General features: G+C 38.2%; 42 protein-coding genes and 2 tRNA genes. 29 read left to right on the top strand and 15 right to left on the bottom strand.

The features are described from left to right. Positions 1–127 precede the first annotated feature (127 nt). The 6 genes from AAEY62_RS17225 to AAEY62_RS17200 all read right to left on the bottom strand — a co-directional run bounded on the left by AAEY62_RS17225 (position 128) and on the right by AAEY62_RS17200 (position 6,118). Positions 128–1,483, bottom strand: coding sequence for a sodium-dependent transporter (locus AAEY62_RS17225; RefSeq protein WP_024590953.1), 1,356 nt, complete (start codon positions 1,481–1,483; stop codon positions 128–130). 204 nt (positions 1,484–1,687) lie between these two features. Then, positions 1,688–2,980, bottom strand: a complete 1,293-nt coding sequence (locus AAEY62_RS17220) for a sensor histidine kinase (protein ID WP_007586613.1) — start codon at positions 2,978–2,980, stop codon at positions 1,688–1,690. Positions 2,981–2,999: 19 nt separating this feature from the next. Continuing rightward, positions 3,000–3,704 carry a response regulator gene (locus AAEY62_RS17215; RefSeq protein ID WP_010553868.1) on the bottom strand — a complete coding sequence of 235 codons (705 nt, stop codon included), beginning with the start codon at positions 3,702–3,704 and terminating at the stop codon, positions 3,000–3,002. 25 nt (positions 3,705–3,729) lie between these two features. Then, positions 3,730–4,113: a DUF3019 domain-containing protein gene (locus AAEY62_RS17210; RefSeq protein ID WP_007586617.1), complete on the bottom strand. Its 384-nt coding sequence runs from the start codon at positions 4,111–4,113 to the stop codon at positions 3,730–3,732. Beyond that, entirely contained in the window at positions 4,103–4,960 is an 858-nt protein-coding gene (locus AAEY62_RS17205; RefSeq protein ID WP_024590955.1) for a MipA/OmpV family protein, read from the bottom strand. Before AAEY62_RS17205 ends, AAEY62_RS17210 begins: the two co-directional genes overlap by 11 nt. A gap of 354 nt (positions 4,961–5,314) precedes the next feature. After that, a complete protein-coding gene (locus AAEY62_RS17200) occupies positions 5,315–6,118 on the bottom strand; it encodes a hypothetical protein (protein ID WP_024590956.1) in 804 nt (267 codons plus the stop codon). 113 nt (positions 6,119–6,231) lie between these two features. On the opposite strand from AAEY62_RS17200, the gene AAEY62_RS17195 reads away from it, so the two are divergent. Together AAEY62_RS17195 and AAEY62_RS17190 are read left to right on the top strand one after the other, a co-directional pair. Beyond that, a complete protein-coding gene (locus AAEY62_RS17195) occupies positions 6,232–7,386 on the top strand; it encodes a serine hydrolase domain-containing protein (RefSeq protein ID WP_350635486.1) in 1,155 nt (384 codons plus the stop codon). After that, entirely contained in the window at positions 7,383–7,886 is a 504-nt protein-coding gene (locus AAEY62_RS17190) for a SixA phosphatase family protein (protein WP_350603566.1), read from the top strand. Before AAEY62_RS17195 ends, AAEY62_RS17190 begins: the two co-directional genes overlap by 4 nt. A 79-nt stretch (positions 7,887–7,965) precedes the next feature. On the opposite strand, the gene yhbY is transcribed toward AAEY62_RS17190, so the two are convergent. After that, a complete protein-coding gene (yhbY, locus tag AAEY62_RS17185; RefSeq protein ID WP_002963153.1) occupies positions 7,966–8,262 on the bottom strand; it encodes a ribosome assembly RNA-binding protein YhbY in 297 nt (98 codons plus the stop codon). Between the two features lie 88 nt (positions 8,263–8,350). On the opposite strand from yhbY, the gene rlmE reads away from it, so the two are divergent. The 8 genes from rlmE to AAEY62_RS17145 all read left to right on the top strand — a co-directional run bounded on the left by rlmE (position 8,351) and on the right by AAEY62_RS17145 (position 16,429). Next, on the top strand, positions 8,351–8,980 hold the full coding sequence (gene rlmE / locus AAEY62_RS17180; RefSeq protein WP_007586629.1) for a 23S rRNA (uridine(2552)-2'-O)-methyltransferase RlmE: 630 nt from the start codon (positions 8,351–8,353) through the stop codon (positions 8,978–8,980). Positions 8,981–9,046: 66 nt separating this feature from the next. Further along, on the top strand, positions 9,047–10,990 hold the full coding sequence (gene ftsH / locus AAEY62_RS17175; protein WP_231609128.1) for an ATP-dependent zinc metalloprotease FtsH: 1,944 nt from the start codon (positions 9,047–9,049) through the stop codon (positions 10,988–10,990). Positions 10,991–11,068: 78 nt separating this feature from the next. Then, entirely contained in the window at positions 11,069–11,917 is an 849-nt protein-coding gene (gene folP / locus AAEY62_RS17170) for a dihydropteroate synthase (RefSeq protein WP_350635484.1), read from the top strand. Further along, a complete protein-coding gene (glmM, locus tag AAEY62_RS17165) occupies positions 11,914–13,263 on the top strand; it encodes a phosphoglucosamine mutase (protein ID WP_007586638.1) in 1,350 nt (449 codons plus the stop codon). Before folP ends, glmM begins: the two co-directional genes overlap by 4 nt. 71 nt (positions 13,264–13,334) lie before the next feature. Further along, positions 13,335–14,084 carry a triose-phosphate isomerase gene (gene tpiA, locus AAEY62_RS17160; RefSeq protein WP_024590961.1) on the top strand — a complete coding sequence of 250 codons (750 nt, stop codon included), beginning with the start codon at positions 13,335–13,337 and terminating at the stop codon, positions 14,082–14,084. 1 nt (position 14,085) lies between these two features. Next, positions 14,086–14,439: a preprotein translocase subunit SecG gene (gene secG, locus AAEY62_RS17155; protein ID WP_002962769.1), complete on the top strand. Its 354-nt coding sequence runs from the start codon at positions 14,086–14,088 to the stop codon at positions 14,437–14,439. A gap of 81 nt (positions 14,440–14,520) precedes the next feature. Continuing rightward, positions 14,521–14,605 (top strand) — tRNA-Leu (locus tag AAEY62_RS17150). Between the two features lie 198 nt (positions 14,606–14,803). Beyond that, positions 14,804–16,429 carry a methyl-accepting chemotaxis protein gene (locus tag AAEY62_RS17145; protein ID WP_024590962.1) on the top strand — a complete coding sequence of 542 codons (1,626 nt, stop codon included), beginning with the start codon at positions 14,804–14,806 and terminating at the stop codon, positions 16,427–16,429. A gap of 442 nt (positions 16,430–16,871) precedes the next feature. Here AAEY62_RS17145 and AAEY62_RS17140 read toward each other — a convergent pair whose 3' ends face one another. Both AAEY62_RS17140 and AAEY62_RS17135 read right to left on the bottom strand, forming a co-directional pair. Continuing rightward, complete coding sequence (locus AAEY62_RS17140) at positions 16,872–17,279, bottom strand: type 2 periplasmic-binding domain-containing protein (RefSeq protein WP_024590963.1); 408 nt, start codon at positions 17,277–17,279, stop codon at positions 16,872–16,874. A gap of 12 nt (positions 17,280–17,291) precedes the next feature. Then, the gene (locus tag AAEY62_RS17135) at positions 17,292–18,446 is read right to left on the bottom strand and encodes a porin (RefSeq protein ID WP_350635482.1); all 1,155 of its coding nucleotides are present in this window, start codon (positions 18,444–18,446) and stop codon (positions 17,292–17,294) included. Between the two features lie 455 nt (positions 18,447–18,901). On the opposite strand from AAEY62_RS17135, the gene AAEY62_RS17130 reads away from it, so the two are divergent. From AAEY62_RS17130 to AAEY62_RS17105, 6 genes are all read left to right on the top strand, one after another. Then, positions 18,902–19,372, top strand: a complete 471-nt coding sequence (locus AAEY62_RS17130; protein ID WP_024590965.1) for a hypothetical protein — start codon at positions 18,902–18,904, stop codon at positions 19,370–19,372. A gap of 52 nt (positions 19,373–19,424) precedes the next feature. Beyond that, the gene (locus AAEY62_RS17125) at positions 19,425–19,901 is read left to right on the top strand and encodes a hypothetical protein (protein ID WP_010553857.1); all 477 of its coding nucleotides are present in this window, start codon (positions 19,425–19,427) and stop codon (positions 19,899–19,901) included. Between the two features lie 56 nt (positions 19,902–19,957). Further along, positions 19,958–20,656: a fimbrial biogenesis chaperone gene (locus AAEY62_RS17120; RefSeq protein WP_024590966.1), complete on the top strand. Its 699-nt coding sequence runs from the start codon at positions 19,958–19,960 to the stop codon at positions 20,654–20,656. A 74-nt stretch (positions 20,657–20,730) separates the two neighbouring features. Further along, positions 20,731–21,372 (top strand): fimbrial biogenesis chaperone, encoded by a 642-nt coding sequence (locus tag AAEY62_RS17115; RefSeq protein WP_148664645.1) that lies wholly within the window; start codon positions 20,731–20,733, stop codon positions 21,370–21,372. 2 nt (positions 21,373–21,374) lie between these two features. Further along, complete coding sequence (locus AAEY62_RS17110; RefSeq protein WP_024590967.1) at positions 21,375–23,783, top strand: fimbria/pilus outer membrane usher protein; 2,409 nt, start codon at positions 21,375–21,377, stop codon at positions 23,781–23,783. Continuing rightward, positions 23,773–24,624 (top strand): hypothetical protein, encoded by an 852-nt coding sequence (locus AAEY62_RS17105; protein ID WP_197237150.1) that lies wholly within the window; start codon positions 23,773–23,775, stop codon positions 24,622–24,624. Before AAEY62_RS17110 ends, AAEY62_RS17105 begins: the two co-directional genes overlap by 11 nt. On the opposite strand, the gene AAEY62_RS17100 is transcribed toward AAEY62_RS17105, so the two are convergent. Continuing rightward, positions 24,614–25,204: a LuxR C-terminal-related transcriptional regulator gene (locus tag AAEY62_RS17100; RefSeq protein WP_024590969.1), complete on the bottom strand. Its 591-nt coding sequence runs from the start codon at positions 25,202–25,204 to the stop codon at positions 24,614–24,616. The two genes, AAEY62_RS17105 and AAEY62_RS17100, sit on opposite strands and share 11 nt — an antisense overlap. A gap of 408 nt (positions 25,205–25,612) precedes the next feature. Between AAEY62_RS17100 and AAEY62_RS17095 the strand changes: the two genes are divergently transcribed. The 10 genes from AAEY62_RS17095 (at position 25,613) to purF (ending at position 40,943) form a co-directional block, all read left to right on the top strand. Beyond that, positions 25,613–27,835 carry a TonB-dependent receptor gene (locus tag AAEY62_RS17095; protein ID WP_101162844.1) on the top strand — a complete coding sequence of 741 codons (2,223 nt, stop codon included), beginning with the start codon at positions 25,613–25,615 and terminating at the stop codon, positions 27,833–27,835. A gap of 265 nt (positions 27,836–28,100) precedes the next feature. Beyond that, positions 28,101–29,222, top strand: a complete 1,122-nt coding sequence (locus AAEY62_RS17090) for a 4-phosphoerythronate dehydrogenase (RefSeq protein WP_350635479.1) — start codon at positions 28,101–28,103, stop codon at positions 29,220–29,222. Positions 29,223–29,270: 48 nt separating this feature from the next. Beyond that, a complete protein-coding gene (locus tag AAEY62_RS17085; RefSeq protein WP_007586655.1) occupies positions 29,271–30,287 on the top strand; it encodes an aspartate-semialdehyde dehydrogenase in 1,017 nt (338 codons plus the stop codon). A gap of 354 nt (positions 30,288–30,641) precedes the next feature. Continuing rightward, a complete protein-coding gene (locus AAEY62_RS17080) occupies positions 30,642–34,802 on the top strand; it encodes a FimV/HubP family polar landmark protein (RefSeq protein WP_350635477.1) in 4,161 nt (1,386 codons plus the stop codon). A gap of 148 nt (positions 34,803–34,950) precedes the next feature. After that, a complete protein-coding gene (gene truA, locus AAEY62_RS17075; protein WP_007584098.1) occupies positions 34,951–35,748 on the top strand; it encodes a tRNA pseudouridine(38-40) synthase TruA in 798 nt (265 codons plus the stop codon). Positions 35,749–35,888: 140 nt separating this feature from the next. Next, complete coding sequence (gene accD / locus AAEY62_RS17070; RefSeq protein WP_007376856.1) at positions 35,889–36,764, top strand: acetyl-CoA carboxylase, carboxyltransferase subunit beta; 876 nt, start codon at positions 35,889–35,891, stop codon at positions 36,762–36,764. Positions 36,765–36,789: 25 nt separating this feature from the next. Further along, complete coding sequence (folC, locus tag AAEY62_RS17065; RefSeq protein ID WP_350635475.1) at positions 36,790–38,055, top strand: bifunctional tetrahydrofolate synthase/dihydrofolate synthase; 1,266 nt, start codon at positions 36,790–36,792, stop codon at positions 38,053–38,055. Positions 38,056–38,066: 11 nt separating this feature from the next. Continuing rightward, positions 38,067–38,708, top strand: a complete 642-nt coding sequence (locus AAEY62_RS17060; RefSeq protein WP_350635473.1) for an SPOR domain-containing protein — start codon at positions 38,067–38,069, stop codon at positions 38,706–38,708. A 195-nt stretch (positions 38,709–38,903) separates the two neighbouring features. Further along, on the top strand, positions 38,904–39,398 hold the full coding sequence (locus AAEY62_RS17055) for a CvpA family protein (protein WP_007376853.1): 495 nt from the start codon (positions 38,904–38,906) through the stop codon (positions 39,396–39,398). An 18-nt stretch (positions 39,399–39,416) separates the two neighbouring features. Next, positions 39,417–40,943: an amidophosphoribosyltransferase gene (gene purF / locus AAEY62_RS17050; RefSeq protein WP_007580920.1), complete on the top strand. Its 1,527-nt coding sequence runs from the start codon at positions 39,417–39,419 to the stop codon at positions 40,941–40,943. A 115-nt stretch (positions 40,944–41,058) separates the two neighbouring features. Here purF and AAEY62_RS17045 read toward each other — a convergent pair whose 3' ends face one another. Further along, a complete protein-coding gene (locus AAEY62_RS17045) occupies positions 41,059–41,658 on the bottom strand; it encodes a Yip1 family protein (RefSeq protein ID WP_007580923.1) in 600 nt (199 codons plus the stop codon). A 206-nt stretch (positions 41,659–41,864) separates the two neighbouring features. On the opposite strand from AAEY62_RS17045, the gene miaE reads away from it, so the two are divergent. Continuing rightward, positions 41,865–42,626, top strand: coding sequence for a tRNA isopentenyl-2-thiomethyl-A-37 hydroxylase MiaE (gene miaE, locus AAEY62_RS17040; protein ID WP_010553847.1), 762 nt, complete (start codon positions 41,865–41,867; stop codon positions 42,624–42,626). Here the strand turns inward: miaE and AAEY62_RS17035 are convergent. The 3 genes from AAEY62_RS17035 to AAEY62_RS17025 form a co-directional block, all read right to left on the bottom strand. Further along, the gene (locus AAEY62_RS17035) at positions 42,623–43,417 is read right to left on the bottom strand and encodes a substrate-binding periplasmic protein (RefSeq protein ID WP_350635470.1); all 795 of its coding nucleotides are present in this window, start codon (positions 43,415–43,417) and stop codon (positions 42,623–42,625) included. The two genes, miaE and AAEY62_RS17035, sit on opposite strands and share 4 nt — an antisense overlap. 54 nt (positions 43,418–43,471) lie before the next feature. Beyond that, positions 43,472–44,209, bottom strand: a complete 738-nt coding sequence (locus AAEY62_RS17030; RefSeq protein WP_024592763.1) for a UDP-2,3-diacylglucosamine diphosphatase — start codon at positions 44,207–44,209, stop codon at positions 43,472–43,474. A gap of 87 nt (positions 44,210–44,296) precedes the next feature. Next, on the bottom strand, positions 44,297–44,788 hold the full coding sequence (locus tag AAEY62_RS17025; protein ID WP_007580931.1) for a peptidylprolyl isomerase: 492 nt from the start codon (positions 44,786–44,788) through the stop codon (positions 44,297–44,299). A gap of 155 nt (positions 44,789–44,943) precedes the next feature. Here AAEY62_RS17025 and cysS point away from each other — a divergent pair, with 155 nt between their 5' ends. Next, positions 44,944–46,323, top strand: a complete 1,380-nt coding sequence (gene cysS, locus AAEY62_RS17020; protein ID WP_007580933.1) for a cysteine--tRNA ligase — start codon at positions 44,944–44,946, stop codon at positions 46,321–46,323. Between the two features lie 72 nt (positions 46,324–46,395). Here cysS and folD read toward each other — a convergent pair whose 3' ends face one another. Then, positions 46,396–47,250, bottom strand: a complete 855-nt coding sequence (gene folD / locus AAEY62_RS17015; RefSeq protein WP_002958348.1) for a bifunctional methylenetetrahydrofolate dehydrogenase/methenyltetrahydrofolate cyclohydrolase FolD — start codon at positions 47,248–47,250, stop codon at positions 46,396–46,398. 352 nt (positions 47,251–47,602) lie between these two features. On the opposite strand from folD, the gene AAEY62_RS17010 reads away from it, so the two are divergent. Further along, a tRNA-Pro gene (locus AAEY62_RS17010) sits at positions 47,603–47,676 on the top strand. The last annotated feature ends 2 nt before the right edge of the window (positions 47,677–47,678 follow it).

Here is a 47,678-nt window from a genome sequence, read left to right as displayed (position 1 = left end):
GGTGCTCGCAAAGACACAAAAATATCCAGTTAGGTATAAACGAAAAAACACCACTCGTTCTTAAACGAGTGGTGTTAACTAATGTGGGCTATTTTAATTTAAGACTATTTTAAGGTTAAGGTATTATTTAGCTCAAGAGTGAGTGTAAAAATACCATACCAATAGCAAGTGGACACACAAACTTGGTATACCAAGGCCATATTTTCCAAAACAATGTGTTATGGACCTCAGGATTACCTTCTTTAATTGCTTTAAGTAATGATCCTCTGTACCAAATCCAGCCTACAAATATACAACACATCAGGCCAAGCAAAGGTTGAGCTACTTTTGTAGTTAAAGTAATCACTAAGCCAAATAAGCTGCTAAGGTTACACACAATTATAATGCTAACGATAGCAATTAAAGCTCCAATCAACCAGGTTGCCTGAACGCGTTTCATCCCAAAGCGCTCTACAGTGTATGATACTGGCGCCTCTAACATTGAAATAGATGACGTTAAAGCGGCAATACTCATTAACGCAAAAAATGAAAAGCCCACAAATAAGCCAACTTCGCCCATTCCATCAAATAAAGCAGGGAGTACCTGAAATACTAACGTATCTTCAGAGAGTAATTTACCTGTTGAGGCCGAGAATATTTCAACGCCTTGAGCTTGCGCTACATACATAGCCGGAATAATCAGTAAACCCGCTACAAAGGCTATAAATACATCAATAAGGGTTACATAGGCACCTAAAGAAACAAGATTTTCTTTTTTGCTAATGTACGAGCCGTAAATAATCATTACGCTAGTACCTAGCGATAAAGAGAAAAAAGCTTGTCCTAGTGCGCTAACTAATAGTTTTGCGTCTAAAATAGACGAAAAATCAGGAACTAAGTAAGCCTTTAAACCTTCCATTGCGCCATCTTGGGTCATTACATAAGCAATAAGTGCAAATAAAATCCCCAAAAGAGCGGGCATTAAACGTTTTGACCATTTTTCAATACCGTTCTCAACGCCTCTACTGATAATAGCGACAGTTAGTACGATAAAGACGAGAGTGAATATAATGTTTCGGGTAAGTGATTGCTCACTTAGCCATGTCGATGCTGTGTCGGCACCGACAAGAGTAGCTATGGGTTCAGCTGTAGCGCTGAGCATCCAACCGGCAACAATCGCGTAAAAACTTAATATAAAGCCAGCACATAAAATACCGCCAAAACCAACGATAAAGGCAAAGTGTTTTTGCCATGGCTTATTAGATATTTTTTGAAGTGATGAAACCGCGTTTGCTTGGCCATGACGACCAATCATAAGTTCAGCCATTAAAGCGGGGTAGGCTAAAAAGAACGCAAGCACTAAGTATGCGACTAAAAATGCAGCACCGCCATTACTTGCTGTTTGTGTAGGGAATCCCCAAATATTGCCCAAACCAACGGCAGAACCCGCGGCGGCCATAATAAAACCAAAGCGAGAGCTGAACTCGCCTCTAACTGCGCTCATATTATTGTACTTCTCTATTGTGTGACGGCGGTGACAATCTACTGGAAATGTTAAAAAATAAAAAGTGCTTATTTGCTGATCTAGCACAATTTAATAAGTAAAGTGTGTGTTATAACCATCGATTTTAATTGTTGTTATCGAGTCGTTTAAAATAACGAGTTGATTTTGTTTAATAATTGTTAATTACAGTCTGTAACTATTGCTTTACGAATTATGATGCTGTGCAATAGTGAGAGTAAAACACGCACCACCTAGCTGGGTACTTTTACTTACTTTAACACTGCCATGATGCCAGTCGGCTACTTTTTCAACAATAGCTAGACCAAGGCCGTAACTTTTATCAGCTCTGTTACGGTGATCTTCTTCCCTAAAAAATGGGCTAAATACATTACTAAAATTTTCTCGAGCGATACCCGGGCCGTCATCTTCTACCGTTATTATAAGCTGTTGCTCGTGTAACTTTGCGCTTAAGTAAATATGTTGGCTTGCAAAATCACATGCGTTAGTTAATAAATTAGTAATTGCGCGAGCAAGCCAGTGAAGATCTGCATTTATTATTTTATCGGTACTATTGAGTTGTACGTTGAGCATTTGCATTTCAAGCTTAGGTGCAAGTTGCACTAAAATATCTTCAAGGTAGGACTTAATGTTTGTTGATGAATAGGTCAGCTTATTAGCATTTTGCTCTAAAGTAGCAAATGCTAAATAGCTACTAAGCATCGATTCCATATGGTCTAAATCATTTTCCATACGGGTTAAATACTGTTTTACTTTTTGCTCATCATGGCTATCTAATGCCGCATCTAAACCAAATCGCAGGCACGCGATAGGGGTGCGTATATCATGAGATAAACTTGAAGCCATTAGCTTGTTTTCGGCGACAAGTTTCTCTATTTGGCTGGCCATGCGGTTAAAGGTAAGCTCTACGTCTTTTATGTAAGTAAAATGCGATACTTTTATTCGGGCTTGAACATTACCAGAGGCAAACTTTTTAGCGGCTTCATTTAACACGGTTAATCGTTTAGCTAAGGGCGCAATAATAAACCCCATAAATACACATAAGCCTGCGTAAAAGAGTAAGGTTAATATAATGTCGTTATGTTGCTCGCTATCAAAAATTTTATCTAAACGCATTGATAAGTGAAAAGGATTTAAAACAGCGCTGCTATAAAGCATATAAAAGCCTTGCTGATCTTCTAAAATCAGCCCACCCGGCGTGTGCATTTGTAATAATAAAGAAGGCGGTAAAGCAAGTGATTCATTAGGTTTGTAATCAATTAAAACATCAAACTCTAGCGCCAGTTGTTTTACATAATCGCTGCGCTCAGATGTGGGTATGTTAGCTAACTGCTTGCTAAAACCCATGATCATTTTACTTTGCTGACTAAATTCATCCTGTGGGGTATGCGCTTGTTGACTAAAAGCATCAATAAGCCAGCCCAATACCACAATAGATAAAAGTGCACTGCCTAAAAGCGATATATAAAACTTTTTCATTTATTTATTCATCACTTTATTACCACGCAGTAGAAACAAGTAAATATCCACGGCCCCAAATAGTTTTAATTTTTTCAGGGTTTTGTGGATCATCATTAAACTTTTTACGAAGTGCAGAAATAAGTACATCAACACTTCTATCAAGCCCATCGTATTCTCTGCCTTTGGTTGCTTTAAATACAGCGTCACGCGAGACCACTTGGCCTGCATTGCTCGCAAGGTAATGAAGCAGTAAATACTCAGCACTTGATATGTTTACGTCTTGCTCGTTGAGTTTTACATTTCTAGATTCGGTATCAATACTAAGCGCACCAACATTAATAACACTCTCGTTAACGTGTGGAGTATTTGGCTCATTATTTTGGCGAAGGGCTGCTTTTATACGCGCTAGCAATGCACGAGGGCGTACAGGTTTCATTATGTAGTCGCTTGCACCTACTTCTAGACCAATGACCTCATCCATTTCTTCATCGCGTGCGGTGAGCATTATAATGGGCGAATTATAAAAACTACGAAGTTCTCTACACACGCTTATACCATCTTGCCCTGGAAGCATAATATCAAGGAGCACGATATTTGGATTTAACGTTTTGACTTGGCTAATTACTTCGTCACCTCTGTGACAAACATGCGTTGTGTAGCCTTGCTCTGTTAAGTATTCAGCAACCCATTGAGCAAGTGATACATCGTCTTCAACGAGTAAAATAGTGCCATAGTTATCCATGAAAATATCCTTAATGCGATTGGTATTAAAATAGTCGCCAGCGGCGCTTTTTTTGCCTGTTTTGATATACCCATTGAAGCTTTACTTCGGCAATACTAATTATTTTAGAGGTATTGCTGTCAAATAGTTCAAATGAAATACTTTGCTGTGAATCAAATGCATAATTAAAGGTACCGCTCTGTTGCTTGAGCCAACATTGCATTATGTACTTTGAGGTGGCGTCACGTAGGCAGTAATTACCAATGATAGGTTGCTCCCACGTTAGCGTTACGTCAGCATAGCAATTTCGCCCTTCGCGCAATGCAACGCAGGTGTCGGGAACTGCTATAAGTGCTTCAGGAGGTTCCTGAGCTTTAACAGTAAAAGTACTGGGGAAGATCAGTAATACACAGATCCATCTAAAATACATAACGTAGGCCTACCTTGGCTTTGTGTTGATATCCTTGGGAAATAATTGGACTGTCGTCAATCTCTTTTGAAAACCATGTGGTAAGCCAGCCGGATAAAAACACCCAATCTTGGCTTATTGGGTACTCAGCATGGAACTCAAAAATAATACTAGTACTGGCATTGCTGCTATAAACCGGGCGAAGGCTGGTGGCTTCATCGCTATCAATACCAAAGTAATAATTGGTAAAGTCAGCAGAGTAGGCGCTTAAACCAACACCAGATCTAAACTCCCAGTTTCGCCATGGTAAAATGTGACTAAAAAAGCTGTTTATAACCCAGCCATTGTGCGCGCCAGATACATCATGAAGGTATTCAAAAGAGAATTGAGAATTTTCAAATCGACGAGAAAGTCGAAGGCCGACGTCAAAGTCGTAATTACGTTTTTTTATACCTTGGAGTTCTTTTATAACACCATGGTTATAGAATCCGAGGCCTTTTTCGTCAAATCCAGCTTGAGTATTTGTGCCTAATATATCTAGGCCCCAATCAAATTTATCTATAAGACTGTAGCCTATTACAAGGCCGCCACTGAGTTGATTGTGATCGAAATCAAGGTAAAATTTATCGTAGGAAACAGCAAGACTTAAGTCGAGCTCAACGCCTTTATCGTAAGACTCAATGCCGACAAGGTAAGAATCTTCAATATAAAAGCCCGCACCAGCACTCCAATCCCACGCAAAGCCTTGGGTTGGCTCTAACGTATTATCTGCATAATAGCGGTTACTTGCCATACTCGACGTGCTAAAAATGCAGCAAAAAAGCAGTGTTATGCTCAGTAAAGTATGGTTAAGCAAAGCGTTTCTCATCCCTTAGGGCCTAATTATTATTTGTTATTAAGCGTAGTATATTGTTAATTCGTTCCTTTAATCTGTAAAAAAATGTAGTAAGTGTTAGGTCTGTTGATCTTTCAAGGTTAAATTTTAAGCAGTCTGTTTTGTATTTAGGCAAGGCAGAGCCTATGCAGTGTGGCTATTCCCCACAAATGGGCGATAACGTAGCATTAATGCCAAACAGGCGCTGCCCAAAGGGTTCTTCCTAGGGGCTATTTACTCTTTGTTACTCGGTTTTGACTTAGCCCACTAGGTTACAAATCTCGCGCCGCGATTAAATAGCCCCTAGTTTGAACCAATTTTAATCCGTAAAGATCAACAGACCCTAATTTACTGAACTTTAATTTTATCGATTAATATACTACTCAAGTAAAACTGCATCATAGGTGTTAATGCACTTACTTCTGTTCTGTTACATGGACCGCTAAGTTTGGTAAGGCTAGATAGTTTTGACAACGTTTTGTACTGAGGGATTTGAATATCTTTGCCAAGTCTTTCAATACGGGCCACGTCAGTGTTTTGCTGATGAATAAAAGCGACAACCTCAAGCTCATTTGTGATTTTTTGCTCTTCAGTGAAATTGTAAATTAGTGGTTCACGATGAAAACTTGCGCTGTCGATTGAAGATTTAGCAAACCAAACAACATCACCCGATGACTTGTGCGTGAGACGCATACTAACTTGTGCAAATATTGCAGCGCACTGCTGTGTTGGGTATTGCTGGGCAACATTTGAATATAAAGTAAATGGCTTCTCTGGTTGCTTTATTGCGTACTTAGTATCGTCTGTGAAAGTTAAATCGAGTTGCTGAATAGTCAGTGTGTAGTCACTGTTATTTTTAGTTGTTACTTTTAGTTGTTTATCGTTCAGTGCTTGGCTAATTTGCGATAGAAGTTTATCGGTTACGCTTGCCTTATCGGTAATGATTTTTACTGTTTGGTTTCTAACTACTTTATGTGCAGGAAGTTGAACCGATTTAACTTTTGGAGATGAGTGCTCTGTAGTGTACTCAAGTTGATAGGTCTGACTTTTTAATGTTGGCTTTAATGGCATAGCCAGTGGTTCGGCCGGCTGCTTTGTAATAGCACAACCAGTTGATAATAAAATAAAAAGTGACACAACTAAAAAACGCATAAGTACTAAACACTCGCTTAAAACCAAATAATCGTCGTATTGTACGTTAGTACAAACAAAACTTCATGATATTATCTGCGCAGATGTAGTTAAAAAGATAAATTTTATAAAAAATGAAGTATCTCAACTCTTTATCGTATTGCCTATCTGCTTTGTGTTTGCTGTTTAGTTCTTTGGGTTTTGCAGCAAAAGCGGATCCTGATTGGGATGCATTTGTAAAAAAGTACGGCCGTTACGCACAAAAAAAATTAAAAAGTAAAGGTATACCCGGTGCAGCGCTTTCGATTGTAAATATAAACAACTCAGACTACATCCACACCATGGGCGTAACTAAATCACGAAATGGACAAAAAGTTAATAAGCATACTCGGTTTAGACTCGCGTCTGTTTCGAAGACATTTGCAGGCTCGTTATCAGCTAAATTGGCTGCTAACGGCCTACTGGAATTAGATAAGCCTGTTAGCGAATACATAACTGATTTTAAAGGGACTGTTTATCAAGATGATTTAAAGGTGTTTCATCTTTTGAGCCATTCAAGTGGATTAGTTCCTAATGCATACGACAATTTAATTGAATCTCGTATGGATTACCCAGGTATTGTTGAAAAGCTGCTTAGCGTCAAACCAATTTGCAAACCCGGCGAATGTTATGGCTATCAAAACGTTATGTTTAGTCTTATAGGCGATGTGATATTACAAAGCACCGATAAAAGTTACGGACAGTGGTTACGAGAAGCTATTTTTGAGCCATTAAAAATGAGTGATGCGAGCTTAGGTTTTGAACAAATGGTGCATGACAATAATTATGCTCTACCTCATGTGCGGGGTAAAAAGCGCTGGTATAGCGCTAAGCTTAAAAAAAATTATTATAAAGTGGGACCTGCAGCGGGTGTGAACGCTAGCGCAAGTGATATGGCTATTTGGTTAAGAGCGCAGCTGGGCCAATATCCTGATGTTTTGTCATTGGATACTCTAGCAAAACAAACACGCCCTTATACACATACAAAAAAAGAAATGCATCGCAGGGTGTGGAAAAAACACCTTAATGAAGCTTATTACGGATTAGGTTGGCGCGTTTATAACTATGCTGATGAAACACTTTACTATCATAGTGGCTGGGTGCAAGGATATAGAAGTGATGTGGTTGTATTTCCTCACTTAAATATTGGTTTTAGCTTAATAGTTAATGCTGAAACCGGCGTAATCAATGAGCTAACGACTGAATTTATCGACAGGCTATTAGAATACAAACGAGGTAAAAAAATATGAATATTAAAATAATATTAGCAATCACTTTTTTAGTCATGTTATTTAATTGTAGTTTAGTGTTTGCAGCACCTGATGAGATATATTTGTTTCGTCATAGCGAAAAGTTAACGGGTAAAAATCCAGCGCTCTCAGAGGTGGGAAAGGCACGTGCAAATAATTTAGTTACTTTTTTCAAAGAGTATCAAAATATACATATTTTCAGCAGCAACTATAAACGCACGTTACAAACAGCGGCCCCTTTGCAGGCATATTTGAATACCGACGTAAATGTGTATAACGCAGGTGAGCTAAGTGATTTGAAAAATGAGTTACTAAAACTAAAAGGTGTAGTTGTTGTTATTGGGCACAGTAATACAACACCGCAACTAGCCGAGCTACTTTCGAATGAAAAAGTGCCAGCAATGAGTGAAACACAATTTACTCAGTACTTTATATTGAATAAGAAGCCCAGTAGTAATGGTAGTGAATATGATGTAACCCATCATAAAATGAGTTTTTGATTTAAAACGTTAAATAATAAAAAACCAGCATTAAGCTGGTTTTTCAATTTAAACGCACTAAATCCTTTAACAGGAATAATTAGTTACGAGGTAAATGTATTTTTTTCTCAACGCTTTGACGATAAAGCACAATAGTGTGACCTATCGTTTGTAGCTTAGTCGCACCAGTTTCACGTACGATTGCTTCAAAAATTAATGCTTTTGTTTCACGATCGTCAGTTGGAACTTTAACTTTGATTAATTCGTGAATTTCTAATGCACTTTGAATTTCTACTACTACGCCCTCGGTTAAACCGTTAGAACCTAGTAAAACTACAGGCTTAAGGCTATGTGCCTGACCTTTTAAAAACTGCTTTTGTTTGTTTGATAATGTCATGTTTATACAAATTTTGCTGAATATGGCTTGAATTAAGGGTATTCTAACGCCATCTAGAGAATATTACTAATTAGTTGCGTGTTAATTTATGACAAATAAAAAACAGTCAGCCAGTTCACAGCGATGGCTGAAAGAACATTTTGATGATAAATATGTTCAAGAAGCGCAAAAAAAAGGCTGGCGTTCCCGAGCGGTTTTTAAATTAGATGAAGTACAAAATAGAGATAAAATACTTCGTCCAGGTATGACAGTTGTTGATTTAGGGGCGGCTCCAGGAAGTTGGTCTCAATATTTGGCTGAAAAAGTAGGTGACAAAGGCCAAGTGATCGCGTGTGATATATTGCCGATGGATTCACTTGCGGGTGTTGACTTCTTACAAGGTGACTTTCGTGAGGAGGCTGTATTAAATGCGTTGTTAAAACGTATTGATGGTAAAAATGTTGATGTGGTACTCTCTGACATGGCACCAAATATGAGTGGCAATAACTCAGTAGATCAAGCGGGTAGTATGTATTTGGTAGAACTTGCGCTGGATATGTGTAGTCAAGTACTAAAGAAAAATGGCGCATTTATTGTTAAAGTTTTCCAAGGAGAAGGCTTTGATCAATACTTGCAAGATGTACGTAATAGTTTTAAAGCAGTGAAAATACGCAAACCTGATGCCTCACGTGCCCGTTCTCGGGAAGTATATATAGTAGCGACTGGATACAAACTGTAGTACAGTTGCTTGGCGTTTAGTTGAATTTAAATTAATTGGATACAAGAGGTTAACCCCTTGAGCGATATGGCGAAAAATTTAATACTATGGCTGGTGATTGCAGTTGTGCTGATGTCAGTCTTTCAGAGCTTTAATGGCGGCGAGCAAGTTGATCGTCAAACAAGTTACACTCAATTTGTAAAAGATGTCCGCAGTGGCTCTTTACAAGAAGTTATTATCGACCGCGGTACAGGAAATATTACTGGTACTAAGAGCAGTGGTGAGCGTTTTCAAACAACGATGCCAATGTACGATGAAGACTTAATAAATGATTTACTTAAAAATGATGTAAATGTGAAGGGTGTACAACCTGAAGAACAATCATTCTTAGCAAGTATATTTATCTCTTGGTTCCCGATGATACTGCTTATAGGTGTATGGATATTCTTCATGCGTCAAATGCAAGGCGGCGGCGGTAAAGGCGCTATGTCATTTGGTAAGAGTAAAGCTCGCTTAATGAGTGAAGATCAAATTAAAACAACGTTTGCTGATGTTGCAGGTTGTGATGAAGCGAAAGAAGATGTTACTGAGCTGGTAGACTTTTTACGAGATCCTTCTAAGTTTCAAAAACTTGGCGGTAGTATTCCTAAAGGTGTACTAATGGTTGGTCCTCCAGGTACCGGTAAAACGTTACTTGCGAAGGCTGTTGCTGGTGAAGCTAAAGTGCCATTTTTTACAATTTCTGGTTCAGATTTTGTTGAAATGTTTGTGGGTGTTGGTGCGTCACGTGTACGTGACATGTTTGAGCAAGCTAAAAAAGCGGCGCCTTGTATTATCTTTATAGATGAGATTGACGCTGTTGGTCGTAAACGTGGTGCTGGTATGGGCGGCGGTAACGATGAACGTGAGCAAACACTTAACCAAATGCTAGTAGAAATGGATGGTTTTGGTGGTAACGAAGGTATTATCGTTATCGCAGCAACTAACCGACCAGATGTATTAGACCCTGCATTACTTCGTCCAGGTCGTTTTGACCGTCAAGTTGAAGTAGGTTTACCTGATATTCGTGGTCGTGAGCAAATACTTAAAGTACACATGCGTAAAGTGCCATTAGGCGATAACGTAGAAGCTGCTCTTATAGCACGTGGTACTCCAGGTTTCTCTGGCGCGGATTTAGCAAACTTAGTAAACGAAGCTGCACTTTATGCAGCGCGTGGTAATAAACGTGTTGTAAGTATGGCTGAATTTGACGCTGCTAAAGATAAAATCATGATGGGCGCAGAGCGCAAGACCATGGTGATGAGCGAGCAAGAAAAAGCAATGACAGCGTATCATGAAGCTGGCCATGCAATTGTTGGTCGTATGGTGCCAGAACATGATCCAGTTTATAAAGTATCTATTATTCCACGTGGCCGTGCGCTGGGTGTAACAATGTACTTGCCTGAGCAAGATCGTGTTAGCCATTCAAAAGAGCTTTTAGAATCAATGATTTCTAGCCTTTATGGTGGCCGTATTGCTGAAGCGCTTATTTACGGCGCAGATAAAGTAACAACGGGTGCAAGTAATGACATTGAACGAGCTACAGATATAGCGCGTAAAATGGTTACACATTGGGGTTTAAGTGAAAAACTAGGTCCGTTACTTTACGCTGAAGATCAGAACGAAATGTATATGGGTGGTGGCGGTAGTCGTTCATCTAGCATGTCGGACGACACGGCAAAAGTAATTGATGCAGAGGTTCGATTACTTTCAGATCGTAACTATCAAAGAGCAGAAGAAATATTAAAAGAAAACATTGATATTCTTCACTCAATGAAAGATGCGTTAATGAAATACGAAACTATTGATGCTAAACAAATTGATGATTTAATGGCACGCCAACCAGTACGTGAACCGCGTGATGCACATGACCGTCATGAAGCTAAACCGGTAAAAGCGGAAGAACCTCAAGAACCAGTTGCTGATGAAAATCAAAAGACTGATGATTCATCAAAAAAAGATGAAACAAACCTTGATGACAAAGCTGAATAATCGTTAAAATAGTAATGAAAGCCCCGAACTTCGGGGCTTTTTTGTATCAGCTATTTAGAAAAAGAATAAAGGTTGGCAATGACTAACATATTAAAGCTTCCGAGAGGGCGTACGCTTAATCTTGAAAAGCCCGTTATTATGGGAATATTAAATGTAACGCCGGATTCATTTTCTGATGGTGGGCAGTTTTTAGATCCTAAAATAGCGCTAAAACGCGCAATGCAATTATTAGATGACGGTGCGACAATTTTAGATATAGGGGGAGAATCTACTCGCCCAGGGGCGCCAGATGTTAGCTTAGAAGATGAACTTGCTCGAGTAATCCCCGCTATTAAAGCGATACGTCAGCGCAGTGATTGCGTTATTTCAATTGATACTAGTAAAGCGCAAGTAATGGAACAAGCAATACTTGCAGGGGCAGATATAGTCAATGATGTTAGAGCTTTGCAAGAAATAGACGCCTTAGAAACGGTTGCGCAGTATGAAGATGTAGCAATTTGTTTAATGCATATGCAAGGGCAGCCCCGGAGCATGCAATCGTCACCTCATTACGATAATTTGTTTGCAGATATAAGTATGTTTTTTAGTGAACGTATTAAAGCATGTGAAACAGCTGGGATTAAGTTTGAACGACTTATTCTAGACCCAGGTTTTGGATTTGGAAAAACGCTTAGTCATAACTATCAAATATTGGCTAAGTTTGATGATTTTAATAAATTAGGTTTGCCATTATTGGCCGGATTATCTCGTAAATCGATGATAGGTAATTTATTAAACAGAAATACAAATGAACGGTTAGCGGGCAGCTTAGCGGGTGCGTTAATCGCAGCGCAAAATGGCGCAAAAATTATTCGTGTACATGACGTAAAAGAAACCGCAGATGTACTTGGTGTATATCAAGCCTGCGAACAAGGAATTTCACAATGAAAGAAAGAAAATATTTTGGCACCGATGGCGTGCGTGGACTTGTAGGCGCTGCTCCAATAAACCCTGAATTTGCAATGAAGCTAGGCTGGGCTGCTGGGCGTGTATTATCGCAAAGTGGTACTAAAAAAGTAATTATTGGTAAAGATACGCGTATTTCGGGCTATATGCTTGAAACCGCACTTGAGGCTGGTTTAATTGCTGCTGGTATTGATGTTGTATTATTGGGTCCTATGCCGACACCGGCCGTTGCTTATTTAGCGCAAACATTTCGTGCTGAAGCAGGTATTGTAATTAGTGCCTCACATAATCCGTATTACGATAACGGTATTAAGTTTTTCAATGGTCAAGGCTTAAAGCTTGATGATGCAGTAGAACTTGAAATTGAAGCGATGCTTGATGAGCAAATGACATGTGTTGCTTCAGATAAATTAGGCAAAGCATCGCGTTTAGTCAGTGCGGATGGCCGCTATATAGAGTTTTGTAAGAGTCAATTCCCGCAAGGCCTGTCTTTAGAAGGTCTTAAAATTGTTGTCGATTGCGCAAATGGCGCTACTTATCATATTGCACCTTCTGTTATGCGTGAACTTGGTGCAGAAGTAATAACACATGCGTGTGAGCCTAACGGCGTTAATATCAACCATGAATGTGGCGCTACTCACGTAGATACCCTTAAACGTAAAGTGCTTGAACTTAAAGCCGACGTAGGTATTGCATACGATGGTGATGGTGACCGCGTGATGATGGTTGATCATAATGGCCGTGTTTTTGATGGTGATGATCTGGTTTATATTATTGCTTGCCAAGCAGCCCAAGATGATAATTTGGGTGGTGGTGTAGTTGGTACTGTTATGTCTAACATGGGTCTTGAAAATGCTTTAAAAGCAAAAGGTATCGAGTTTGCTCGCAGCAAAGTAGGGGATCGCTATGTTATGGAATTACTACAGCAAAAAGGCTGGAAAATTGGCGGTGAAAGCTCAGGCCATGTACTAAATCTAGACTTAATTAGCACGGGTGATGGTATTATTTCAAGCTTACAAGTACTTGCTGCTATGGTTGCACAAAATCGTACATTGCAAGACTTAGGCGCTGGTTTTACCAAGTATCCAATGAAGATGATTAACGTGCGTTATACAGCTGGAACTGACCCGACAAAAGCACCAGAAGTGCTTTCAGCTGTAGCAGAAGTAGAGCTTGCTTTAGGCGATAAAGGCCGTGTTTTACTGCGTAAGTCAGGCACTGAACCTGTGGTTCGTGTTATGGTTGAAGCCGAGCAAGAAAAGATTGTAATAGACAGCGCTCAAAAAATTGCAGCTGTTGTAGAATCTATGAGCAAACAAACTGATTAATAACAATAATCTCTTGTAACTTTGGGCGAGAAAAGTTAATATCTCGCCCGCTTTCTAATGTGGAGTGGATAATGGCAATACGCAAGGCGATGGTCGCAGGCAACTGGAAAATGAATGGCTCTTTAGAGTTAGTTAAACAAATGTCTGACGCTATTAACGATGTAAAATCACAAGAGATGGACATTGTTTTATTTCCTCCATTCCCACTTGTACCAGCAATGGTAGCTAGCGGTGTTTCTACAGGAGCTCAAACTGTTTCTGAAAATACACCTGGCGCATATACTGGTGAAGTTGATGCGCAGCTTATAAAAGATTTAGGTGCAACTTACGTACTCGTTGGTCATTCTGAACGCCGCAGTATTTATAACGAAAGTAATGCAACAGTCGCTGAAAAGTTTGCTAGAGCACAGCAAGTTGGGTTAACACCAATATTATGTGTAGGCGAGAGCGAAAGTGAGCAAGAAAACGGTCAAACCGAACAAGTAGTTGCTGCACAAATTGATGCAGTAATAGAGAAATTAGGTGTAGCAGCACTGAAAGATTCTGTGATAGCATACGAGCCCGTTTGGGCCATAGGCACAGGTAAGACTGCATCGCCAGAGCAGGCACAAACTGTTCATAAATTTATCCGTGACAAAATTGCATCACTTGATAGCAATTTAGCACAAGGGCTTACCATCTTATATGGTGGTAGCGTTAATGAAAAAAATAGCGAATTATTATTTGCACAAACAGATATAGATGGCGGCTTAATTGGCGGCGCAAGTCTAAAAGCAGAATCTTTTACTGCAATCTGTAACAGTGCAAAAGGGACTGTATAAGATGTACGAAATTTTATTAGTAGTTTATTTAGTTGTGGCTTTGGCTCTAGTTGGAATGGTTTTAATTCAACAAGGTAAAGGCGCAGATATGGGTTCTTCATTTGGCGCTGGTGCATCAGGCACAGTTTTTGGTTCGTCAGGTGCAGGTAACTTTATGACAAAAACAACCACAAGCTTAGCAACGGTATTTTTTGTATTAAGCATTGTGTTAGGAAACCTAACTGCTGGTCAAATTAAAAAGACTGACGAATGGGAAAACCTAGAAGCAGCTCCAGCAGTAGAAACAGTAGTTCCTGTTGAAGAAGATGTTCCAGTAACATCTACTAAAGAGCAAAGCTCTGACGTACCAAACTAATTTAGCGTAAAGCTATCGTTAAACGATTTATAGTCCTCAAATAAATCACATGTTTAACAATTAAGCGAAAGCTTAAAAAATGCGGATGTGGTGGAATTGGTAGACACGCCACCTTGAGGGGGTGGTGCTTTAGGGCATGGGGGTTCAAGTCCCCCCATCCGCACCAAATTTAGAAACCAGTAGCAGTGATGTTACTGGTTTTTTTGTATCTGTAATTTATTGTGATTGTTTTTTGGACAGTGTGTGGTTGTTGTTAAATAATCCTTCTATTTGTTAGAAAAAACTAGAAATATTACAAATTTAGCTCACACTTATAGATATCAAGCCGATAATAAATATAGACAATAAAATAAGGTAGCACAGTATGGCTTCAGGCTTCTCTTTTCAAAACCTAAGCATAACAAAAAAAATACATGCAATAACATGCATTGCGGTAGTGGCTTTTATAGTGATCGTATTGATAAACTATTTAGCTATGAATGATAATAAGGTTTCTCTCGATGAAATGAGTAACTCATCGTATAAAGTTGTAAAAATAACGTCGCAAAACGTAGGGCTTTTAGAAAAACTTGATGAACTTTATACCCAAGCGGTTACGTTTGGTGAGCAAGACCTTATCGTTAAAGCAGACGAGGTATATCAAACTTTAGAGTCTAATATTACCTTAATAACGCAGCTTAATAACTCCTACATTAATAACGATATTATTAATGAGTTGTCAGATTATGAAAAAATATCCTCAAGTATTGCTACAGGTATGGTTAACGGTACTGCTGATTTTAGTAAGATTCAGCAACAAGCGCAGCTTAAAACAAGTTTATATGGATCTGTTTTAGAAAGTTTTAAAGGCGCTCAACAAAAAGCGGATAATCGTTTTTTTGAACTGGTTGCCAACACTAAAGCGCGCTCTGATGAAGCATTAACTCTAATGTTAGCTGTATCCATTATTTCATTAATTTTATTATTGTTTATGGCTATTTGGATTGCTAAGAATATAGGTTCATCTGCGAGTGATGCAGCTAACAACCTTAGTTTATTAGCAAGCGGCAATGGTTCTTTAAGCACACAGCTATCTGTTAACTCAGAAGACGAAATTGGCCAAGTCTCTATTAATTTTAACGCATTTATTTCCTTACTAAGAGAAACAGTTCTTGAAGTTATTGCTGTATGTGAGCCTTTAATGGAAAACTCAACACGACTAGTTCAAGGTATGGAACAAGCTGAGCGTGCTACAACAAAGCAAACCACTGATGCTGAAATTGTTAAGCAATCTATGGAAGAAATGAAGCAGAGTGTTGGTGATATATCAGAATCTGCTGCTAACGCTTCTCACGCTGCTGAAACGGCCGAGAAAGAAGTTGAACAAAGTCGTACACAAGTACAGATGTCAGTTACCGCTTCTCGTACGCTCAGTGATGAAATTAATCGAGCTGCAGGGACTATTAATAAGCTTGCGGACGATACAAAAAATGTATCGCAGATTTTGAATGTAATTACGTCTATTGCAGATCAGACAAACTTACTTGCTCTTAATGCTGCTATTGAAGCTGCACGAGCAGGTGAACATGGAAGAGGCTTTGCTGTAGTGGCAGATGAGGTTCGTGAACTGGCTTCTCGCACTGCACATTCTACTAATGAAATACGTGAACTATTGGGATCATTAACGACTGCCGCAAATGAATCTGTAGCTGCTATGACTTCAGCACGTGATATGGCAACAGATAATGCTACAGCCGCAGAAAAAACAGGTATTTCAATAGAGAAAATCGCAGAGCAAATGTTAGAAATTAATGGTATGAATTCGCAAATAGCAGCAGCAACTGAAGAACAAACATCCGTTGCAGCTATGGTAGTAGATAATGTGTCAAATATGCATGTATCGTTCGAAGATACTATGGACTCACTACTTGCTGTACGCGACGTAGCCAAAAACCTACATTACCTATCTGATAACCTATTAGATGCAACCGCTAAGTTTAGAATCGAGTAAAGCTTAGTACTGAGCCAGTATAAAAATCTACCCTAGGGTTGATGCCAGTTAGTTAACCGCTGACTGGCTTTTTTGTTTGGATATCTGGTTTGACATACCTAGTATATGTCCACTCCCGCTTTATTAGTAATATGTGATGCTCTACTTTAGCTTACTATTGCTCTATTTATTTAGGGATACTCCCTGAGTTCTCAATAAACATAGTCTGAATTAAGTTAATAATATTAATTGCACACGTCGTAACACTCAGTTGACAGAAGTCTTCTGAATTGGGTGCGTAGCTATTGGCTAGAGAAAGTGTTGTAGTGGGTTGCAAAAAAAGGCCTCTGAATAAATTCAGAAGCCTTCATAAAGGAACCCGAAGGCCGGTTTATCGATTAGTTAAATATTTCTCAACCTATCTGTATTAACCTCTGGGTGGTTTTTTATATCAATTTCACTGCTAAAAGGTCGCAATAACTTTTACTTTATCGGTCACTTTAGCGCTATCAACATAGCCAATTGCATTTCCATTAGCTGCAACAAAATCAATAACAGCTTGGTCAGATGTTAGTTTTTCAGGCGGGGTACCTTTACCTGTAAATACAAGCTTTGACCAATATGCATTTAACTGACTGCTAGACTTACCCACTACTTTGTCGTTAAATTCATCAGCTACAGATGTACCGTCTTGATTTATAGGATTAACTTTATCGCCATTACTAAATGACTTACTTTTTCCCAGATAAATCTTTTTTATTGTGTCAGCATCTACAGAGCTAGCATTGCTTGGATTAATAATCACAGCAACTTCTGCAAATACATTAATTGAGCACAATGAAAGTGCACTTACTAAAATTAATTTTTTCATCATAAGCTCCAATTAAAAGACAAGATCTACACCAACAGCTACAACATCCGTCTCTGTATCAGTTATGTCATCTTCAAAACGACTAAAGTCGATCTTGAAAGCAGCGGAAGGATGAAAATCATAACGCGTACCAATTGTATACACATTACTTTGTGATTTAACTCCATCTAATGCGCTGTTTAGAGCACTATTTAGTGAAGGGATAGCTTGGATTTGATTGTAACGAGAGGAGTCATGCTCATCGTCATTATCTTCATAAGTGAAGTGTACAATTACGTCATCCATTCTGTAACCAACAGAAGCATAATACTGAGTCTGTTTAGCTAAAAGGCTATTGTCAACTTCAAATTGAGTATACTCGGCATCAAATAACACATTGTTATAATCAATTGAAAAACCAATGCCAATAAACGTACCGTCGTCTTCATTAATATCAAGATCATCTGCTTGTGCTGTTAACCCGCTTTGACGCAATACGTTTTCAAGTTCATTTATTTGAGCACCAACTATATCGTCAGTATCATTCTGACCAAGTGCTATTGATGTGTCTGCGATTAAATAAGCAGCACGTGCACTAAACCAGTCATAAGATAGCGTCCAATTGATACCGGCGATATCAGTTAATTCAGCTTTATCATGGTAAGTGACGGCTTCAATTTCACCATCGAAGCTACCATAAATGACTTGTACTGTAGAATCCCAGTCACCAAGTTGCGAATTATAAAGTAAGCTTAACCCTTCGTAAGTAGAAAAAGGGATGCTGTATACTGACTCTGGTGGACGCACCCAACGGTATGCATAACCTACATCAATAAAGTCAGAATAACGGTAAAAAGGCACTCGCATTTTACCAGCGCTTAATTGAAACTCATCATTAAATTCATAAGTTAAGTAAGCCCACTCAAATTCTGCATCAAAATCATTATTACCACGAGCTACAATTTGTGCTGTCGCACTTAATTTTTCTTGTAAGTCAGTAGATAACTGCAGTGCAAACACACTTTCATTTTTAAACGAAATGTCATCATCATAGCCATAGCGGCCGCGATCATCTTCCAGACTTTTACCACCGACAATTGATGCAAAACCATTAATTCTTACCTCAGCACTAGCATAGCTAGATGCTAAAACTGCACATACAGCCACTGCTACAGATAGCTTTTTCATATGTTGTTCCTATTTGTTATTTACATGTTGATTTCTTTATTAGTATAAGTGCATAACGAGTATTTATCTAATAAACAGAATGGTTTAAAGTTTTTATTTAATTTTTAGTCAATATTATTTTGTTTTTTAAATTAATCAGGTGCGAATGTTTGTGTTTAAAAATGTTTAGTACTGGGGTTGGATATAAAGCATACGATTGGTGATTCTTGTTTATAACGTCTTAATGTAACTTACAAGCCGTAAGTATTGCATTTACTACCATATAGATTTGTTAACATTTAATTATAAGTGTTTTACATAAGTTATTTAGTTTAAATGTTTATATTTTATAGTGTTGCATAGTCGAAATTATTAATAAGTAAAGCTAGATATAAGCAAATAGAAACTTTCTAAACGGTGTTTTTATCATAAGATTACTCCTGTCTTAGCTAGGTTGTTCAAAGGAAATGGCGCTGATGAAGAAGCTAACTTGGTTTTTATTATGTTGCTTTGCAATGAATGCATTCAGTAATGATGAAGTAAGTTTAACTCTGGTAGGTCATATTTCACCAGTGTGCGGCTTTACTACTCAAAATAACAACCTTCAGTTTTCTTCAGATGGCCTTGCGAGTACAAAGCTAGTGATTAATTGTAATTCACCTATGCGAGTATCAATGCAATCTGAAAATGGTGGCCTGCGCCACCAGCAAAGTACTCAAATAAATGCTTATAATATTAATTGGTCAATAGAGGGCGTTTCAAGCGACGTTTCCGCAACAGCACTTGAGCTCAAATCTATGTACAATTTTGATGTTGATAAGATTTTATTTAACAGTGTAGCTAAATTACAGTTAAAACTAGATGAGCCTTTAATTTATGCCGGAAGCTACCAGGATGTGCTTCGCATAGAAATGACACCATCGGTTGTATCTGGTGGAGTTTGGTAAACACTAACTATAAAATATAAACAAATATGTCACATGGATAAGGAATATTAAAATGAAAAAGTTAATCGTGTTATCAGCAATTGCAACTCTAACATCTGGCGCAGCATTTGCTGAAAACCTTAATGTTGGTGGTGCAGTGTCATCGGTTTGTGCAGTGAGTAATATTAACACAACACAATTCTTCCAAACATTAACAAATGGTGCGACTAAAAACGTAGGCTTTGATTTGCAATGTAACGATGCCGATGGTGCTACTATGTCATTAACGACATCTGAAGGGCATTTACAGAATGCTGATCAAGAAAATCAAGGTGTTGGCTACACAGCAATGTTAACTGCAGACGCATTTAATTTTACACTTTCAGCTGAAAATGGTCAAAATGATCAGACAGAATCGCAAAGTCAGCCTGGTTCGTCAACGCTTGCTGCAGGAGGAGTCACAGGTAATATTTTATTAACTGTGACTCAAGAGCCTGTTTATGCCGGTACTTATGCAGATACGCTGATGTTGGCAATAACAGCTAACTAATTAGCATAATAAAAGGCAGTAATTACTGCCTTTTAATTTAGCAGGAGGGACTCTATATGCGTTATATCTTTTTAATGATACTTTTACTCAGCTCTTATTCTACACTGGCTTTTCAAGTTAAACCAATGGTCGCAGAGCTTGAATCATCAGGTAGCCAATCACAACAAACAATTCGTATATCTAACCCTTCAGATAGTTCTTTAACTATTGAGATATCAGCTTTTGATTTACTAATAGCTTCCAACGGTGATGAAACATTAAAAGCGAATGAAGAAGACTTTTTAATTATTCCCATGACTACAATTATTCCGTCCGGGAAAAGTCAGTCGGTAATTGTTCGATATATTGGCGAACCAATGTTAGAAAACTCAAAAGCATACCGAATAGCTATTGATCAGGTATCTGTTGATTTAGAGAAAGCGGGGCAATCAGGCGTTGGTATGTCAGTTAGCTTTAGAACTTTGTTTAATGTGGTGCCTAAAGGTGCTGAGGCAAAATTATTAATTAAAAATAAACGCCAAGTAGATACAGAAACATGGAATGTGCTTCTGGAAAATACAGGCAATAAATATATTCGCTTATCGCAGGCACAGTGGCTTATTAAAGGCGATGATCAAGAGCTATTATTAGAAGGGACCGAATTGAGTAAAGCATTGACTGGAAAAATTTTATTACCAAAATCTAGCCGTGAGGTCTCAATAAAAATTCCAACAAAGTTTAATGCAGCTAGTAGTGATCTAGAGGTCAATTTTTAATGCTGCGGATATGCAGTTACTTTCTTATATATGTAATTGTAATTGCACCGACCTTTGCTGTAGAAGTAACGCCTATGGTGGTTACTTTCTCCCCTGATAGTCGTTCAAGTAACGCTTCTAGCTTGGTTCACAATCAGTTACCAAGAGACATTGCTTTTGATATACAAATTTACGAAATTGACTTTTCTCAAGGCACGCCTAAATTAATTTCTTTAGATGACTCTCCATTGTGGGTTTTTCCTCCATCGCTATTTTTGCAACCAGGGCAAAGCCAGCAGTTGCAATTTAGATGGTTAGATAAAAAACTTCCTAGTACAGATAAAAGCTATCAAGTTAGTTTGATTGAGCAGCCCATTGCAAAGCAGTCTATAAATAAACAGTCACAACTTACGATGCTGTTAAATGTAAATTTAATTGTTCATTTGGATCAACCTCGATTAGTTCCTAAACTGACTATAAAAGAACCTCATGTTGAGGATGGCTTTATCGTCACTGAAGTATTAAATGAAGGAAAAGGGGCAGGACGATTAAGTGATTATGAAATAAAAATCACTAAAAATAAAACCCTGAGCGATCGAATTTTAAAAGATCAATTAAAAGCAAACGGATACGATGTTTTTTTTGCTCCTCATAGCACCAGTGTCATAAAAGTCCCTATGCCACAATCTTTACAGGAAGGAAGTTTAAATCATCTACGTTTAGTGCTGGCTCGCTAGTTATGCGAGTTTTATTATGCATATTTTTATTGAGCTTTACTCAATTATGTTATTCAAAAATTAACCCGTCTAAAAGAACCATCGAACTCAGCGTTGAAGCAGAACTGAATAAAAATGCTATTGGTAAATTAACTCTTGCAGTTGACCCAAATGATAATTTATCACTTAAATGGAGTGAAATTAAAGTTTCATTCGAACGACTTTTATTTTCAGAAGATTTTGATTCTTTAGAGTTTAAAGTTAATAATAATGTTATTGATACAAAAGCATTAGAGTCATTTGGATATAATATTTCATTCGATATGAGTGATTTTAGCTTAGAAATATCAGTACCTCTTAGACTGACTCGCCCTCAACAGCTAAGTTTAAAATCTGATTCAAGGAATTTAACAGCATCGGAACCCGCTAAACTAAGTGGATTTGTTAATGCTTATTCAAGTTATTTTTATCAGCAAGATAAAGGCGAGGACACAACAGATGAGCTCTTAGCTATTCGCTCTGAAATGGTAGTGAGCTGGGAAGGGTGGGTTTTAGAAAACGAAGTGGAGTATTTATCTGAAGTGACTCCTACTTCATCAAATATTAGGCGCTTAGGTACTCGTATAATACATGACCTACCGCTTAGTGGGTTACGTATATCAGTCGGTGATAATTATAGTTCAGGTAGTTATTTTCAATCAACAGCACGGGTACTCGGTTTGTCGCTTTCACATGATTTTTCGCTAGTTTCTGACAGACCTATCAGACCCAGTGCTTCTCGTAGCTTTACCTTAGAGAGTCCATCCTCTGTAGAGGTGTTAGTTGGCGAACGTATAGTACAAAAACTTAATTTAGCCGCAGGTATATATTCTCTTGATGATATTCCCCTTAATGAAGGAAGCAATAATATTACTCTGAGGATCACTGATATAGCAGGAGTTGTGCGTTTTGTTGATTTTGACGTAACGACAGGTTTAGATCTTTTTGCTCAAGGGCAACTTGAATATGAGTTTCATTTAGGCGTTCCTTCACGCTTAGGTAGTGAGCTAGATTATGATTACGACGAGCCACTAGCCAGCTTTTATCTTGATTATGGCATTACACCTAGCTGGACAGCGGGTGCGGCAGTACAGGGTGATGAGTATTCTCAGCAGGTTGGTTTTAAAAATATTTATGCAGCTAAAATTGGACAGATTGCGTTTGAAAATGCGATAAGTTTCAATGAAAAAACAGGCCATGCTTATCGCATTGTTTATAGTAACTATAGAAATCATAGTGATAATAACACTGACATAACGGTGGGTTATGAATACTCATCAAGATATTTTACAGGACTTGGTTATCGGCCTGATTCTCAATCTAGTTCTCGTTTAAGAGAGCATTATATTCAGGCTAATTATAGTTTTTTTTGGGGCGATAATACGCAAACATCTTTTTTTACAAGCTTATCAAGGTCATATGATGAAGCTCAATTTGATAAATCAATTGGGGTTAGTCTTTCTGGTGAGATCGATAATAGCCAATGGAGATATAGTTTAGGTGGGCAGTGGGAGGGTCTCGCTGAAGAAAGTCAATGGGATGTAAGGTTGTCTGTCACTTATAAGTTTTCTAATACTCGACGGGCTAAATTATCTCATCAATCTAGGCGTGACAAAACACGTTTAGAATTCTCTCAAGATAGTAATCAGCGCTATGTTGGAGCTTTGAACATAAGAGCTGGGCTTGAAAAAAATGATCAAAATGAAGCTATTTTTGATTTAAATACTCAATATAACGCGAATCGTTTTGTTATGAACTTTGATCATGGGAGTTTTTACGAGCAATTTAATGAGGACTCAGCTTACCATCAGAGCCGATTAAGCTTGGCGTCAAGTATAGCATTTGCAGATAAGAGTTGGGCTGTTGGGAAACCCATATACGATAGCTTCGCTTTAGTAAAACCTCACTCTAGCCTTAAAGGAAAAAAAGTTATATTGGGGCAATATGAAGATGAATATAGGGCCGATAATGAAGACTTCGAGACTATTTTATTGAACGATATAAGTTCATACGCCTCAACCAACGTTGCAGTCGATATTGATAACTTAGCGCCAGGGTATGATATAGGTTCTGGTATTATTACTCTTTATTCACCTTATCGAACGGGTCATGCAATTACAATAGGGACTGCCGCTAACATATCAGTCATTGCAACGCTGTACGACCAACAAAAAAAGCCACTATCGTTACAGGTTGGAACGGCTATTTGTTTAGATAATAGTAGTAAGAAAGAGCATACATTTTTTACGAATAAAAAAGGACGATTTGCATTAACAGGTTTAACCGCCTGTAATTATGAAATTACACTTAAGAATGCAGAAAAGTCACATTTTACGATTGAAGTATCTGAAGGTGAACAATTACAGCGCAAAGGAGCTATTTATGTACAATAAAAAAGTAAGTTTATTATTGGGTGGTTTAGCACTATTTATTTTTACGCCTTTAATTCATGCGCAATGTGCTGCTAGGTTCGATAAGGTTGAACATATTTATGATGATTTTGAAAGCTACCATGCCTTACAGCAAGTAGACTCTAAGAAAGAGCTACGTATAAGCGTTATTAATGATAAGAGTTGTCAATTACAGCTCCTGATTACAAGTGAGAACCAAGCTCAGTTAAAAGGGCAATTTCAAAGTGTTCCGTACCAAATGCAAAGTATACAGAGTCAGTTAGTTAGCACATCAACTTTAAAGTTGAGCTTTACTAATTCTTCGACGATATTGTCATTACTAATACCATCAGGAACGCCGATTAAAGCTGGTGTCTATACAGATAGACTCCAAATGAAATTATACGATCAGGGGAGCAAGTTGTTAGATGAACGAGAATATAGCATTCAAGAAAATATTGTGCCTAGAACAAGTCTTTCTGTACTTGGGTATAATACATTTTCAAATACTATTAATTTGGGAGAGCTAATACCGGGTAAGGAATACACTATGTTACCTAGTTTACAAGTTGTTACTAATTCAGATATTCAATTATCTGTAAGTTCAGATAATAATGGTAAATTAATACACAGTCTCTATAGAGATAAATATGCAATTAATTACAGTCTAGATCTGGCTGGAAGATGGCTTGAACTAAATAACGTATCACAACATAAATTCTCATATTCAGGACAAACCGTTTATTTGTTACCTTTGAAAATTCAACTAAATGATTTTGAAAGGCAAGCTGCCGGTGAATATTCTGACATAATAAGGTTTCAAATAAGTCCGCTTAATTATTAACCTTATTTAAGTTTTTTTGGCACCAAAGTAATGCTTGTTGTTTATTTTTCACAGCAATCTTTTGATACACTTTATGTAAATGGACGCGAACAGTAGCCTCACTGATAAATAGGGTGTCTGCAATTGCACTTGAATGTAAGCCAGAAAATAATAAGTTTAATACTTTCATTTCCTTGCAGGTTAAGTTGTTTGATTGCAGAGTAGTTTGTTGTTCACTCGCTAGCATTTGCCTCATCCAATCATCGGTTACTGCACGAGGGAACCATAACTTTCCTTGTTCAATGGCTTCTAATCCTTGTTGAAGTAGTACTTCGTCAGTGCCTTCGTAAAACAATCCTTTTAAATTTGGCCACTCTTTTAATGCTAGTACATCGCAGTCTTTTGGGACATCAAAAATTACCAGTCCTTGGTGACCATTTTTTAGCATGAATTGATTAATAAGTTCATAATTGGTAATGACGTTTAAAGCTTGATAATTAACAAGTAAAACGTTGAAGTCAGCTGCAACACAAAAAAGTGAAGTGTAATTTGGATTTGTGAAGCATTTGAGGCTTTTATCAGCTGTGTTTTCAATATTCATAATATTCTATCCATAGACTACATTTTAGTACTATATTCTTATTTTTAGTTAATTTCAATGATAGGAGAATGTGTTGTAGCTCTTTTTTTATACACTAAAGTACATGTGTAAAGTACGTTTTATGTGCTTTTTAAAATTGTATTTATGCGGTTTTTTGTTTTAAAACAGCTTTTTAGTGAGGTTGATATTAATGTTCTTTATTTATGATAATCCATCTAAAGCTAACAATGCTTAAGTCGCCTTTATTCTTTATACATTTATTCAAATAATTTATACATTTCTTCACAATTCTGTCATATAATACCCATCCAGAGGAAAGATGCATTACGCATCTTTTTTTATGCCTGAAATTTATACTCTTAAGTATAAATGCATAACTAAATCACACGGTATCCTTTGGAGAATATTTTGAAATTACGTAACCTCTCACAGTTAAGTCTAGCAATTTTTGCTGCACTCACTACCTCTGTAAACGCCGAAGAAACTAAAAAAACAGCTAAACAAGACGCATTTGAAAAGATAGAAGTCACAGCTCGTAAACGTACAGAGAGCCTGTTTGAATCTCCAACCGCTATCACTTCAATTGGCGCTAACCTAATTGATAAAGCCAATATGAGTAACCTAGAAGATATTGGTAAATATGTTCCAAATTTAAATATTACCCGCTATGGCGTGGGCAATTCTGCGCATGCGTCTGTATTTATCCGCGGTATAGGTTTGCAAGATCACATAATAACTACCGATCCGGGTGTGGGTGTGTATCTTGATGGTGTGTACTTAGGTCGTCAAATGGGTTCTAACTTATCATTACCTAATGTTGAGCGTGTTGAAGTGCTTCGTGGCCCACAAGGTACTTTATATGGCCGTAATACATTAGGTGGCGCTGTAAATGTAATTACAAAGCAACCTGGTGATGAAGGTATTGTTACTACTGCAGCTAAGCTGGGAAGTCGTGGACGTATTGCCGGTGATGTTTATTTTAATAACTCACTAACAGATGATGTAAGTATGTCTGCAAGTGCATCGTACAAAACACGTGATGGTGTGGGCGAAGCTGTTAATTTAGCAAACCCAGAAAAAGAAATTGGTGAGGAAGAAGAATTTAGTGGTCGTGTTGCACTTAAATGGCAAGCAAATACCGACTTAGCATTCACTTTTTCTTTAGATGGTGTTGATAACGAATCTGGCCAATCGCCTTATACAATTGAATTGACAGACCCACTAGACTCAAATGATGTTTTTAATGGCGACTTCCCATTATTGACTCAAGATTTAATTCCATCAGACCCTGATGATTTAGGCACAACTGTTGCGGGTATTGAATCTACCTCTTACTCAGGTTGGGGCACATCGTTTTCAGCCGATTGGGCAATTAACGATACTTATACCACTAAGTTTATCTCAAGCTACCGTACATCTGAGTATGAAGGTGGCCTAGATGATGATGCATCACCTTTAAACTTGTCTGAGTTTCCAGAGGAGGGCGGTGCTGATCAGTACTCATTTGAAGTTCAGCTAAATGCAACATTCGATAATATGGACTTTGTATCTGGTCTTTACTTTTTTAATGAAGATGGCTTTACACGTTCAGGCCCATTTGTATTCAGCCCATTTAATACACCTAATGGCTTGTTGAATGATGGTGTAACAGAATCATTTGGCGGTTACGGCGAATTTGAAATTAACCAAGAAACTAATTCGTATGCAGCATATATAAATGCCAGCTACGATTTAACTGACGATTTAACGGTTGGTGGTGGCCTTCGTTATTCAAAAGATAAGAAAGATGCAAATGCTATATTCCCATCATTTCCAACTCGTAAATATGTAAGTGCAGATTTTGATGCAGTTACGTGGGATGTAAATGCATCTTATCAGCTTAGCAATAATATGAATGTTTATGGCCAGATTCAAAAAGGCTATCAAACAGGTGGTTTTCCACCGCGTCCATTTGGTGGACCAGATCAATTTGTATCGTTTGACGAAACAAAAGCGATTAACTACGAAATGGGCTTAAAAGGCCAAGTACACGAAAATGTATCTATGATGCTTGCGGTATTTGTGACTGATTACACCGATTTAGCATTGCCGTTTTCAGATCCAACAGCGGGTGGTGGCTTTGTAACAATTGTAGAAAATGCAGGTCAATCTAAAGCGCAAGGTATTGAGCTTGAAACAACCGTTGCTATTACCGATGACTTTACTATTCGTAGTGCAGTTGGTTATTTAGATTCTGAAATAACAGAAGTGGCTGAGGGTGTACAAGGCATAGGTAAAGGCGATTCACCAGCACTGACGCCACGCTGGACTGTCATGGTTGCACCTTCTTACTTTATGGATTTAGAGAGTGGCGCAACACTTGCGTTTAATGCTAATTATTCGTATCGCAGTGAAATGCAAGGTCAATCAGTTTACAACCAAAGTGAGACCATTGATTCTCGTGAACTAGTTGGTTTTAATATTTCGTACACTAATCCATATGGCGATATGGAAGTTACACTGTATGGTGAAAACGTTCTAAACGAAGTTTACGATGTTGGTCGCCTACAACAATCAGGTTTTGTTGGTGTAATGCGTAGTAATGACCGCAGTGAATTTGGTTTGAAATTCAAAAAAGATTTTGAGCTATAAACTAAAATCAAGTAAATAAAATTCAATGTAATTGAAGTTTATTTTTCATAACAAAGGCCGAATCATGCTGTGATTCGGCCTTTATATATTCAATAGTAAAATTATTATCCACATAATTTAAGTCCCTAATTTAAATTGCTGATTTAAAACAATCAACATAACCGCTTTTAAGTATTTGTATCAGCTAAAATGCGCCTTTTTAGTTTGTGTAAAGGCTTGGTTGTTCGTTACAATGGCGCCACTTAATTGCCAAACGGACTCAGTGATGAAAATTCTTGCCGATCAAAATATGCCTTTAGTTGAGCAGTACTTTGCAGACTTTGGTGAGGTTGAGCGTTTTGATGGTCGTAAATTAACGCCTGAACAATTAATAAATGTAGATGTACTCCTTACTCGTTCAGTGACTAATGTTAATCATGAACTATTGGCACAAGCTAACAAGCTGAGCTTTGTGGGCACTGCCACAATTGGCATTGACCATATTGATACGCAATTACTGCATGACAGAAATATTGCTTTTACCAGTGCACCTGGTTGTAATGCCGTTGCTGTAGCTGAATATGTAATTAGTAGTTTATTTGCATTAAGCCAAGAAAATGCGCGCCTATTGTGTGGTCAAACAATTGGTATTGTAGGAATGGGTAACATTGGCACGTGTTTGTCGCAAAAATTAAAAGCATTAAATGTCGACGTACTGTTATGCGATCCGATTAAGCACGAACAGGGCTTATTACAAGAGCATGTAGCGCTTGATGAGTTATTAGCACAATCAGATGTTGTTACTTTTCATGTTCCACTTATTAAAAGTGGCGAGCACAAAACGCTGCACATGATGAATAAAGAGCGATTACAAGCACTTAAACCAGGAACCACGCTAATTAATGCAAGCCGAGGCGACGTAATTGATAACCAAGCATTGCTTGAGGTAATGGAAGCTGGGGCTGATTTAGATATAGTACTTGATGTATGGGAAAAAGAGCCCAATATTCTAACTGAATTACTAGAGCATGTGCGTTATGCCAGTGTGCATATCGCAGGGCATACACTTGAGGGGAAAGCACGAGGTACACAAATGTTGTATCAAAAATTGTGTGACCTAAAAGGTGTAGAGGTGAGTAAATCGTTGGATGATTTTTTACCAATACCTGCTATTACAAATGCAACTGTTACGCAAAGCCTAAGCGAGCAAGATATTGCCCGTTTGGTGCATTTAATTTATGACGTACGCCGCGATGACGGAATTTTACTTCGTCATTTAGAAGGTGAGGGCTTTGATAGTTTACGTAAAAACTATCCGTTAAGGCGAGAATTTAGCACCTTATTCCTACAAGGTGATAGCCCACAACTAGCAGCACTTAGTCAACTTGGCTTTAGCATAGCTAAATAATTATTTAACTAACGATGTTGTTTTAATGTCGTTTATAGAGGAAGAAATATGTCGCAAAAATATAACGTTGCCGTACTTGGCGCTACTGGTTTAGTAGGCCGTCAAATCATTGAAACGCTAGCAGATCGTAAGTTTCCTGTAGATCAGCTTTTTTTACTTGCGAGCAGCCGCAGCGCAGGTGAAGACATAAAGTTTCGTGGTGAGACCATTGAAGTACTTGACGTTGAAGGCTTTGATTTTAGCCAAGCGCATATAGGTTTGTTTTCTGCTGGTGGTAGTGTATCTGAAAAATATGCTCCTATTGCTGCTGATGCCGGCTGTATTGTAATCGATAATACATCGCACTTTAGAAATGATTTTGAAATCCCACTAGTGGTGCCAGAAGTTAATGCTTCAAGCCTAGCTGATTTTAGGAATCGTAATATTATTGCTAACCCTAACTGTTCAACTATTCAGATGATGTTAGCACTTAAACCAATTTATGATGCTTACGGAATAGACCGTATTAACGTATCTACTTACCAAGCTGTATCGGGCGCAGGTAAAGAAGCGGTTGATGAACTTGCAAAGCAAACAGCTAACTTGATGAATGCACGCCCTATGGATAATAAAGTATTTCCAAAGCAAATTGCATTTAACGTTATTCCTCAAATTGATAGCTTTGAGGATAATGGCTATACACGCGAAGAAATGAAAATGGTAAATGAAACTCATAAAATTTTGGGTGATACCACTATTGCAGTAAATCCTACATGTGTACGTGTTCCCGTGTTTTTTGGTCACTCAGAATCAATTAATATTGAAACGCGCATGCCTTATGACTTTGAACACGTTAAGCAACTTTTAAAAGACGCGCCTGGTGTTGAGCTAATTGATGATGAAGGTGATTACCCTACAGCAGTGTCTGACGCTAGTGGTAACGATACTGTTTATATAGGCCGATTACGTGCTGATATTTCTCATCCTCATGGATTAAACATGTGGGTTGTAAGTGATAACACTCGCAAAGGTGCTGCAACTAACAGTATTCAAATTGCAGAAGAGCTTATTGCTAATTACATGTAATAGTTAATAGCGCTGAACACACTTTCGAAGCGGTAAACATTATTTGTTTGCCGCTTTTTGTTTATAGAGCTTGTCAATTTTTTGCCGTTTATTTTTAAAAGTATAAAAACTGATTGATAACACTCAATAAATTAATATTTATAAAGATGTTTTAAGGCATTTATTTTCAAGGTGTTGCGATGGATATTAAGCCTTAACTGGTTTATAGTTTGTAATTGGAATAGAGCTTGCAATAAAAATAGATTGTAATAATAAATGCGAGTCAGTCATTTGGCTGATAACAGCAATAATCAACAATATTTATGCACTTAAGCTTTAAGTGTTTTGTTAATATTTAAATATTAAAGGATCAGCATGCGCGGTTTAGTTACACTTATTATATTAGCGTCTGCATTGATAGTAACGCCAGTTTACTCTCAAGACAGTACCCAATTAAAGGGGCCTAAAGGCGTTGACTATGGTGCGCAAGGGCGATCTATTGGGCCAATTAAACCAACTGATACACTTTGGCGTATAGCGGCTAAAGTGCGCCCAGATAACTCCGTCAGCATTTATCAAGTTATGCAGGCCTTGTATAACAAAAACCCCAACTCATTTTTAGAACAAAATCTTAACCATATTCAAAATGGTGCCTATTTAAAAATCCCAACTTTAGCCGAAATAAAAGGTGTAAATACACAGCTTGCAAAGCAACGTTCTGAGCAAGATGATGCATTATGGGAAAAGAAAAAAAATGGCACACTTACGCAAAGCGAAATTGCCTCAGCACAAACAAAAGTAACTCAAGCTCGTAAAGTCGACGTAGACGATGCCAAAAAAGAGATACAGAAAGAATTAAATGAAATAAAAACAGAGCAAAGTACTAAGCTTGTTGAGTTACAACAACAGTTTAAAAATTCCGTAAGCAATGTAGAAGAAATTTTAGTTGAGAATAATAATCTTAAAAAACAATTATCAGGTATTTCAAACGAACTCGAAAACTTACGCTTACAGTTAGGACAAGACAGTGAAATTCAAAATCAGTTAAAAGAACTAATTGTTAAGCAAAACGAGATTATTGCACAACAAAAAAAACAAGAGATAGTACCAAAAGAATCATTTGATTTAAGCTCATTATTTTCAAATCCGATAGTGCTGGGTTTATTAATGTTTATTCCTGGGCTACTGATTATTTTTGCAATTATTATGTTTTTACGCAAACGAGCAAGTAATCAAGAAGAGCCACAAAACGATGATGACTTTTTACCACAAACCCCAATTTACACTGGCGATGATGACTTGGGTCCAAGTTTAAATGACGATCCAATTGTACCCGACCCTTTAGATGACTTGAGTGTTCAATTAGATGATAGTCTCGAAAATGATATGTTGCCTGATGATGATTTAGATGACGGCCTAGATGATTTTTCAGGTGGTGAGAATTTACTCGATCAGGATGAGCTTGAAAGCCTGCTAAGTGATGACATTGTTTTTGATGATGAAAATACCGATGACGATGATGAACTCGATATTTTTATGCAGCAAGGTTTTGATCAACCTTCAGATGAAAACGCTGAAGATATAGATTTAGATTTATCTGATGACTCAATAAACAATGATGAAATTCTAACTAATGACGATTTAGATAGCTTGTTTGATGAAGACGATAGTCTACCTGAGTTTGATGCACCGCAAACAAGCGAAGCTTTAGAGGATGATAGCTTAGAGTCTCATGATGAAATGGCGGCTTTAAGTGAGGAGCTTGCAGATGATGATAATTTTGATATAGATGAATTATTAGATCAAACATCAACAGAATTAGATACTTCAAATAACACTTCAGCTGAACTTGGTACAAGCGACGACTTTGATTTAGACGATATAGATAGCTTAATTGATGAAGCGAATGACCCAAAAAGTGATGTGGTAGATGACTCAATTGATGCAGAGTTACCCGACGAAGATGAACTTCTAGAAGAAAGCGACGACTTTGATTTAGACGACATAGATAGCTTAATTGATGAGGCTGCGGTTGATACTGCAGATGATTCATTAGTTGAGGAAAGCGACGACTTTGATTTAGACGGCATAGATAGCTTAATTGATGAGGCTGCGGTTGAGACTGCAGATGATTCATTAGTTGAGGAAAGTGACGACTTTGATTTAGACGACATAGATAGCTTAATTGATGAGGCTGCGGTTGATACTGCAAATGATTCATTAGTTGAGGAAAGTGACGACTTTGATTTAGACGACATAGACAGCTTAATTGATGAGGCCGTGGTTGATACTACAGATGATTCATTAGTTGAGGAAAGTGACGATTTTGATTTAGGCGACATAGATAGCTTAATTGATGAGGCAGCGGTTGATACTGCAAATGATTCATTAGTTGAGGAAAGTGACGACTTTGATTTAGACGACATAGATAGCTTAATTGATGAGGCAGCGGTTGATACTGCAGATGACTCATTAGTTGAGGAAAGTGACGACTTTGATTTAGACGACATAGATAACCTAATTGATGATGAACTAAAAAATTCAGATGTAAGAGATTCAGAAATTGATAATGCATTAGCAGACTCAGTTGAGGATTTAGCAGATGCTCAAGAAGAATTAAATGTTGATGATATTGAGTCGCTTGCTTCATCATTAAATGAAGAGCCTGAACTTACAGAAGAGCCAGAGCTTGAAGAAGAGCCAGAGCTTGAAGAAGAGCCTGAACTTACAGAAGAGCCTGAGCTTGAAGAAGAGCCAGAGCTTGAAGAAGAGCCAGAGCTTGAAGAAGAACCTGAGCTTGAAGAAGAGCCTGAGCTTGAAGAAGAGCCTAAGTTTGAAGAAGAACCTGAGCTTTACGATGAGCCAGAGCTTGAAGAAGAGCCAGAGCTTGAAGAAGAGCCTGAGCTTGAAGAAGAACCAGAGCTTGAAGAAGAACCAGAACTTGAAGAAGAGCCAGAGCTTGCAGAAGAGCCTAAGCTTGAAGAAGAGCCAGAACTTATAGATGTAACGGTTGATGATTTTTCAGACACATCAGAGTCGCTTCTTGATCCTGAAGATGCACTTGAAGAATATACAGATGATACTTTAAAGAGCGTTGATGAGCTTTTAAGTGAGCTACAACAGGCCACTGATGACGACTATATAGAAACACCTGATTGGTCTTTAGATGAGCTTGATGATGATCTTGAAGAAATAGAAGTTGATCTTGGTGACGATCCGCTAGCGGGCGACGATGACTCAGATCTTACTGAAATTGAAGAGCAGCTTGATAGCGAGCTTGTAACGCCAAGTGAAGAGTTGGATGAATATCCTGAACTTGAATTAGACGATGATCAATCATTATTAGAGAATGAGCCTTCGTTTGAGCCGCAAGAGCTTAAAGGAGATGCATCGGGTGATGAAAATGCAGTAGCACTTAGTCAAACAGAGAAAGATCTCGCAAATGCGCTTATGGCAGATGGTGATTTAGATAGTTTAGAAGATGATTTAGATAGTTTAGAAGATGATTTTGATGATGAACTATTAATTGATAATAACTTCTCTGAATTAGAAACTGAAACGGAGATTGAAGATGAGTCGCTTGATGATGATTTACTTCAAGAAATTAATAATGAGGTTGATTCTGTTGAACCACCAAGTATTGAAGATGACATCAAACCTCTTAACCTTGATGAAGTTCAAGAAACATTAGAAAGTGAGTTACCATTTACCCCTGAAGAATTACAAGGGGATGATTTAGATGGTGAGGCACCGGGAGTCGCTTCCAGCCAAGCTGAGCAAGATTTAGCAAACGCACTTATGGCAGATGCTGATTTAGATAGTTTAGAAAATGATTTTGATGATGAGATTTTAATTGAAAATGATTTTTCTGAATTAGATGCTGAATTTGACGAAGATAGTTTAGAGCAAGCACTAACTGATGAGTTATCAGAAGAATCGCAAGAGCAAACAAATGCAGAGCGCGAAGCACAGTTAACAAGCTTAGATGAAGTGGGTAGCACTGATATTAGCTCTGACGACGAACTTGATGAAGAGTTTATGTCGAATTTGACGCAAACTGATTTTGATTCATTACTTAGTGAGTTAGCAGAGCCTGAAGACTTAAGTGTTGATGACCGCAGTGAATTTGATGTTGACTTTGACAGCTTGCTAAAAGAAGACTTAGAGACAGATGATTCATTAACTACAAAAGAGTCACTTGTTGAAAGTAGTGATGTTGAGCAACTTGATAATGATGAATTTGTAGATATTGATTCATTATTAGAAGAAAGTGACGACGCTGAACTTGAACACGAACCTTACACCGACGTTAATATGGATGTCGGTTTGAGTGAGTTTGATGCATTACTTGCAGGTGATAACCCAACGGATGTTGATGCTGAAAGTGGTGGCTACTCAGCTAAACTTGATTTAGCGCGTGCTTATATTGAAATTGATGATTTTGATTCTGCGCTTAAAGTTATTGAGGATGTCATTAACAAAGGTCCTGAAGAAGTTCAAGAGGAAGCACTTAGCTTAAAAGCTAAACTAAAATAATTAAAATGTTTATAAGAACCCGTATCTAGCTTAGCTAAATACGGGTTTTTTTATGTGTATTGGTTTGATTACGACAGGTCTCCTTTTATTGCATCGTTAGATAGCATAAAATGCCTCGTTCATTAGCACAGTAGGTAAAACGGTAATTATGCGAGTAGCACTTGGAGTTGAATACAACGGCGCACGTTATAGTGGTTGGCAGCGTCAATCACATGTAAATAGCGTACAGCAAGAAGTAGAAAAAGCGTTGTCGCGTATTTGTAATCATCCTGTTGAAGTTATATGTGCAGGGCGTACAGATGCTGGTGTGCACGGTACAGGCCAAGTAATACACTTTGAAACGCAAGCCGATCGCGATATGGTCGCATTTACACTAGGTATGAATACTTTAATGCCTAAAGATATTGCTATTCGCTTTGCCCAACCGGTTGCTGATGACTTTCATGCCCGTTTTAGTGCTACAGCTCGTCGTTATCGCTATGTTATTTATAACTCCCCCCTACGAGGTGCGGTATTAAACGAGGGGGTTACGCATTTTCATCATCATCTTGATGAAACAAAGATGCAAGAGGCGTGTCAGTACTTAATAGGTAAACACGATTTCACCTCTTTTAGAGCGATACATTGCCAAGCGAATACACCGACAAGAACAATTCATCATCTGTCGGTACAGCGCCAAGGTACTTACGTTATTATTGATATTAAAGCGAATGCATTTTTACATCACATGGTACGTAATATCACAGGCAGCTTAATGGATGTTGGTTTACATAAACAACAACCTATATGGATAAAAGAGCTACTTGATTGTAAAGAACGCGCAAAGGCCAGTGCTACCGCTAAGGCTGCTGGTTTGTATTTAGTGGATGTTGACTACCCTGAGCAATTTAATATTCCTCAAACACCTTTAGGCCCTTTATTTTTGCCTGATATAGATGTGGTATAAGTACTTTTTATGAGCACTTTTAACTACTAAGACCAGTTTTTTATACCGCGTTAGTGTAATTCATGTTTTAATTGAAAAAATTTGTCTGCTAATTGCTATTAGCAGGCTCGCGACACAGAACAGTATTAAGAGAGTTGCAAATGAGTTGGCTAGAAAAAATCTTACCTAAAACGACAAAATCATCAGGTCGTAAAGAAATCCCAGAAGGTGTTTGGGCTAAGTGTACATCGTGTGATTCAATTTTATATAAAGCTGAATTAGAAAAGTCATTAAACGTATGTCCTAAGTGTGACCACCACATGCGTGTTAGTGGCCGTAAGCGCCTAGAGCACTTTTTAGATGAAGGTGATCGTCAAGAGCTTGGTACACAACATGAGCCTAAAGACATTCTTAAGTTTAAAGATTCTAAAAAGTACTCTGACCGTATCAGTGCAGCGCAAAAAGCAAGTGGTGAAAAAGATGCACTTGTAGCTATGAAAGGCCGATTAAAAGGTATTCCAGTGGCAGCGGTAGCATTTGAGTTCTCATTTATGGGTGGTTCAATGGCTTCTGTTGTTGGCGCTCGCTTTGTTGATGCTGTTGATCAATGTTTAGAGCATAACATGCCGCTTATTTGTTTTTCAGCATCAGGCGGAGCACGTATGCAAGAAGCGCTTATGTCGCTTATGCAAATGGCTAAAACAAGTGCTGCACTTGCAAAAATGACGGAAAAAGGTCTTCCATTTATTTCAGTAATGACCGACCCGACAATGGGTGGTGTATCTGCATCACTTGCTATGCTGGGTGATATTAACGTTGCTGAACCTAAAGCGTTAATTGGTTTTGCAGGTCCTCGTGTTATTGAGCAGACTGTTCGCGAAACATTACCTGAAGGTTTTCAGCGTAGTGAATTTTTGCTAGAACATGGTGCAATTGACATGATTATTGACCGCCGTGAAATGCGCGATACCCTTGCACGCATTTTAGCTAAATTTATGAACTTGCCTTCTACGGAACAAGAGCATAGAGTAGCGTAAATTTCAGCTTTACTGATTACACGCTATGACAAAAACAATTCCTAGCCAATCATCAAGCCTTGATGATTGGCTTTTTTATTTAGAAAGTGTTCACCCAGCTAACATTGCAATGGGCCTAGAACGAGTTGCTAATGTTGCCAACAATATTGGCCTTTTAAACACTCCAAGTAAAATTATTCTTATTGCCGGTACAAACGGTAAGGGCACCACTGCACGTTGCTTAGAGTCGCTATTGCTAGCGCAAGGTTTTAGCGTGGGTACTTACGCATCTCCTCATTTAATTCGTTATAACGAGCGTGTACGAGTTAATGGCGAAGAACTGGCAGACCAATTTCATATAGATGTTTTTCACCAGCTTGAGCAAGGCCGTAAAGACACTCCTCTGACTTATTTTGAATATGGTACTTTGGGTGCGTTGGCAATTTTTAAACGCTGTAGGGTCGATTATGTATTACTAGAGGTTGGTCTAGGCGGGCGCTTTGATGCTACAAATATAGTAACTCCCTTTGCAAGCGTGATCACCACTATCGATTTAGATCATAAAGAGTACTTAGGTGATACACGAGAGTTAGTGGCTTATGATAAAGCCGGTATTTTTCGTGAAAATACGCCTGCTATTATAGGGGATTTAAATATTCCTCACACAATGACTGATTACGGCAAAGAAATTAATGCCAATATGACGTTGTCGGGCAGTGACTTTATTTTCAAAGAGAATGCTGAGAGCTTTAATTGGCAATATAAAGAACATAATCTTGTAATAGATAAGCCAGCAATACCGTGTCAAAATGCAGCAACTGCGTTAACTGCGCTAAGTGTTTTAAGCTTATTACCTAGTGAGCAAGTCATACGAAGTTGCCTCGCTAATTTAGTTGTAGAAGGGCGGTTTCAGCAGTTAAGTGCTGAGCCTTTAGTCTTTACCGATGTAGCACATAACCCTGAGTCGGCGCGTTATTTAGCCAATAAGTTATCAAGCTATAAAGATAAAGGCTTTAAAATTCATGCATTAGCCGCTATGCTTGCTGATAAAGATAAAGTGGGTGTACTTAAAGAAGTAAGTCACTTGGTCGATGAGTGGTCATTAGCGAGCTTAAGTGGTCCGCGAGGCGACACTGCAAGTAATTTACAAAATGCGCTGCAGGGTATATCTCATCATAATACTATCAATAGCTATGATAGTGTGGCACAGGCACTGAGTGTAATTTTACCAAAACAACAAAGTGATACTATGTTGATTGTATTTGGTTCATTTTTTACAGTGGCCGGCGCTATTAATTACTTTAAAAAATAGAGAGGATGTCGGTGAACTCAAGTTTTATTAATCGCTTAGTCGGAACAAGTATAGTAGTGATCGCAGCAATTGTGTTTATCCCTAATATACTCGATGGCGAAAAAGTGCATTATAAAGAGGGCTTTAAAGCGATACCTGATCGCCCTGAGTTCAAAACAATCGATCTTCAAGAGTCAATTGATGAAAACATGGCTAATGCTGAGCCACTAAAACAAGATGAAATTGAAGATATTCAAGCTGACGATGAAGCTTTTGAGCAGCAAAACGCTATGGATGAGAGTGACTACGCTGTAGAGAATAAAGTTGTTGAAGCGACTATTGAACCCAAAGCTACACCGATCACTAAGGCACCGGTTCAGGCTAAACCAAAACCTATTGCGCCTCGTAAAAGTGATGAAAACCTAACAAGTATGGCTTACGTTATTCAATTAGGTAGTTTTTCACATGTTGCAAATGTAAAAGCATTACAGGCTAAATTAAAAGTTGAAGGGTTTAAAACGTTTACTAAACCGATTAAAACCCCAAATGGGACGTTAACAAAGGTATTTGTTGGTCCTTCGTTTGATAAAAATGAATTACAAAAGCAGCTTCCCCAGCTGAAAGAGCTTACTAAATTAAATGGTAAAGTTACGCAATACGAAGTAACAAAATAATTAAAAAAAGGCTTGTATCACAAGCCTTTTTTTATTTATTTATATTTGTTTTTACCATTATCTTTATCTCACAATACCCATTCTATAATGTTAATTTTTTGTATTGACTACAACCCAGTAATCTCCCGTTTAAACTTGCATACTAACGATGTTTGGGTATAGAATGCGCCCCAAATTAGCGACTAATTGGTTCTTATGATCTGGGTTGATTACGCCATTATTGGCATCATTGCATTGTCTACCATCATCGGTTTAATACGCGGCTTTGTAAAAGAAGCAATGTCATTAGCGGTATGGGCTGGCGCCTTTATCATCTCTAGCTTATTTTACCAATATTTAGCTTCCTTCCTAACAACCATTTCTGAACCCCTTTTAAGAAATGCTGCGGCCATAGCCATATTATTCTTTGCGACGCTACTGTTAGGCGGTTTACTAAACTATATTTTAGGTGAGCTTGTACATCGTACTGGTTTATCGGGTACCGACCGTGTTTTTGGCATAGTGTTTGGTGCTCTACGAGGCGTGTTGGTCGTGAGCGCGTTACTCTTCTTTCTTGATGCTTTTACTGGTGCACCCAATACGCACTGGTGGGGCAATTCTATTTTGATTCCAGAATTTGGCTTTGTTGTTGAATGGTTCTTTTCGTACCTAGAAAACAACTCGAGCTTTTTAAATTCAGTAAACCGTTAATCGGCGAGGATAAATTACATGTGTGGTATCGTTGGAATAGTCGGAACATCCCCTGTGAATCAGGCGATTTATGATGGCTTAACTGTTTTGCAGCACCGTGGTCAAGATGCCGCGGGTATCATTACCATTGAGAATAATACGTTTAGCTTGCGCAAAGCAAATGGCTTAGTGAAAGATGCCTTTCACACACGTCATATGAAACGACTACAAGGTACAATTGGTCTTGGCCATGTGCGCTATCCTACAGCAGGATCTTCAAGCTCATCTGAAGCACAGCCTTTTTATGTTAACTCACCGTTTGGTATAGCACTTGCCCATAATGGCAACCTTACTAATGCAGAAGCTTTAAAAGAGCAGTTATTCTCAGAAGCACGTCGTCACGTTAATACAACATCAGACTCTGAAATTTTACTTAATATCATGGCACATGAATTAAGCAAATCTGATAAGTTGCATTTAGACCCTGAAGATATTTTTACTGCGGTAACCGAAGTAAACAATAAAGTAAGCGGTGGTTATGCAACTATTGCTATGATTATCGGCCACGGCATTGTTGCTTTTCGCGACCCTAATGGTATTCGCCCACTTGTATTTGGTAAACGCGAAACCGAAAAAGGTACTGAGTACATGTTTGCCTCAGAAAGCGTTGCGTTGAAACCGGACGGTTTTGAGTTTGTACGTGATGTAGCCCCTGGTGAAGCTATATATGTTACAGAAGAAGGTGAATTCCATTCACTTAGTTGTGCTGATAAGGCATCTTACTCGCCGTGTATTTTTGAATTTGTTTATTTTGCTCGACCTGACTCAACAATAGACCGTATGTCTGTGTACGCAACACGCGTAAACATGGGGACTAAACTAGGCGAAAAAATTGCACGTGAATGGGCTGACAAAGATATTGATGTAGTTATCCCAATCCCAGAAACTTCATGTGATGTAGCACTGGAAATCGCACGTGTACTTGATTTACCGTATCGCCAAGGTTTTGTTAAAAACCGTTATATTGGTCGTACATTTATCATGCCTGGCCAAGAGATGCGTAAAAAATCAGTGCGTCAAAAGCTAAACGCAATTGATCGCGAGTTTAAAGGTAAAAACGTATTATTAGTTGATGACTCAATTGTTCGTGGTACAACATCAGCACAAATTGTTGAAATGGCCCGAGAGTCTGGCGCTAAAAACGTTTACTTTGCATCAGCGGCACCTGAAATACGCTTCCCTAATGTGTACGGTATTGATATGCCTTCAGCAGCTGAGCTTATTGCTCATGGACGTGAAGTAGAAGATATTAATGCAAGTATTGGTTCTGACGGTTTAATCTTTCAATCGTTAAAAGATTTAATAGCTGCGGTTAGCCAAGAAAATCCTGAAATTACTAAGTTTGAAACTTCAGTATTTGATGGCCAATATATTACTGGCGATATTGATCAAAACTATTTAAATCGTATTGATAAGCTACGTAACGATTCAGCAAAAAGCACCCGAGAAAGTGCGATGTCTTCAGGTTTAGAGATACACAACCAAGACGAAAATGAAGCTGATTAATAGTTAGTTAACAAAAAGTCGTTACACAAAAAAAAGGAGCTAATTAGCTCCTTTTTTGCGAAGGAAAGAAAGGGAACATTTCTATCAAACACGACTCTTTATTAGGTGAAATTTATTAAGTAAACATTGGGCTAACAATCCCATTTGTCCAAAGCATAGCTGTTACAGCTAAAATAATAACCAGTAATATTAATCCACACGTTACTACCGAGCTGGCGTAAATAAAGCCACGCTCTTCTGGGATATGCATAAGTATTGGTACGCCGGTGTAGAGTAAATAAACCGAGTAAGCCAGTGCAATAATTCCAATACACACTACAAACCAAAGTACAGGCCAAAAAGCGGCGAGTGCCGACATAAACACTGGTGTTGCAGTATATGCTGCAAGTTCAAGTGTTTGTGTAAATGTAGGTTTAGAGCCAAATGTAACCGCCATCCAATGGGCTAAATACGCCAATGCAAAAACACCCGCTATTAAAGCAAAATACATTGCACCTGCAATTAGCAGTGCACTATCGTGCGTTAAAAATACGGGATTGCCTGCACCTATACTCCATCCTAAATAAACAGATGAGTAGTAGCCCATTATTGAAGGAAATAAAGCAATCAGTAAAATATGCGACAAACTATAGGTTAAACTTTCATGGCGATTATCTATTGTTTGCCATTCTTCAAGTGGGTGAGCATAAATGCCCCAGAGGTGATTTAGTATCATAGTACTTACTCCATAAAAGGAACGTATTATTGTTTTGGTTGGTTTATTTTTATACAGTCTATGTACAGTTATGGTTCACTTATTTTGCAAAGTCAAGTTAACTCGTTATTAACATTTAGACGCAGATAAGGGCTTTGATTTATCCCAAGCAAAATTTCGTGTTAAAATAACGGTCTATCAAATTTATTTAGTAATGAGCAGTCAACGTGCCACATAGCCAACTTTTAGAGCCGATTAATAACTTTTTATTGTGTACCACCCCAGAGCAATGGGTAGAGCAAGCAATTAAAAAAGAAAACTTATCAGTCATTTTAATAGATCACTTAATTTGTGAATTAAAAGCAGCTCAAAGTGCGATGTTTTTAATACGTAAATACGCGGTAGATAAAGAGGGTAGTGATGCATTACTCGAGTGGCTAAAGCCATTTGAAACGCTTATTTACAAACGAGAAGGGAATTGGCGCGATCTGGCTGCTAAAAATAAGCTCACTAAATCAATAATTCCTAAATCGAGTTCTCCATACGGGCAAGGTCTAATCGATAAAATGGTTTTGCTGATAAAAGAAGAGCTGCATCACTTTTATCAAGTGCTCGAAATTATGGACGAGTACGGTGTTGAGTATCAAAGTATTACACCATGTCGTTACGCAAAAGGCATGCTCCGTCATGTTAAAACGTTCGAGCCCGATGCATTAGTCGATAAGCTAATAGTAGGCGCTTATATTGAGGCGCGTTCGTGTGAGCGTTTTGCAAAGCTTGCACCGCATGTTGACAAACGTTTAGGTGATTTTTATATTTCGTTGTTACGTTCAGAAGCGCGTCATTACCAAGATTATTTAACTTTAGCGCAAGAAATTGCTGATTTTGATATTACCGATCGCGTAAACTTTTTTGGTGAAAAAGAAAAAGAGTTAATTTCGACAACCGATACTGATTTTAAATTTCACAGCGGTGTTCCCACTGTTTAAATACCCTCATTTTCTTTTAAAAAATTAATATATTCTGCTATTTTCTGATTGCTGAAATTATGTTTTTTCATAATTTTAGCAATGCGTCCATTTTTAGTTATTATATCAATTCCTCTATTAAATTTTTGTAAGTATTCTTTGGCTCTATAATTTGATTTAGAGACAACTAAATATAGTTTATGAGAAGCAAGATCTGGCGATAAGTACTCAATATTATTATCATCTGAATCTTCGGTTTTAGTGTGTTCAAGCCAATAATTTCCAACCTCTTTAGTACCCGCGACTAAATCAATACGCCCTTGTTGTAGTAAATATAAGCTTGTAGGAAGGCTTTTAGTGGACGTTATTGCCAGCTCCCTATTTCTAGCAAACTCTTGGCTTACAAAGGCATTGTCTTCTGTGCCAATACTATAAGGTGTTAATGATTGAACTGTACCATCGAAACTAATAACACTCTCTTTTCGTTTGAAAACTCCTGAGTGAGCAACTGCAAGTGGACGAGAGTAGTAAAAAACTTCATTTCTTTTTAATGAATAAAAAGCACCTAAAATAGCGGTTTTTCTGTTTTTTTCTAATAGCTTTAAAGCGCGATCCCATGTCGTGAATTCTGGTTCGCTATTAATACCTTGCGTTTTAAGAGCTGATTCGGCTATTTCATATAGCCAGCCATTACTAGGTAGGTTTTCGCTAAAATAGGGAGGATAGTTTTCTGTAACAATTTGCCATGTTTGCTTGCTAAATACTTGTGTAGGAATGGCAATTGCTACGATGAAAATTAACAGCTTAATCATTCAACCTCTCACTATTATTCATATATATAGATAAATAATAGTCAGAATTTTAAATTATGCGAAAGGCGTGCTAATTAATTCTTGTGATTGAGGGGTAACGACTAAATAAGAGCCTTGGGTATACCAGTCACCTAGCACTGTGCGAGTAAGTGTTTGTTCATTAACTTTATACGTATGAACATTAGGGCGGTGAGTATGACCATGAATCATATTCGTAACGTTATGTTTGGCAAAGGTGGCAAGTACAGCCTCATCGACAACGTCTAAAATTTCGATAGGTTTATCAGCTTGGCTTAACTTACTTTTTTCGCGGGCATTACGCGCTATTTTTTTACGATACCAAAGCGGCATTGCAAGCATCAATTTTGGCCACCACCAACCACGGCTCTTTTTACGAAAGTTTTGATATTCAGTGTCTTGAGTGCACATTTCGTCGCCATGTAAAATAACGGTAGGCGTGCCATATAAATCAATGACTGTTTGTTCATCGAGTAATGTCATTGCGGCCATGTCGGCATATTGCTTGCGCATAATGAAATCACGATTGCCATGTATAAAATAAACAGGTGTGCCACCATCATTAACGGCGTTTAAATGTTTTGCTACATCGGCACTCAGTGCAGTAATGTAGTCATCTCCAACCCATACTTCAAAAAAATCACCCAAAATATAAAGTGCATCTACATCTTTATTTAATATATGTGTATTTAAAAAGTCAAAAAATGCAGCGCTAATGTCGGGGCGGTTTTCGCTTAGGTGTAAATCTGCAATAAAGTAAGTTTGGCGAGTCATAGGTCAGTCTATTCTAGTTTTAAAAAAACGGGCATATACTAATAGTATACACCCGCTTATATACTCACATAATATGAGTAAACGTTACTAGTTAACAGTAACGCTTTCGATGATCACATCTTCAAGAGGTACGTCTTGGTGAAAACCAGTACTACCTGTTGCAACTGCTTTAATCTTATTTACTACGTCCATGCCTTCTACTACTTCAGCAAAAACACAATAACCCCAACCTTGCGATGTTTCGCTGCTGTGGTTTAAAAAGTCGTTGTTGTTCACGTTAATGAAAAACTGTGCTGTAGCTGAATGAGGATCAGGTGTACGTGCCATAGCTAAAGTGCCTACTTTATTAGACAGGCCATTATTAGCTTCATTCTGAATTGGGTCGTTTACTTCTTTTTGTTCCATACCTGGAACAAAACCACCGCCTTGAACCATAAAACCATCGATTACACGATGAAAGATAGTGCCGTTGAAAAAATCAGCATTTGCATACTCTAAAAAGTTTTTAACTGTGTTTGGAGCTTCTTGCTCAAACATTTTAATGGTGATGTCACCAAAATTCGTGTGTAGAACAACCATGTGTTTTCCTATGTCCGGTTTAAATATTGGCGCTATTTTATCGTAGTTGGCTAAGATTAACAAAGTAGATGTTTGGTTTGTTATAAAGCGCTAGAGCAGGGGCTTTTCAAGTGGTAACATAACTGTTCAAGTAAATAGTCAAGGACTCAAAGTAAATGGTAAATATATACAACACACTCACGCGACAAAAAGAGCAATTTAAACCTATGGTCGAAGGAAAAATCGACATGTATGTGTGTGGTATCACCATTTATGATTACTGCCATATTGGACACGCTCGTACTTTTGTAGGTTTTGACGTTATTGTGCGCTACTTACGCCATATTGGTTACGATTTAAAATATGTACGTAACATTACAGATATCGACGATAAAATAATTAAACGTGCGAACGAAAATGGTGAGTCAATAAACGACTTAACTGTGCGCATGACTAAAGCGATGCATGAAGATTTTGATAGCCTAAATATGCTACGCCCAGATATTGAGCCAACAGTTACAAGCCATATGGACGAAATTATCGTTATGGTTAAGCGCTTGATTGAAAAAGGCCATGCCTATGTTGCAGCCGACGGCGATGTTTTGTTTGATGTATCAACGTTTGAGCAATACGGTGCACTTTCTCAGCAAGATTTAACTATGTTGCAATCAGGTTCTCGCGTTGAAGTGGCGCAAGATAAAGACGATCCACTTGATTTTGTGTTATGGAAAAAAGCAAAAGCAGGTGAACCATCATGGTCATCACCTTGGGGTGAAGGGCGTCCGGGTTGGCATATTGAATGTTCGGCAATGAGCTCAAAGCACTTAGGTGAGCATTTTGATATTCACGGTGGGGGGTCTGATTTACAGTTTCCACATCATGAAAACGAAATTGCCCAATCGTGCTGTGCAAACAACGGCAAGTATGTAAATACATGGATACATACTGGCATGGTTCAAGTAAACAAAGAAAAAATGTCTAAGTCGTTAGATAACTTCTTTACAGTGCGTGAAGTTTTAAAAGCATACGATCCTGAATCTGTTCGTTACTTTTTAATTTCAGGTCATTACCGCAGCCAACTAAATTACTCACAAGAAAATTTAGACCAAGCGCGTTCATCACTTGAGCGCATTTATACAGCGCTTCGTGATGTCGAACCGGTAGAGTGCGATTTAGAAGGTAATGAGTTTGTTGCTAAATTTAGAAAAGCAATGAATGACGACTTTAATACACCAGAAGCACTACCTGTGTTGTTCGAACTTGCTAAAGAATTAAACCGCGTAAAAGAAAGTGACGCAGTTCAAGCTGGGCAACTTGCGTTTATATTACGCAGTATTGGTAACGTTTTAGGGGTTGCTCAACAAGCACCGGAAGCCTTTTTACAAGGCGGGCAAGATGACGACGAAGTTGCGACAATTGAAGCATTAATTGTGAAACGTAATGAAGCACGTGCAAGTAAAAACTGGGCTGCTGCTGATGAAGCACGTGATGCGCTTAATGCGTTAGGTGTAATACTTGAAGATTCAGCCGGTAAAACAACGTGGCGTAAAGCGTAAGCGTTTAAAGTAATTCACGTTCAACTAAAAAAGGGTTGCCAAATGGCAACCCTTTTTTGATTTTTTAACAGCTTAGCTGTGATATTTCTCACACGCTTCAAGTGTGTTTTCAATTAAGCTCGCGACCGTCATCGGGCCAACGCCACCTGGTACAGGTGTAATGAAATGCGCTTTTTGTTCAGCCACACTGTATTGAACATCACCGACTAATTTACCCGTGTCTAAACGGTTAATGCCTACATCGATGACTATAGCGCCTTCTTTTATCCAATCTCCAGGTATAAATTCAGGTTTACCTACAGCCACAACTAATAAGTCAGCGCGGCGAACATGCGTTTCTAAGTCTTGAGTAAACTTATGGCATACTGTGGTAGTACAACCCGCTAATAAAAGCTCTAACGACATTGGACGACCAACAATATTTGACGCGCCAACGACAACTGCATGCATCCCTTTATAACGTACACCCGTTGAATCAAGTAATGTAATAATACCTTTAGGGGTACATGGGCGAAGGGCAGGCATACGCTGTGCTAATCGACCAATGTTATATGGATGAAATCCATCAACATCTTTATGTGGGGTAATGCGTTCTAAAATCTTTTCAGCATCAAGACCTTTTGGCAGTGGTAACTGCACTAAAATTCCATCAACTTCGGCATCATTATTTAGCTCGTCAATTAAATCTAAAAGAGTTTGCTCTTGCGTGTCTGCTGGTAAATCAAATGATTTGGAGATAAAACCTACTTCTTCACAGGCTTTACGTTTTGAACCAACATAAACTTGGCTTGCTGGATCAAGTCCAACAAGTACTACTGCAAGTCCTGGTGCACGTAAACCATTTGCTACACGTTCACTTACGCGTTCTGCTACAGCGCTACGTACTTGTTTTGCGATTGCCTTACCATCAATGATGTTTGCCGTCATGGGTGACCTTTAATTGGGGTTAATTAACTAGATACCGATACTCTAAAAACGAATGCATAATAAAATAGGGGTAAAAATGCTAATAAAGAAAACATACTCTTTATTTAACTCGTTTTATAATGTGCCTACTATTTTCGCAGAAAAGCATAGCAGCGCCAAGTTGCTTTTAATGTATATAACATTTGAGTTATTAAATAGTTTAAATTTCAGCCTACTATTGTAATATTTAACCATTGTGCACTAAAAATGAGCACTTGATTGGTTTTATTAAAAAAACGTTTGACCTAACCCCGTCAAATCACTATTATGCACCCCGTTGTCAACGAGGTCACTCGCTAACAATAATAAGTTTCGGCGATTAGCGCAGTTTGGTAGCGCACTTGGTTTGGGTCCAAGGGGTCGCAGGTTCAAATCCTGCATCGCCGACC

Origin of the sequence: Pseudoalteromonas sp. GW168-MNA-CIBAN-0100 (assembly GCF_040309225.1) — a bacterium.
Lineage (GTDB): Bacteria > Pseudomonadota > Gammaproteobacteria > Enterobacterales > Alteromonadaceae > Pseudoalteromonas > Pseudoalteromonas arctica.
Note: the sequence above shows the minus strand (reverse complement) of the source record. Positions and strands in the feature narration are given on the sequence as shown.

Bases quoted from the DNA above. Each gene is read 5' to 3' on its own strand.
- AAEY62_RS17215 (WP_010553868.1), bottom strand. From the start codon at position 3,704: ATGGATAACTATGGCACTATTTTACTCGTTGAAGACGATGTATCACTT.
- AAEY62_RS17125 (WP_010553857.1), top strand. From the start codon at position 19,425: ATGAAAAAGTTAATCGTGTTATCAGCAATTGCAACTCTAACATCTGGC.
- AAEY62_RS17055 (WP_007376853.1), top strand. From the start codon at position 38,904: ATGATCTGGGTTGATTACGCCATTATTGGCATCATTGCATTGTCTACC.
- AAEY62_RS17110 (WP_024590967.1), top strand. From the start codon at position 21,375: ATGCGAGTTTTATTATGCATATTTTTATTGAGCTTTACTCAATTATGT.
- AAEY62_RS17045 (WP_007580923.1), bottom strand. From the start codon at position 41,658: ATGATACTAAATCACCTCTGGGGCATTTATGCTCACCCACTTGAAGAA.
- secG (WP_002962769.1), top strand. From the start codon at position 14,086: ATGTACGAAATTTTATTAGTAGTTTATTTAGTTGTGGCTTTGGCTCTA.
- glmM (WP_007586638.1), top strand. From the start codon at position 11,914: ATGAAAGAAAGAAAATATTTTGGCACCGATGGCGTGCGTGGACTTGTA.
- AAEY62_RS17030 (WP_024592763.1), bottom strand. From the start codon at position 44,209: ATGACTCGCCAAACTTACTTTATTGCAGATTTACACCTAAGCGAAAAC.
- truA (WP_007584098.1), top strand. From the start codon at position 34,951: ATGCGAGTAGCACTTGGAGTTGAATACAACGGCGCACGTTATAGTGGT.
- AAEY62_RS17190 (WP_350603566.1), top strand. From the start codon at position 7,383: ATGAATATTAAAATAATATTAGCAATCACTTTTTTAGTCATGTTATTT.
- AAEY62_RS17035 (WP_350635470.1), bottom strand. From the start codon at position 43,417: ATGATTAAGCTGTTAATTTTCATCGTAGCAATTGCCATTCCTACACAA.
- rlmE (WP_007586629.1), top strand. From the start codon at position 8,351: ATGACAAATAAAAAACAGTCAGCCAGTTCACAGCGATGGCTGAAAGAA.
- AAEY62_RS17025 (WP_007580931.1), bottom strand. From the start codon at position 44,788: ATGGTTGTTCTACACACGAATTTTGGTGACATCACCATTAAAATGTTT.
- AAEY62_RS17220 (WP_007586613.1), bottom strand. From the start codon at position 2,980: ATGAAAAAGTTTTATATATCGCTTTTAGGCAGTGCACTTTTATCTATT.
- AAEY62_RS17105 (WP_197237150.1), top strand. From the start codon at position 23,773: ATGTACAATAAAAAAGTAAGTTTATTATTGGGTGGTTTAGCACTATTT.
- AAEY62_RS17100 (WP_024590969.1), bottom strand. From the start codon at position 25,204: ATGAATATTGAAAACACAGCTGATAAAAGCCTCAAATGCTTCACAAAT.
- accD (WP_007376856.1), top strand. From the start codon at position 35,889: ATGAGTTGGCTAGAAAAAATCTTACCTAAAACGACAAAATCATCAGGT.
- purF (WP_007580920.1), top strand. From the start codon at position 39,417: ATGTGTGGTATCGTTGGAATAGTCGGAACATCCCCTGTGAATCAGGCG.
- AAEY62_RS17120 (WP_024590966.1), top strand. From the start codon at position 19,958: ATGCGTTATATCTTTTTAATGATACTTTTACTCAGCTCTTATTCTACA.
- AAEY62_RS17210 (WP_007586617.1), bottom strand. From the start codon at position 4,113: ATGTATTTTAGATGGATCTGTGTATTACTGATCTTCCCCAGTACTTTT.
- folC (WP_350635475.1), top strand. From the start codon at position 36,790: ATGACAAAAACAATTCCTAGCCAATCATCAAGCCTTGATGATTGGCTT.
- AAEY62_RS17225 (WP_024590953.1), bottom strand. From the start codon at position 1,483: ATGAGCGCAGTTAGAGGCGAGTTCAGCTCTCGCTTTGGTTTTATTATG.
- AAEY62_RS17200 (WP_024590956.1), bottom strand. From the start codon at position 6,118: ATGCGTTTTTTAGTTGTGTCACTTTTTATTTTATTATCAACTGGTTGT.
- AAEY62_RS17145 (WP_024590962.1), top strand. From the start codon at position 14,804: ATGGCTTCAGGCTTCTCTTTTCAAAACCTAAGCATAACAAAAAAAATA.
- yhbY (WP_002963153.1), bottom strand. From the start codon at position 8,262: ATGACATTATCAAACAAACAAAAGCAGTTTTTAAAAGGTCAGGCACAT.
- AAEY62_RS17130 (WP_024590965.1), top strand. From the start codon at position 18,902: ATGAAGAAGCTAACTTGGTTTTTATTATGTTGCTTTGCAATGAATGCA.
- folD (WP_002958348.1), bottom strand. From the start codon at position 47,250: ATGACGGCAAACATCATTGATGGTAAGGCAATCGCAAAACAAGTACGT.
- AAEY62_RS17115 (WP_148664645.1), top strand. From the start codon at position 20,731: ATGGTGGTTACTTTCTCCCCTGATAGTCGTTCAAGTAACGCTTCTAGC.
- AAEY62_RS17205 (WP_024590955.1), bottom strand. From the start codon at position 4,960: ATGAGAAACGCTTTGCTTAACCATACTTTACTGAGCATAACACTGCTT.
- ftsH (WP_231609128.1), top strand. From the start codon at position 9,047: ATGGCGAAAAATTTAATACTATGGCTGGTGATTGCAGTTGTGCTGATG.
- AAEY62_RS17085 (WP_007586655.1), top strand. From the start codon at position 29,271: ATGTCGCAAAAATATAACGTTGCCGTACTTGGCGCTACTGGTTTAGTA.
- AAEY62_RS17140 (WP_024590963.1), bottom strand. From the start codon at position 17,279: ATGAAAAAATTAATTTTAGTAAGTGCACTTTCATTGTGCTCAATTAAT.
- cysS (WP_007580933.1), top strand. From the start codon at position 44,944: ATGGTAAATATATACAACACACTCACGCGACAAAAAGAGCAATTTAAA.
- tpiA (WP_024590961.1), top strand. From the start codon at position 13,335: ATGGCAATACGCAAGGCGATGGTCGCAGGCAACTGGAAAATGAATGGC.
- AAEY62_RS17080 (WP_350635477.1), top strand. From the start codon at position 30,642: ATGCGCGGTTTAGTTACACTTATTATATTAGCGTCTGCATTGATAGTA.
- folP (WP_350635484.1), top strand. From the start codon at position 11,069: ATGACTAACATATTAAAGCTTCCGAGAGGGCGTACGCTTAATCTTGAA.
- AAEY62_RS17195 (WP_350635486.1), top strand. From the start codon at position 6,232: ATGAAGTATCTCAACTCTTTATCGTATTGCCTATCTGCTTTGTGTTTG.
- AAEY62_RS17090 (WP_350635479.1), top strand. From the start codon at position 28,101: ATGAAAATTCTTGCCGATCAAAATATGCCTTTAGTTGAGCAGTACTTT.
- AAEY62_RS17135 (WP_350635482.1), bottom strand. From the start codon at position 18,446: ATGAAAAAGCTATCTGTAGCAGTGGCTGTATGTGCAGTTTTAGCATCT.